Here is a 42,556-nt window from a genome sequence, read left to right as displayed (position 1 = left end):
GCGGTGTCCGGTGCGTGCGATCGCAAGGCGCCGGAGCGTCCTCATAGCGGAGCTATTAGGTCGTTTCGGCAACGCCGCGAGCGTGCGTGCCGGGCACCGCGGGGCAGGCGGGACTTTCGACACACGCCCTAGATGCGGGGCGAGCCCGTGGGCGGGGTGCCGCGGTGGTGCGCGGCGCGGGCGGTGAACTCCGCGGCGCGCAGCACCCGTTGGACGTTGCCCCAGGTGAGCTGGGCCAGGTCGGTCTCGGGCCAGCCGCGTTCGATGAGCTCGCCGATGAGCGCCGGGTAGCCGGAGACGTCGTCGAGGCCCTCGGGGTGCGCGGTCGCGGTGTCGTACATGCCGGAGAGTCCGACGGCGCCGGGGCCCGCGATCTGGCGTACGTGGTCGAGGTGATCGGCGACGTCGCGGAGCGCGGGCCCGGTGCGGTCGGCGGAGCAGGGCACGAGGCACAGGCCGCCGGACGCGCCGAGGGCGGCGAGGAGCTCGTCCGGGGCGTTGTCGGCGTGGTGGTTGAGGGCCTGGGCGGCGGAGCGGGTGAGGATCGCCGGGGCCTTGGAGACGGCGAACACGTCGCGGGCGGTCGCGGGGGACGCGCCGGTGAGGTCGACGAGCATGCCGAGCCGGTTCATCTCCCGGACGATCTCCTCGCCGAACCGGTTCAGGCCGGTGTCACCGGCCCATGCGGTGCCGCTGAGGGTGAGGGCGCGCAGGCCGAGGGCGTGCAGGCCGCGCAGGGTGCCGAGGGAGTCGCCGGCTGCTGCGGCCGGGGCGGGTCCGATGAGGACGGCGGTGCGGCCGTGGGCGCGGGCGTCGGCGGTCTCGGACGCGGAGCGGGCCAGGCGCAGGCCTTCGGGGTAGCGGTCGACGACGTGGTTGACGAGGTCGATCTGTTCGAGGGCGCTGGTGACGGGCTTCTCGCCCGCGATGTGCAGCGCCCACAGGAGGGCGCCGGTGCCGCCGGCGCGCAGCCGTGGCAGGTCGGTCTCGACGGCGCTCTCGCCCAGCTCCAGGTCGTACCAGGGCAGGGTGCGCAGGGCTTGGAGGAGGCCGCTGTAGCCGTCGGCTATGGGGTGTCGCGCGAGCAGCTCGTGGGCCTGGGCCGGGTCGGGGGTGGTGGGGACCGGTGGGGGCGGGGCCGATGTGGGGGCGGGCTGGTCGAGCTCGCCGGCTTCGGCGGGGGCGCTGATGTGATCCTGCAGTTCTGCCATGAGGGTCCTGCTTAATTCGGTGAAGCGTTCGGCCCACCGTGGCACGCGGTGCGGCAGGGTTCGCGGTGAGTAGTGCGAACGGGTGAGCGCGCCGGATTCCGGCGCGCTCACCCGTTCCTCAGGAGATGCCCTGTCCGCTCTACGCGTCGAGCTGCTCCAGCGTCGCGTTCGACGGGCCCCGCCTGCTCTGGAGGTCGCGGGCGACGGACTCGGCGTCGCCGAGCACGCGGACCGCGTTGCGCCAGGTGAGCTTGGCGAGGTCGTCCCGGGACCAGCCGCGGGAGACGAGCTCCGCGATCAGGTTCGGGTAGCCGGAGACGTCGTCGAGGCCGTCGGGGGTGAACGCGGTCCCGTCGTAGTCGCCGCCGATGCCGATGTGGTCGACGCCGGCGACCTCGCGCATGTGGTCGAGATGGTCGGCGACGGTGGCGGCGGTGGCGATCGGGCGCGGCCGCGCCTCCTCGAAGGCGCGGTGCAGCTTCATCGCCTCGGGGGACGTGTCGAGGTGGTGGAAGCCGTGGGAGCGCAGGTTCTCGTCGGCGGCGGCCGTCCAGTCGACGGCGGCCTGGAGGACGAACTTCGGTACGAAGGTCGCCATGGCCACGCCGCCGTTGCCGGACAGGCGGGCCAGGACGTCGTCCGGGATGTTGCGCGGGTGGTCGCAGACGGCGCGCGAGGACGAGTGCGAGAAGATCACCGGCGCCTCGGTCACGTCGAGGGCCGCGCGCATCGTGGTGGCGGCGACGTGCGAGAGGTCGACGAGCATGCCCTCGCGGTTCATCTCGCGCACGACCTCGCGGCCGAACGCGGAGAGACCGCCGACGCCGGGCTCGTCGGTCGCCGAGTCCGCCCACGCGATGTTGTCGTTGTGGGTGAGCGTCATGTAGCGCACGCCGAGCGCGTACAGGGCGCGGAGCGTGGCCAGCGAGTTGTTGATGGAGTGGCCGCCCTCGGCGCCCTTGAGGGAGGCGATGCGGCCCTCGGCACGGGCGGCCTCCATGTCGGCGGCGGTGAGCGCGGCGCGCAGGTCGGCCGGGTGGCGGGCGACGAGCTGGTCGACGCAGTCGATCTGCTCCAGCGTGGCGCTGACCGCCGCGTCGCCGGCCAGGTCCGAGCGGACGTACACGGACCAGAACTGGGCGCCGACGCCGCCGGCCCGCAGCCGGGCCAGGTCGGTGTGCAGGTGGGCGCTCTGGTCGGCGGCGATGTCGCGCGCGTCGAGGTCGTACGTGACCTGCTCGCGCAGCGCCCACGGCAGGTCGTTGTGCCCGTCGACGACCGGGAAGTCGGCGAGGAGGGCGCGGGCCTGCTCCAGGGCCTCGGGGGTGACGGTCATGCCGCTCACTTCCCGAAGCCGAAGCCGGCGCCCGCGCCTTCGACCTTGGACCGCAGGCGCTTGCCCTTCTCGGTGGCCTGGTCGTTGAGCTCCTGCTGGAACTCGCGCATGCGGGCGAGGAGGTCCTCGTCGTGCGCGGCGAGCATGCGGGCGGCGAGCAGGCCCGCGTTGCGCGCGCCGCCGACCGAGACGGTGGCCACGGGGACGCCGGCGGGCATCTGCACGATGGAGAGCAGGGAGTCCATGCCGTCGAGGTACTTGAGCGGGACGGGGACGCCGATGACGGGCAGCGGGGTCACCGAGGCGAGCATGCCGGGCAGGTGGGCGGCGCCGCCGGCGCCGGCGATGATCGCCTTGAGGCCCCGGCCCGCGGCCTGCTCGCCGTACGCGATCATCTCGTGCGGCATGCGGTGCGCGGAGACGACGTCGACCTCGTAGGGGATCTCGAACTCGTCCAGGGCCTTGGCCGCGGCCTCCATGACGGGCCAGTCGGAGTCCGACCCCATCACGATGCCGACGACGGGGTGCGAGGGGCTCTCGGGGCTCATTCGGTGATGGTCCCTCTCAGGTATCCGGCTGCGTGACGGGCGCGCTCCAGCACGTCGTCGAGGTCGTCGCCGTAGGTGTTGACGTGGCCCACCTTGCGTCCGGGCTTCACGTCCTTGCCGTACATGTGGATCTTGAGCTGGGGGTCGCGGGCCATGCAGTGCAGGTACGCGCTGTACATGTCCGGGTAGTCGCCGCCCAGGACGTTGGCCATGACGGTCCAGGTCGCGCGGGGGCGCGGGTCGCCGAGCGGGAGGTCGAGGACGGCCCGCACGTGGTTGGCGAACTGCGAGGTGATCGCGCCGTCCTGGGTCCAGTGGCCGGAGTTGTGCGGGCGCATCGCCAGCTCGTTGACGAGGATGCGGCCGTCGCGGGTCTCGAACAGCTCGACCGCGAGGTGGCCGACGACGCCGAGCTCCTGAGCGACGCGCAGCGCCAGCTCCTGGGCCTCGCCCGCGAGGGTCTCGTCGAGGTCGGGGGCCGGGGCGATCACGGTGTCGCAGACGCCGTCGACCTGCTGGGACTCGACGACGGGGTAGGCGACGGCCTGGCCGTGCGGGGAGCGGACGACGTTGGCCGCGAGCTCGCGGCGGAAGTCGACCTTCTCCTCGGCGAGGACCGGCACGCCGGCCTTGAAGGGTTCGGCGGCGTCCGCCTCGGAGCGCACGAACCAGACGCCCTTGCCGTCGTAGCCGCCGCGCACCGTCTTGAGGATGACGGGATACCCGTCGCCCTCCTCGGCGAACGCGGTGACGTCGGCGGGGCCGGTCACGATGCGGTGGCGCGGACACGGCACGCCGATGGAGGTGAGCTTCTCCCGCATGACGCCCTTGTCCTGGGCGTGCACGAGCGCGTCCGGTCCGGGGCGCACGGGTATGCCGTCCGCCTCCAGGGCCTTGAGGTGCTCGGTGGGCACGTGCTCGTGATCGAAGGTGATCACGTCACAGCCGCGCGCGAACGCGCGCAGCGTGTCCAGGTCGCGATAGTCGCCGACGACGACCTCGCTGACGACCTGCGCCGCGGAATCCTGAGGAGTGTCACTGAGGAGCTTGAACTTGATGCCGAGCGGGATGCCCGCCTCGTGTGTCATACGAGCGAGCTGGCCACCGCCGACCATGCCGACTACCGGAAACGTCACACCCTCAGGGTATCGGCCAATCGGCCGGTTCCCGCACGGGCGAGCTTTTGGAGGAACCTCCACACAGGGCGTCTCCCGGCGTTCACGGGGGTCGCTGGCTAGCATGGACGGGGCGGTTGTGACCGACCGCCCGACCATTTCACGGGGACGACGGGGGCTGAGGCGGCACCATGACAGCGACCACGGAGCGAACACCCCCGTCCGGGCCGGGCGGGCTGCGCGGGCGCTTCGCCGCCCTGTTCCGGGAGATCGCCAAGTTCGGCGTCGTCGGCGCGCTCGGCGTCCTGGTGAACTTCGGCGTCTTCAACCTGATGCGGCACGGCACGGACCTCCAGGTCGTGCGGGCCAGCGTGATCGCGACGGTGGTCGCCATCGCCTTCAACTACGTGGGGTTCCGCTACTTCACGTACCGCGACCGCGACAAGAGCGGCCGGGCGAAGGAGCTGACGCTGTTCCTGCTGTTCAGCGTGGTGGGCCTGGTGATCGAGAACGGGGTCCTGTACGTGGCGACGTACGGGTTCGACTGGGACAGCCCGCTGCAGAGCAACGTGTTCAAGTTCCTCGGCATGGGTCTGGCGACCCTGTTCCGCTTCTGGTCGTACCGGACCTGGGTGTTCCGGGCGCTGCCGGCCCGGGAGGCCGTGGCCAGTGCCGAATCGTTCCTTGAACAGCCGGACCGCGACGTCCACCGCGTGAAGTAGCCGGCCCGGCCCTGGTCCGCTACCGGATCGTGTGCCCGGCCTCGTCGCCGTCCTGGTTCTTCCTCATCGGGGTGCGCGACAGGAACAGGCCGAAGACCGGCGGGGACGCCTGCAGCATCTCCAGACGGCCGCCGTCGGCCTCGGCGAGGTCGCGGGCGACGGCCAGGCCGATGCCGGTCGAGTTGCGGCCCGAGATGGTCCGCTCGAAGATCCGCGAACCCAGCTCGGAGGGGACTCCGGGACCCTCGTCGGTGACCTCGACGACCGCCTGGTTGCCGGTGACGCGGGTACGCAGGGCGACGGTGCCGCCGCCGTGCATGAGCGAGTTCTCGATCAGCGCGGCGAGCACCTGGGCGACGGCGCCCGGGGTGCCGACGGCCGTCAGGTGCCGCTTGCCCGACGAGACGATGGCGCGGCCCGCGCTGCGGTAGGCGGGGCGCCACTCCTCCAACTGCTGCTTGATGACCTCGTCCAGGTCGAAGGAGACGGCCGAGCCGGTGCGCGGGTCGCGCGAGTTGGTGAGCAGCCGCTCGACGACGTCGGTGAGCCGCTCCACCTGCGCGAGCGCGATCGTCGCCTCCTCCTTCACCTCGTCCAGGTCGTCCGTCATCGTGATCTCCTCCAGGCGCATGGAGAGCGCCGTGAGAGGGGTGCGCAGCTGGTGCGAGGCGTCGGCGGCCAGGCGCCGCTCGGCGGTGAGCATACGGGCGATGCGTTCGGCGGAGCCGTCGAGGACGTCGGCGACGCGGTCCAGCTCGGGGACGCCGTAGCGCTTGTGGCGGGGGCGCGGGTCGCCGGAGCCGAGGCGCTCCGCGGTGGAGGCGAGGTCGGTGAGCGGGGAGGTCAGGCGGTTGGCCTGGCGGACCGCGAGCAGAACGGCGGCGACGACGGCGAGCAGGGCGACCCCGGCGATGATCAGCAGGGTGCGGCCGACCTCCTGGGTGACCGCCGAGCGGGGCTCCTCGACGGTGACCTTCTCGCCCTGCTCCCCCGGCGCGGTGTACGCGATGACGTCGCCCTCGGGCTTGTCGCCGAGTTCGAGGGGCGGGTGGCCGGGCATCTCGATGACGGCGTACCGCTCCTCGATGGCGACCTGGTCCTTGAGGATGCCGACGGTGACCTGTTCGTCGCTGAGCAGTCGGCTGTCCACGATGGAGGCGAGCCGCACCGCCTCCGACTCCACCCGCTCCCGGGCGCTGTTGGTGATGGTCCGGGTCTCGACGATGACGAGACTCACCCCGAACACGGCGATCACGACGAGCACGACGGCGAGCGTGGAATTGATCAGACGACGACGCATGCCCTTCAGTGTCCCGGATCAGCGCGATATAGAGGCGCCGCCCCTGGGGGCGCACGGAGTGTGCCCTTCAGGGGCGCGGGGAACTGCGCGAGCAACCACGACGGCGCTGAGGCCGCGAACAACGGGGAAGCCCCTACGGCGCTGAGGCCACGGGGCTCCGCCCCGGACCCCGCTGCTCAATCGCCGCAGGGGCTTGGTCTGGGGATCGGTCAGCTCTTTTCGAAGCGGAAACCCACACCCCGCACCGTGGCGATGTACCGCGGATTCGCCGCGTCGTCGCCGAGCTTCTTCCGGAGCCACGAGATGTGCATGTCGAGCGTCTTGGTCGAGGACCACCACGTCGTGTCCCAGACCTCGCGCATGAGCTGGTCCCGGGTCACGACGCGCCCCGCGTCCCGCACGAGCACCCGCAGGAGATCGAACTCCTTCGCCGTGAGCTGGAGTTCCTCCTCGCCCATCCAGGCCCGGTGTGACTCGACGTCGATGCGGACGCCGTGCGTGGCCGGCGCCTCCTTCGGCTCGGCGGAGCCGCGCCGCAGGAGGGCCCGGACCCGGGCGAGGAGTTCGGCGAGACGGAAGGGCTTGGTGACGTAGTCGTCCGCGCCCGCGTCGAGGCCCACGACCGTGTCCACCTCGTCGGCGCGGGCGGTCAGGATGAGGATCGGCACCGTGTGCCCCTCGGCACGCAGCCGTCGGGCCACTTCGAGGCCGTCCATCCCGGGCAGCCCCAGGTCGAGCACGACGAGGTCGATGCTGCCCTGGAGTCCGGCGTCGAGCGCGGTGGGCCCGTCTTCGCGGACCTCGACCTCGTATCCCTCCCTGCGCAGGGCGCGGGCCAGCGGCTCCGAGATGGACGCGTCGTCCTCGGCGAGCAGTACACGGGTCATGGGGTGATGGTAGTCCGCGCCGGTGGACGCCTGTGGGGGGAACGCCCGTAGATCACCTCCGCCTTGACCACGGGCGAGGCCCCGCTCCCCCGGAGATCAGAACGGAACCTGCGGCTCCGGGTTCGCGTCCTACGGGTCTGGGGTGCGAAGCTGAGAATTGCCTTGGAATTCGCTCAGCGGTTCCTTCCTGGCCTGTGATCCATCTCTCAAGTCCTTCCATATCCCGCCCTGTGGTGTCGTAAGGTGACTCAACGCCTGATGCACTACTGGGGGACCTTTGCAGCGCACCGCGCACTGAAGGTCCCTTTCCTGTGTGAGCTGACGAGTGTCAGCGTCGACATGGAATGACCTGTGGCCGGGCCCTGCGCGCAAGTAGCGCGCCGGGCATGGATCCCGGGCCCGCCGCACCAGATCCCCCGAGGCGTGGGGAGGGCGGCAGGACCCGGTGCCGGCCAGACCCCACAGGGGACCCGTCCCGAACCCGGCGACGTGCCCCCGAGACCCCACGAGGATCGACCCATGGCGTCCAGCCTCACGAAGGACGCGGCCAGCACTGCTGGCCCGCAGAAGACCTTCTTCGGCCACCCCCGCGGACTGGCCACTCTCTTCATGACCGAGATGTGGGAGCGTTTCTCCTACTACGGCATGCGCGCCCTTCTCCCGCTGTACCTGGTCGCCCCCGCGGGGCTCGGCCTCGACGCGGGCACCGCCATCGCCATCTACTCCGTCTACATGTCGACGGTGTACCTGCTCGCCATGCCCGGCGGCTGGTTCGGCGACCGTGTCTGGGGCCCGCGCAAGACCACGGCGATCGCCGCGTCCATCATCATGGCGGGCCACCTGGTCCTCGCCCTGCCGATGGCCGCGACCTTCTACTTCGGCCTGCTGCTGGTCGCGATCGGCTCCGGTCTGCTGAAGTCCAACATCTCGACGATGGTGGGCCACCTGTACGACGGCCCGTCCGACCCGCGTCGTGACGGCGGCTTCACGCTCTTCTACATCGGCATCAACCTCGGTGCCTTCGCCGCCCCGCTGATCATCGGCACCGTCGGCCAGAACGTGAACTGGCACTTCGGCTTCGCGCTCGCCGCGCTCGGCATGGCCCTCGGCCTGGTCCAGTTCCTGCTCGGCACCAAGCACCTGGACGCCAAGTCCCACGTGGTGCCGAAGCCGCTGAGCGCCCAGGAGCGCGCGGCCACGCTGAAGAAGGCCATGATCTGGCTGCTCGTCGCGGTCGTCTTCTACGGCATCGTCGGCGGCACCGGTATGTGGACCCTGAAGTGGGCCACGAACCCGCTGCTGATCATCGGTCTGATCGTCCCGGTCGTCGTCCTGTTCCGCATCAAGCGGGACAAGGAGCTGACCCAGACCGAGCAGACCAAGGTCTCCGGCTACATCTGGTTCTTCGTCGCCGCGGCCGTCTTCTGGATGATCTACGACCAGGGTGGCTCCACCCTGTCGATCTTCGCCGACAGCAACGTCAACACCTCGGTGTTCGGCTGGGACTTCCCGGTCTCCTGGTTCCAGTCGGTCAACCCGGTCCTCGTCATGGCGCTGGCCCCGGTCGCCGCCTGGCTCTGGCTCTACCTGGCCCGTTCGGGCAAGGAGCCGAGCACGATCGCCAAGTTCTCGGCCGGTCTGGCCCTGATCGGCATCTCCTTCTTCGTCTTCCTGCTGCCGCTGACGGCCTCGGGCGACGGCAAGGTCAGCCCCTGGTGGATCGTCCTGATCTACTTCTGCCAGACCGTCGGTGAGCTGTGCCTCTCCCCGGTCGGCCTGTCGGTCACCACGAAGATGGCGCCCGCCAAGTACAGCTCCCAGATGATGGGTGTCTGGTTCCTCGCGGTCACCGCGGGCGACGCCGTCACCGGTCTGCTGTCGAACAACGGCGTGAACCTGGACACGAAGCCGATGGTCGCCGTCGAGGCGCTCGCGGCCGTCCTCGCCGGCGCGGCGATCTTCATGTACCGCAGGCGCGTCAAGGAGCTCATGGGCGACGTCCGCTGACGTCCCCCGGACCCCGCTGAACGCAGAGGGCCCGCCGCACCGATCCGGTGCGGCGGGCCCTCGCCGTTTCTCAGGGGCCGCGTCACGCCTCCCGCGCCACGACAGGCACGTCGAGCGGCCGCTCGTGCAGCCGTACGGCGTGCCCGCACACGGCGCACGGCCGGTTGGCGAAGTCGCCGCCGCCCAGCGCCGACGCCGCGATGTTCAGCGCGGTGTCGGCAGCCGCCGCGGCCCGGACCTTCAGTCCGGACTCGTCGCAGCGGCGGCAGGCGGGGTGGACGTCGGTCTCCTGGGCGGTGGTGTCCGCTGCGGTCATGGGGCGCGCTCGTCTCGGTCGTACGGGTGATGCGTACGACCGAGACTAACGCCCGACGATCTTCATCCGGCCTGGTCAGCGCCGTGTCTCGGTGTGACGACTATCGCCTGGCCCGACGGGCCCGAGGAAGGAACGTGAAGACCGCTCCACCCATCAGGATCACCGTGCCCGCCACCAGACCGAGGGCGCGCAGGGCGCCGTCGTTCGAGGCGCCGGTCTCGGCGAGGCCGCCGCTCGTGCCGGAGGCCGAACCGCCGGACGCGGAACCGCCCCCGGAGCCGGAGCTCGTGCCGCCGGACGCGCCGCCCGGCTGGGCCGCCGTGTCGATCTCCAGGGAGACCTCCGTCTTGGCGGGGGTGCAGGTGGTCGTCGTACCGAGCGCCTTCACCGTGAGGACACCCGGGGACAGCGTCGACTTGCCGTCGGCGCCCGGCTTGTAGGTGCCGGTGAGGTCCGGGATGGTCATCGGCTCGCCGGACTTGATCGGCTCCTTGTTGGTCGGGCCCTCGACGTGGACGGTGCCCTTGTCGGCGCCGCCCAGCTTCACCTCCATCGACGGCTTCACGGAGTCGGCCGGGATGTCGGCGGGGCTGTCCATGACGGCCTTCTTGAACTGGACGGTGAGCGCGTAGTTCCCGCCGTCCTTCTTGGCGTTGATCTGCACCGGGGACGTCGCGTTCTTGTCGCCGATGGGCGTCTTGCACTCGTAGGGGATCTGGACCTCCTTGCCGGTGAAGTCGGTCTTGCCCCCGTCACCGCCGCCCGAGCCACCGGACGTGGTGCCGCCCGAGGTGGTGGCGCCGCCGCTGTCCGAGCCGCCCGAGGACGTACCGCCCGCCGCGCCACCGCCGGACGTCGAGCCCCCCGACGCCGTGCCGCCGGACGTCGTGCCGCCCGAGCTCGTGCCCCCGGTGGAGCCGCCGGCGCCGTCGGTCACCTTGATGGTGACCGCCTTCGGGACCGCGCCCGTCGGGGAGCACTTGGTGTCGGTGGAGATCGGCTTGTTGACGTTGATGTTGTACGCGTCCGGTGTCAGCGTCACCTCACCCGGCTGGGTCAGCTTCAGCTTGCCCGCCATGTCGGACAGCACCATCGGGGAGCCCTTGGGGATGGGCGGGTTCTTGCGCGGGCCCTCCATCTTGAGGTCGCCGGTCTGCGCCCCGGCCACCTTGATGACGCCGCTCGGCTGGACCGTGTCGGCGCCCAGGTCGAGCACGTCCGGGTTCTTGGACGCGGCCTGCGTCGTCTTCCACACGACGTCGATCTCGTCGCCGACCTTCGCGGTGGCCGGCGCGACGATGTCGGTCGCCGTGGTGCCCTGGATCGGGGGCAGGCCGGAGATCGCCGGCGGGATGCACTCCGTCGGATACGAGGACGTGGCCGCCTGCGCCGGGGCTGCGGCCAGCCACAGCCCCGCACCGGACAGGATCAGGGCGCAGCCGGCCGCACCGGCTCTCCTTTGCCTGTTCACGTGGTTCCCTTCGTCGGACTGGTGTTGTCGGGCGGTGCGGAGAGCTGACCCGCCGCAGGCACGCCCGGACCGGTGTCCGGGGTGAACCAGGGCAGGGTGGTCGTGGAGGTGTCCGGGCCGCCGTCCGCCGGCGCGGCGGGCGCGGGCCGGTGGGCCGGCTGCGGGGTGCGCAGCTTCGGCAGCTTCACGGTGAGGTCGGCGAGCCGCTGGGCGCCCCGGTGCCGTCCGGCCGCGCCGCGGTCGCGCGGGCGCAGCCGGTCCACGACGGCCATGCCGATGCGGAACACGGCGGCCGGCACGACGACGCAGAGCAGGATCCAGAAGAGGGTGACGCCCCAGGGACGCCCGACGCCCCAGGGCTGTTCGGCCAGGACCTTTCCGCCGTACTTGAGCGACACGAGATAGCTGCCGTGCGCGCCGGCCGTGAGCTCGACGGGCAGCTCGATCCGCGCCTTGCGGCCGGCCTCGATCGTGCCGCGCCACTGCTGCTCCTCCCACTGCGGGGCGAACACGCCATGGGAGGTGCCGACCTGGAAGACGGGGTCCTTGACGGGCGTCGAGCCCACGTTGCCCACGGTGAAGGTGAACGTGCGCGCGGGCGGGGCGCCGAACCAGGTGAGGATGCCGCTGGAGCCTTCGAGCCGGGTGTCGGTGACCATGGTGAGCCGCCCGCCGGTGTCCTCCTTGGGCATCGCCTTCACGGGATGCCCGGCGACCAGGAACGCGGCGTCCGCCTGGGCCTTCTCCCCCGTCACCGTCGCGACGTGGACGACGCACGGGCACGGCACCGGCGGTTCGGCGACCGGCAGCTTCTTGCTGAAGGTGCCCTTGGAGTCGGTGGTGACGGCGAGCCCGTCCGCGTTGGCGCAGGAGTTGGTGCCGCCGACGACCCCGCGCTCCGGCGTGGACCGCCCGCACACCAGCATCATCAGGAGCGCGCTCGGGCGCCAGCCCTTCCCCTTCACGGTGATCGAACCCCCGGTCCCCGCCTGGGACTTGGAGAGGGTCACGGTCGGTTTCCCGGCGGCGCTCGCCGGTGCGGCGGCCGCGCCGGCGAGCAGCGCGGCCACGAGGCCGAGGACGGCGAGCAGCCGCGCGCCCGGCGCGCTGCGGCGTGTCATGACGTACTCCCTTGTGTGTCGGGGGCCGGTCGTCGGCGGCGCGCGTACCCGTACGCGGCCAGGCCGCCGCCCGCGAGCAGGGCCAGGCCGCCGCCGAGCGCGCCCCAGGGGATGAACCGGGCGGTCGTCGTGGCCGAGTCGCCGGCGCCGCCGCCCGCGGTGACGGTGACCTTCACGTCGACGTCGTCCAGGGCCGGCGCGTTCTTCCAGGGCTCGGTCAGGGTGACCCGGCGCCCCGGCAGCAGTTCGAGGGGCAGGGCGCGCGGGGCCCGGTCGAGCACCGCTCCGAAGAGTCCGTCGGCGCGGACGGCGAGGCGGGGGCTGAGCGTGGTGTTGCCGCGGTTGACGACGTCGTAGGTGATGGCGCCGGCGCGGGCCCGGACCCGTTCGACGGTGAGGGCCGACAGGGTCGGGCCGCTGACCCGCAGGTGGACGCTGACCCCGGCGTCGCGGCCACCCGCGCTCGCGACGACGGCGCCAGGATGGTCGCCGGGGACGGCGCCCGCGGGCACGCTCACCGTGAACGGGATCTCGGCGCGGGTGCGGGCCGGGACCCGTACGGAGGTGTCGGCGAACGTGATCCAGGCGCCGGTGTCCTTCGCACGGGTGCGCAGGCCGAGGGTGCCGTCCTTCTTGTTGTCGGCGTCGTCCGCGCGGAGGGTGATCTTCAGGGGGCGGGTGGTCGGGTTGGTGACGGCCACCTTGTCCTCCAGGACGGTGCCGGGGGTGCCCTCCGCGTAGATGTACGGTCGGGCGGCGCCGCCCGCGGACGGGGTGATCGTCCACATGGGCGCCGCCGCTTGGGCCGGGGCTGTGGTGCCGCCCCAGCTCAGGAGGGCGGCGCCCAGCAGCGCCCATGCGCCGTGCGACTTTCGGTGGGGTCGGCGGGTGCGGCGCCGTCGTGGTTGCTCGCGCCCCGCGGCGGAGCCGCTGATCGACACGGCCCCGCGCCCCTAAAGGGGCGCTCCTGCCCGGCGGCGACGGGTCAGCCACAGGCTGCCTGCGGCGCCCACCAACAGGACCGTTCCGCCCAGGGTGCCGAGGGCTATCGCCGAGTCCTCGGGGCCGGTCTGGGGGAGCTGGTCGCCGGAGGGGGCCGACTGGGAGCCGCCCGTGCTGCCGCCGCCCCCGCCTCCGCCGCCGGAGCCGCCCGCGCTCTTGACGTCCAGTTCCAGGGACGGCTTGGGACTGTTGGCCGGGGTGCAGGTCGTGGTCGTGCCGAGCGCCTTGATGGTGAGGACGCCGGCGGTGAAGGTGACCTTGCCGCTCTTCTTCGGCGTGTAGGTGCCGCTCAGGTCGCTGATCTTGATGGGGGTGTTCGCGGGGATCGCCTCGGCGTTCGGCGGGCCCGTCACGGCCAGGTCGCCGGTCTCCGCGCCGCCGAGCTTGATGACGGCGCTGGGGCTCATCGCGCCCTTGCCGAGCTCGACGGGGCTGGAGGAGACGCCCTTCTGGAAGGACATGGTGATCTTGTAGCCGCTGCCGCTCTGCACGGACTTGATGTCGATCGGGGAGACGGCTCCCTTGTTCCCGATCGGGGTCTTGCACTGGTAGTTGACGTCCACGACCGTGGCCGAGGCGGTCGGGGCGGCCATCAGCACCGCCGAGCCGGCCAGAGCCGCGCTGAGCGCGAACGCGGCGGTTCGTTTCGGGTACATCCGGTACGTCACCTCGAGATCCCTTCAGACCGACGGTTACTGACGGTTCATCAGATGCGGGTGGCTCAAGGTACGCCCGGGACCTTTACGAGGGAAGACAAAGAACACGCCGGATCCAGGAGGATCCGGCGTGCTCGAAAAGACGTGCGTGGCGGCGCCGCGCACGGCGTCGCGATGCGGCTATGCGGGGGCGCCCAGCTCGGCCCAGACGGTCTTGCCGGTGACGCCGGGGGTGCGGACAACCCCCCAGTCCATGCAGAGGCGTTGGACGATGAACATGCCGTGGCCGCCGGGACGGCCCGCGCGGTGCGGGGTCCGGGGGGCGGGCTGGCCCGCGCCCCGGTCGGTGACCTCCAGACGCAGCACCTTGCCGTCGAGGGAGACGGTCAGCTCGTCCGGACCCTCGGCATGGAGGCAGGCGTTCGTGACCAGTTCGGAGACGACGAGGAGGACGTCCTCCGCAGCGGCCCGGCGGTCCGCGGAGGACGCCGGCAGCCAGCCCCAGGCGTGCAGCGCTTCACGGGTGAAGTCGCGGGCGAGGGGTACGACACCGCTCGCGTCGCCGAGGCTCAGCCTGCGGACCTGGCGGCCCGCGCCGGCCGGCCGCTCGCCCGACTCGGGGCCGTGGTCGCCCGGCGAGTAAGGCCGGGTGGCGCTCATCAGCACTTCACCTCACCGATTCACCATGTGCTTCTGGATTCAGGACTTCGACAATGCGGAACTGCGAGATGCGGGATACGGGGTCGCTGGGGTCTGTCCGGTCGTGGATCTCCTGCCCGGACGAACGGCGGGAACACCCCCCGTTTCGACGCGGGCGATGTGACGCTGGTAACGCCCCGATCACGCAGCGACAACCGGAGGATAACTTCCGCACCCCGGCGGGCGCGCGCCCTGCGGGTCACTCCGTGGTGAGCGCCGCCGCCAGCGTCTCGTGGACCGTGAAGACGGCCTCGGCGCCGGTGATCTCGAAGACCCGGGCCACCACCGGCAGCATCCCGGCCAGATGGACCCCGCCGCCGGCGGCCTCCGCCTTGAGGCGGGCGCCGAGCAGGACGTTCAGCCCCGTCGAGTCACAGAACTCCAGCCGCGAACAGTCGAGGACCAGCCTCGACAGCCCCTGGTCAAGACACTCGTCGAGTGGCTCACGCAACAGATCCGCCGTGTGGTGATCGAGCTCACCCACCGGGGTCACGACGGCGCTGGAGCCCTCTCGCCGCACCTCGACCAGAAGCCGGCCCCGATGCGCGCTGCCGACTGTCCCGCGGTCCATGACGACCCTCTCCCGCTGAAAAGCTTCCGAAGCTCCCAGCTGCCTTCGACGTGCCGATTGACGCCCTCGAACCCTACGCCCTCACCACCGGTGCCGGTACCCGAACAAGGCCCAGAAATCGGACATTTCGCCATAGAACGCACTTGCGGCTCGGTGTGCAAAGCGGGTAGGCCTAGTAAGGACACCAATCGACACGGCCGGCTCGGAGGCGCCGCACACCGCAGTGCACGTATTGGCATCGGCAGCCATATGCCGAGAACGATGGAGGACATCATGTCACCCCGGCTCGACGAATCGCGTACTGACCAGGCGACGTCGAAACTCCCCCCGGAACCCCCTGCCCACGTCGAGTCCGACGTTCTGGAGGACCTCGGTCTTCCGGAGATCCCGCCCTTCGACGAAGTGGCACCACTCGACGCGCGCGCCCTCTCCAAGACACTCTTCGAACGTCTGGAGTCCCTTGAAGAAGGCACGCACGAATACTCGTACGTCCGCAACACCCTGGTCGAGCTGAACCTCGCCCTGGTGAAGTTCGCGGCCTCCCGGTTCCGCTCACGCAGCGAACCGATGGAGGACATCATCCAGGTCGGCACCATCGGCCTGATCAAGGCCATCGACCGCTTCGAGCTCAGCCGCGGCGTCGAGTTCCCGACCTTCGCGATGCCGACCATCGTCGGCGAGATAAAGCGCTTCTTCCGCGACACCTCGTGGTCCGTGCGCGTCCCGCGCAGGCTCCAGGAGCTCCGTCTCGACCTCGCGAAGGCGGGCGACGAACTCGCCCAGCAGCTCGACCGCGCCCCCACCGTGGGCGAGCTGGCCGACCGCCTCGGCATCTCCAACGACGAGGTCGTCGAGGGCATGGCGGCGTCCAACGCCTACACGGCATCCTCCCTGGACGCCCAGCCCGAGGAGGACGACTCCGAGGGCGCGCTCGCGGACCGCATCGGCTACGAGGACCACGGCCTGGAGGGCATCGAGTACGTCGAGTCCCTCAAGCCCCTCATCGCCGAACTCCCGCCGCGCGACCGGAAGATCCTGTCGCTGCGCTTCGTCGCCAACATGACCCAGTCGGAGATCGGCGAAGAGCTCGGAATCTCGCAGATGCACGTGTCGCGGCTCCTGTCGCGGACCCTCGTGCGGCTGCGCAAGGGGCTGACCGTCGAGGAGTGAGCTCGGCTCCCGGCCCCTGACATGCGAGTGGGCCCGCTTCCCAGATCCCCGGGAAGCGGGCCTTCTCGCGTACGGCTGTCCGTGACGTACGTTCTTACGCGACCCGCGCGCCGGCCCGCCAGACCTCGCTCACGAGCGGGACGCCCGGACGGTAGGCCAGGTGGACGTGGCTCGGGGCGTCCAGGAACGCCAGGTCGGCGCGGGCGCCCGGGGCGAGGCGGCCGATGTCCGTGCGGCGCAGCGCCTGCGCGCCGCCCGCCGTGGCGGACCACAGCGCCTCGTCCGGGGTCATCCCCATGTCCCGCACGGCCAGGGCGATGCAGAACGGCACGGAGGACGTGAAGGACGAGCCCGGGTTGCAGTCCGTGGACAGCGCCACGGTGACGCCCGCGTCCAGCAGGCGGCGGGCGTCCGGCCACTGGGCGCGGGTCGAGAACTCGGCGCCGGGCAGCAGCGTCGCGACCGTGTTCCCGCTCGCCAGCGCGTCCACGTCGGCGTCCGTCAGGTGCGTGCAGTGGTCGGCGCTGGCCGCGTCCAGCTCGACGGCCAACTGGACGCCGGGGCCGTAGGAGAGCTGGTTCGCGTGGATGCGGGGCAGCAGGCCCTTCGCCTTGCCGGCCGTGAGGATGGCCCGCGCCTGGTCGCCGTCGAAGGCGCCCTTCTCGCAGAACACGTCGATCCAGCGGGCGTGCGGGGCGCAGGCGTCCAGCATCTCGCCGGTGACCAGGTCCACGTACGCGGCCGGGTCGTCGGCGAGGTCCGGCGACACGATGTGGGCGCCGAGGTAGGTGACCTCGTCGGTGTGCGCCTTGGCGATGCGCAGGGCGCGCTCCTCGTCCTTCGTCGTCAGGCCGTAGCCCGACTTCGTCTCGAACGTGGTGGTGCCCTGGCGGAGGGCCTCGGCGAGGTGGTGCTTCAGGTTCGCCTCGAGCGCCTCGTCGGTCGCGGCGCGGGTGGCGGCGACCGTCGTCCGGATGCCGCCCGCGCTGTAGCTGCGGCCGGACATGCGGGCGTTGAACTCCTCGGTGCGGTCTCCGGCGAAGACCAGGTGGGAGTGCGAGTCGACGAACCCGGGGATCACGGCGCGGCCGGCCGCGTCGTGGGCCTCGTCCGTCGCGGGTACGTCCGCGCTCGGGCCGGCCCAGACGATCTTGTCGCCCTCCACGACCAGCGCGGCGTTCTTGATCTGGCCCAGGGGGCCCTCGCCCAGCTCCGGGTCGTTGGTGACGAGGTTGCCGATGTTGACGATGGCGGTGGTGGTCATGATTCCTTCCGGTTTCGTTGCCGGGTGCGGGTCCGGTGGGGGCTGGTCGCGCAGTTCCCCGCGCCCCTGATGAGGCTGCGCCTCATCGGGGAAATGCCGCCCGCAGGGCGTGCATTTCAGGGGCGCGGGGAACTGCGCGACCAGCCACGACGCACCCGCACCCGACGACGGGTTACCGCAGCGCCGAGATCGCCTCGGTCAAGGCGGAACCCACGTCCCCGACACGGACGTGGACCCCGTCGCGGACGACCTCGCGGCCGGACGCGATCACGTCACGGACATCCGCGGCACCGGCCGAGAACACGGCCGTCTCCGCACCCAGCCGCGGCGGAGCCCCAGCCGTACGGACCGACCCGAGGTCGATCGTGACGAGGTCCGCGACGGCCCCGGGCTCGATGACACCGGCATCGGTCCAGCCGAGCGCCGCGTGCCCGTCCGCGGCGGCGGCCCGCAGCAGCGCCCCCGCCGTCCAGTGCCCGCGCTGATGCGTGCGCAGCCGCTCGTTGAGCTCCATGCCGCGCGCCTCTTCGAACAGGTCGATGACAGCGTGGCTGTCGGAGCCCAGCGAGAGCGGCGAACCGGCCTGCTGGAGCTGCACGGCGGGGCCGATGCCGTCGGCGAGGTCCCGCTCCGTCGTCGGGCACATGCACGTGCCCGTGCCGGAGCCGCCGAGGAGGCTGATGTCGTGCGCGGTGAGGTGCGTGTTGTGCACGCCCGTGGTGAGCGAGCCCAGCACCCCGTGCTCCGCGAGGAGTTCGGTCGGGGTGCAGCCGTGCGCGGCCTGGCACGCCTCGTTCTCCGCGATCTGCTCGGAGAGGTGGACGTGCAGCGGGACGCCGCGGACCTGGGCCCACTCGGCGACCGTGGACAGCTGGTCCGCGGGGACGGCCCGTACGGAGTGAACGGCGGCGCCGATCTTCGCGTGCGGGCGGTCCTTGAGGAGCGAGGCCCGCTCGGCCCACGCGGCGGCGGTGCCGTCGGAGAACCGTGCCTGGTGCGCGTCGGGCGCCTTGCCGAAGCCCGCCGACAGGTACGCGGTGTCGAGCAGCGTGATGCGGATGCCGGCCTCGTCGGCGGCGGCGATCAGCGCCTCGCCCATCGCGTTCGGGTCGGCGTAGGGCGTGCCGCCGGGCGCGTGGTGCAGGTAGTGGAACTCGCCGACGGCGGTGATGCCGGCGAGCGCCATCTCCGCGTACACGGCCCGCGCGAGCGCGTGGTAGATGTCCGGGGTGAGCCGGTCCGCGACGGAGTACATCGTCTCGCGCCACGTCCAGAAGGTGCCCGAGCCAACCTGCACCCTGGCGCGCAGGGCGCGGTGGAAGGCGTGGCTGTGGGCGTTGGCGAGACCCGGCACGGTGAGGCCGCGCAGCACGGTCGCGCCGGGCGGCGGCGTCGCGGTGTCGCGGGTGACGGAGGTGATGCGCCCGTCGGCGATCTCGACCGTCACGCCGGACTCGACCTCGGGGTCGAGCCAGGCGTGTTCGAGCCAGTACGTCGTGGTCACGTGCAGGCCAGCCCTTCGAGTACGTCGGCCAGTGCGCGCACCCCGGCGAGGCAGTCGTCCTCGGCCGCGAACTCGGCCGGGGAGTGCGAGACGCCCGTCGGGTTGCGTACGAACAGCATGGCGGTGGGGATGGACGAGGCGAGGATTCCCGCGTCGTGTCCCGCGCCGGTGCCGAGCACGGGCACCGCGAGGTCGGTGTCGGTGCCCAGGATGCGGGTCAGCTCGTCGCGCAGCGCGTGGTCGAACTCGACGACGGGCGTGAACGACTCGCGGGTGAGCGACACGTCGATGCCGTGCTTCTCGGCGTACTCGCGGGCCGCCTTCTCGATCCCGGTGACCGTCTGGTCCAGGGCGTCCTGGTCGGCGGCGCGGGAGTCGAGCCAGCCGCGCACGAGCGACGGGATCGCGTTGACGCCGTTGGGCTCGACGGCGATCTTGCCGAAGGTGGCGACGGAGCCGGCGAGCTCGGCCTCGCGGCGGGCCGCGAGGACGGTCTCGGCGTAGGACAGCATCGGGTCGCGTCGGTCGACCAGGCGGGTGGTGCCCGCGTGGTTGGCCTCGCCGCGGAAGTCGAAGCGCCACCGGCCGTGCGGCCAGATGGAGCTGGCGACGCCGACGGCGTCCCCGGACAGGTCCAGGGCGCGGCCCTGCTCGACGTGGAGTTCGATGAACGCGCCGATGCGGGCGAGGCGCTCGGGGTCGGGCCCGATGGCCTCCGGGTCGTAGCCGGCGCGCTCCATGGCCTGGGGCAGGCTGACGCCGTCCCCGTCCTTGAGCGCGAAGGCCTGCTCGCGGGTGAGGTGGCCGCCGGTGAGGCGGGAGCCTACGCAGGCCAGGCCGAAGCGGGCTCCCTCCTCGTCGCCGAAGTTGGTGATGGCGAGCGGCTTGGTGAACTCCACTCCCCTGCGGCGGAGTTCGTCGAGGGCGGCGAAGGAGGACACGACGCCGAGGGGGCCGTCGAAGGCGCCGCCGTCGGGCACGGAGTCCAGGTGGGAGCCGGTGACGACGGCGTCGCCGGCCTCCGGGTCGCCGAGCCAGGCCCACTGGTTGCCGTTGCGGTCGACCTCGAGGGTCAGGCCGCGGTTCTCCGCCTGCTCCTTGAACCAGACCTTGCAGTCGGCGTCGGCGCCGGTCCAGGCATATCGGCGGTACCCGCGTGTGTCCTTGTCACGGCCGATGGGCTGCAGGTCGCGCCACATCGCCGTGAAGTCCGGGGTTGTCGGCGACTGCGGACCAGCCGTGGCCGGTCGCGCAGTTCCCCGCGCCCCTTCAGGGCGCGTCACTTGCTGTCACCTTCAGACATGGGGACGCGGACACCGCGCTCCTTGGCGACGTCGGCGGCGTGCTCGTAGCCGGCGTCGACGTGGCGGATGACGCCCATGGCGGGGTCGTTGGTGAGGACGCGCTCGATCTTGCGCGCGGCGAGCTCGGTGCCGTCGGCGACACAGACCTGGCCGGCGTGGATGGAGCGGCCCATGCCGACGCCGCCGCCGTGGTGGATGGAGACCCAGGAGGCGCCGGAGGCGGTGTTGACCAGGGCGTTCAGGAGCGGCCAGTCGGCGATCGCGTCCGAGCCGTCCTTCATGGCCTCGGTCTCGCGGTACGGGGAGGCGACGGAGCCCGAGTCGAGGTGGTCGCGGCCGATGGCGACCGGGGCGGAGAGCTCGCCGGCGGCGACCATCTCGTTGAACTTGAGGCCGGCCAGGTGGCGCTCGCCGTAGCCGAGCCAGCAGATGCGGGCCGGGAGGCCCTCGAAGGCGATGCGCTCGCCGGCCATGTCGATCCAGCGGTGCAGGTGCTTGTTCTCCGGGAACAGCTCCTTGATCGCCTTGTCGGTGGCCGCGATGTCCTTGGGGTCGCCGGACAGGGCGGCCCAGCGGAACGGGCCGAGGCCCTCCTCGAACAGCGGGCGGATGTGGGCCGGGACGAAGCCGGGGAAGTCGAAGGCGCGGTCGTAGCCGGCCTTGCGGGCCTCGTCGCGGATCGAGTTGCCGTAGTCGAAGACCTCGGCGCCCTTGTCCAGGAAGCCGACCATGGCCTCGACGTGCAGGGCCATCGACTTGCGCGCACGCTCCGTGAACCCGGCCGGGTCCGCCTCGCGCTCCTTGTCCCAGTCCTCGACCGAGATGCCGACCGGCAGGTAGGCCAGCGGGTCGTGGGCGGAGGTCTGGTCGGTGACGATGTCGATCGGGGCCTCGCGGCGCAGCAGTTCCGGGAAGATCTCCGCGGCGTTGCCGACGACACCGATGGACAGGCCGCGGCGCTCGTCGCGGGCCTGGATCGCGAGCTCCAGCGCGTGGTCCAGGTTGTCGGCCTTGACGTCGAGGTAGCGGGTGCCGATGCGGCGGTCGATGCGCGTCTCGTCGACGTCGACACAGATCGCGACGCCCTCGTTCATGGTGACGGCGAGGGGCTGGGCGCCGCCCATGCCGCCCATGCCGGCGGTGAGGGTGATGGTGCCGGCCAGGGTGCCGTCGAACTTCTTGCGGGCGACGGCGCCGAAGGTCTCGTAGGTGCCCTGGACGATGCCCTGGGAGCCGATGTAGATCCACGAACCGGCGGTCATCTGGCCGTACATGGTGAGGCCCTCGGCCTCCAGCTTGCGGAACTCCTCCCAGTTGGCCCAGTCGCCCACCAGGTTGGAGTTGGCGAGGAGCACGCGCGGCGCCCACTCGTTGGTGCGCATGACACCGACGGGCTTGCCGGACTGGACGAGGAGGGTCTCGTCGTCCTTCAGCGTCTCGAGCGTGCGCACGATCGCGTCGTACGCCTCCCAGGAGCGGGCCGCCTTGCCGGTGCCCCCGTAGACGACGAGCTTGTCCGGGTGCTCGGCGACCTCGGCGTCGAGGTTGTTCATGAGCATGCGCAGGGCACCCTCCTGCTGCCACCCCAGGGTGTTCAGCTCGGTACCGCGCGGGGCTCGTACGGGGCGGGGTCCGGACATCGGGGTGCCTCCTGGAGGGTGAGGGTGTTGGCTTAGATATTCACATCCTGACGTTCTGAATAGAACTAGTCAACACGTCCCACCGGAACCACACGGACGGTCACGGATGGTTGTGTGGACCGTATGGGTCACGACACCGATCAGACGCAGCCCCTGCCCCACCGGGCCCCGGACGCCGCCACCCGCCGCGACCAGGCCGTACGCGCCGCCGTCGAGCAGGGCCTGGTCGGCCCCGCGACGCCGGTCGCCGGGCTCCTCGACGTCACCGGCATCCGCGCCTCCGCCGCCGCCCTGCACGCCGCCTTCGACGCCGTCACCGCCCCCGGCACCCCCGTCCTGCACGCCTTCGCCGTGAAGGCCACCCCGCTCGTGCCCGTCCTGCGCCTGCTGCGCGAGGCCGGGATCGGCGCGGAGGTCGCGAGCCCCGGCGAGCTGGCCCTCGCCCGCGCCGCCGGGATGCCGCCCGGCCGCACCGTCCTCGACTCCCCCGCCAAGACCCCGGCCGAACTGCGCGAGGCCCTCGCCCTCGGCATCGCCGTCAACGCCGACAACCCGGAGGAGCTGGCCCGCCTCGACGCCCTGGTGGCCTCCGCGCCCACCCGCTCCCCGCTCGGCGTCCGTGTGAACCCGCAGACCGGCGCGGGCTCCATCGGCGCCCTGTCCACCGCGACCGCCACCTCCAAGTTCGGCGTCGCCCTGCGCGACGAGGGCGCCCGCGCCTGGCTGATCAAGGCGTACCTGGACCGGCCGTGGCTGACCCGGCTGCACACCCACTCCGGCTCCCAGGGCGTCCCCCTGGAGCGGATGGCCGAGGGCGTCCGGGCCGTCCACGCGCTCGCCGAGGAGATCAACGAGGCCGCCGGGCGCCGCCAGGTCGACACCCTCGACATCGGCGGCGGCCTGCCCGTGAACTTCGCCTCCGACGAGGAGACCCCCACCTACGCGGCGTACGCGCGGCTGCTCGCCGCCACCGTGCCGGGGCTCTTCGACGGGAGCTACGGGCTCGTCACCGAGTTCGGCCGCTCCCTGACCGCCAAGCACGGCACCACGCTCGCCCTCGTCGAGTACGCCAAGGAGGCCGGCGGTCGCCCCATCGCCGTCACACACGCGGGCGTCCAGGTCGCCACCCGCACCGTGTACGCGCCCGCGTCCTGGCCGCTGCGGATCGCCGCGTACGACGCGAAGGGGCGGCCCAAGGCCGGGCCGCCCGTGGCACAGGACGTGGCGGGCCCGGCCTGCTTCGCCGGTGACCTGCTCGCCGAGAACCAGGAACTGCCGCTGCTCACGGCCGGCGACCACGCGGCGGCCCTGGACACCGGCGCCTACTACTTCGCCCAGCACTACTCGTACAACTCGCTGGCCAGGCCCGGCGTCTACGGCCACGTCACCGAGCCGGACGGCACCGTGCGGTTCGCGACCGTGCGCGCGCCGCAGCCGGTCGAGGAGATCGTGGCGGAGGCGGGCGGCGGCCTGCGCGACGGACTCACCGCGCTCTGAGCCACCCCGGGCACGCCGCCGGCCGGCCCAACTCCCGTACGGGGAGCGGCCGGTCGGCGGATTCTAGTACCCGGCGCGCATGTTCCATTGGAAAATGCCAGAACGCTCACCAGGCCTCCGTACGGTGCGTAGCGTCTGCGTCACACCGACACCAGTGGTGCACCGAAGTGACGGACGGGTGGGGGGATCCAGGCGTGTCCGGAATCGACGAGTGTCTGCTCGAGGCCATGCGGCTGCCGGGGGCCCGCGGCGCCTCGGTCGTCGACTGGACCAGCGGACTCGCCCTGGGCACCATCGGTGAGTCGCCCAACGGCGACCACGAGGCGACCGCGGCCGAGGCCGCCGAGGTGGCCCGGCTCACCGCCGAGCACCGGGCCTTCGCCCCGGCGGGCGGCGGCGACTGGTCGCGGAACGGGGCGGAGCCGCCCGTCGAGGACGTCATCGTCACCAGCCGCGACGGCTACCACCTGCTGCGTTTCGTCCGCACCAGCTTCGACAGCAGCGTCTTCCTGCATCTGTGGCTCGACCGGGCGGACGGCAATCTGGCCCTCGCCCGGATCCGCCTCGCCGACCTCGCCGAGCGGCTGGTCCTCGGGTGAGCGTCCACAGCGGGGTCTCCCCCATGCTCAGCCGGCTCGCCTCCGAGCGGGCCACCGGCGCCCTCATCCGCGAGCACGGCACCCTCTACCTCCAGGACGGGCGGATCGTGCACGCCGAGTCGCCCGCGACGCCCGGCATGGACGTGCTGCTCACCGCGACCGGGGTGATCGACGCCGACGGCTGGTGGGAGGCCGTCGACCGGGCGGGCGCCGGGCACCGCGTCGGCCGCTACCTCGTCGAGCAGGGCGGCCTGACCGACGGCGCGCTCGAACTGTGCCATCTGGGCGCCCTGTTCGACGCCGCGTACTTCACGCTCGCGCCGACCAGCGGACCCACCCGCTTCCGGTACGGGGTCGCGCACTGGTTCGGAGCGGTGCGGCCGGTGCCGGTCGCCGCCGTGGAGCGCGAGACGCTGCGCCGCCGCGACCTGCTCCAGCGGATCTGGCCCGAGCCGGACACCGACACGGCCGCGCTCAGCCGCACCGCCCTGCATCCGCTGCGGGTGCCGCCGCGCCGGCGCCGGGTGCTGGAACTCGTCGACGGGGCGCGCACCGCCTCGCAGATCGCCCTCACGCTCGGCCGCCCCGCCTTCCACACCCTCGTCGACCTGCGCCGCCTCGCCTCCCGCGGCCTCGTCACCACCGCGCCCGAGACCCCGGCCGCCGCGGCCGTACCGGAGTGGCTCGCGCGGACGGCCGCCGTCGAGGACCCCGACGTGGCCCTGCTGCGCCGGCTGCGCGCCGCGCTGGAGGCCCTGTGAGACGCCGCCGGCACCCCGCCCCCGAAAGGAGCATCCCGATGGTCGACGAGGCCGAACTCCTCGCCGAGATACACCGGTTGAGAGTCCATGTGCCGCAGGTGACCGGGGCGCTCGCGGCCAGCGTCGACGGCCTCGTCCTCGCCCAGGACACCCCCGGCGTCGAGGCCGAGGGCGTCGCCGCGCTCACCGCCGCAGCGCTCGGCGTCGCTCTGCGCCTGACCGACGCGACCGGGCAGGGCGGCTTCCGCGAGCTCCTCGTCCGCGGCGAGAGCGGCTACGTCGCCACGTACGCGGCCGGGGACTCGGCCGTGCTGACCCTGCTCGCCGGGGACCGGGTGAACGTGGGCCGGCTGCATCTGGAGGGCCGGCGGGCAGGCGCCCGCATCGGGGAGCTGGTCGTCGCGGCCGCCCCGGCCGCCGCACCGCCGAAGGAGCCCGCCCGCGCCCGCAGCCGGGCCCGCACCCGCACGGCCGGCTCCGGCCTGCCCCTGCGCGCGCCGCACACCCCCACCGACACCGCCTGACCACGACCGCAAGCACCGCAGCACCACACCACCACCACGAGAGGACCCGCACCATGGCCAACACCGAGACCGCTCTCAAGGACGCCCTCACGAGCATCGAGGGTGCGACGGCCGCCGCGCTCGTCGACTACACGAGCGGCATGGCCCTCGGCACCGCCGGCGGCTCCAAGGACTTCGACCTGGAGGTCGCCGCCGCGGGCAACACCGACGTGGTCCGCGCCAAGCTGCGCACCATGGAGCACCTCGGCCTCCAGGACGAGATCGAGGACATCCTGATCACGCTCGGCACCCAGTACCACCTGATCCGTCTGCTCAAGGGCCGCGGCGGCAACGGGCTGTTCCTCTACCTGGTGCTCGACTCCTCGCGCGCCAACCTGGCGATGGCCCGCCACCAGCTGAAGAAGATCGAGGCCGAACTGGAGGTCTGAGCCAGCCGGTTCACGGGCGCGGGGACGCGGCTCCGGTCGCGGCCCAACTGGCCAGCAGCCGCAGCCGCTCCTCCGTCGCCGAGCCGGGGTGCGGGGTGTAGACGACGAGCGTCTGGTCCGGTTCGCCGGACACCGTCAGCGTCTCGTACGGCAGCTCGAGCTCGCCCGCGACCGGGTGGGCGAGGCGTTTGACCCCGTAGGTCTTCGCCTTCACCTCGTGGTCGGCCCACAGCCGCCGGAAGTCCTCGCTCGCCAGGGACAACTCGCCGACGAGCGTGGCCAGTCGGGGGTCGTCGGGGTGCAGGCCCGCGTCGAGCCTCAGGTACGCGACGGTCTCGGCGGCGACCGCCGGCCACTCCGGGTACAGGGCGCGGGCGGCCGGGTCGAGGAACACGTGCCGCAGCATGTTGCGCCGGCCCGGCTCCCACCGGGGGAACCCGGTGACGGCTCCGCCCAGCGCGTTCCAGGCCAGGACGTCCATGCGGCGGCCGAGGACGAACGCGGGCGCCTTGTCGACAGTGTCGAGCAGCAGCCGCAGGCCGGGCCGCACCCGCTGCCCGGGGTCGCGGACGGCCCGTTGCTTCCCGGCCGGCCGGGCCACCGAGCGCAGATAGGCCCGCTCGGTGTCGTCCAGGCGCAGCACGCGGGCCACGGCGTCGAGCACCGCGTCCGACACGGCGGTGCCGCGGCCCTGCTCCAGGCGGATGTAGTAGTCGACGCTGACGCCGGCGAGCTGGGCCACCTCCTCGCGGCGCAGCCCCGGCACCCGGCGCCTGCCGTGCGTCGCGAGCCCCACGTCCTCGGGCCGCACCCGCGCCCGCCGCGACCGCAGGAACTCTCCGACCCCGCCCAACTCCCCCGCTTCGCTCATGCCTCGATCCTAGGCATGCGGCGCGATCCCATCCTGGTACTGCCGGACCCAGGAACAGCTCAGCCCTGGGTAGCCGTCGCGGCGGCCCCCACAGTGGTGCTCGAACGCAGCCGATCACCGCAACCCCGGGAGCCCACCATGACGTACTCCGCCCTCTCCGGCCGTACCGCCCTCGTCACCGGCGCCGCCAGCGGCATGGGCGCCGCGACCGCCCGCCTTCTCGCCGCGCACGGCGCCCGGGTGGTGCTCCTCGCCCGGCGCGCCGAGCGGCTGACCGAGCTGGCGGCGAAGATCACCGCGGACGGCGGGCAGGCGCTCGCCGTGCCCACCGATATCACGGACCAGGAGGCGGTGGACGCGGCGGCCGAGCGGGTCCGCGCCGCCTACGGGCGGGTCGACCTCGTCGTGAACGCGGCGGGGGTCATGCTGCCGAACCCGGTGACCGACGGCCGGGTGGACGAGTGGCAGCAGATGCTCGACACGAACGTCGCGGGCGCGCTGCGCGTCGTCCGCGCGTTCGTCCCCGACCTGATCGCGACGGCGGAGGCGGGCGGCACCGCGGACCTCGTGAACATCTCCTCGATCGGCGCGCACGTGCCGTTCCCGAACTACGCGGTGTACGGGGCGACGAAGGCCGCGCTGACCTATCTGTCGGAGTCGCTGCGCACCGAGCTGGGCCCGCGCGACGTGCGGGTCACCAACATCGAGCCGGGCCTGACCGAGTCGGAGCTGGCCTCGCACGTCGACAACGCGGAGCTGTCGCAGCAGCTGGACAGCATGTTCGAGGCGCTGAGCGGCCTCACGTCGCAGGACATCGCCGACCTGATCGCGTACACGACGAGCCGCCCGCGCCGGGTGAACCTGCGCCAGGCGATCGTGCTCCCGACCCGGCAGGCCTGAGCCCGTGCCGGGGTCGGCCGGGGTGGGCCGGGGTGGGCCGGGGTGGGCCGGGGTGGGTCCTCAGCCCTCCCAGTCGGAGTCCTGGCGGTCGTCGGAGTCGCGGCGGCGCGGCCACACATGACCGGCGTGCACCGCGTTGACGCCGACGATGCCGCCCCAGGCGATGAGCAGGCCCGGCAGTCCGGCGTTGGCGACGGCGATCGCGGACAGCGGGATCGCGAGGACCAGGGTGACGATGACGAAGCCGAAGCGCTCGCCCCAGTTCTCCGCACCGGTCCGGTCAGGGCCGCCGCGGGCCGCTGTCATCTGCTGCTCGGCCATCGTGCGGCGCACCCTCCGGTCGACGACGGAGTCGAGCCGCTGCTCGACCTTGCCGATGAAGGAGTCCACCAGCGCGGACTCGTACTCCTCACCGAGTTCCCTGCGGGCGTGCAAGGTGGCGTCGAGCTCCTTCTTCAGCTCGGCGTCCCGGGTGCGCTCCTGGGCGCGGGCATCCATTCCGCTCATACCGCACCACGCTACGGACCCGTCGCCCCCGGGACACTGGGGCTAGCCCCCCTCTTGTCCCCTAGGGGATCCGCTACCGGGTGACCGCGGTGTCCGGGGCGGTCTCGGCGCGGGGCTCGGGGAAGTCGGGGATGTGGGAGGTGTCGCGGCGGGCCAGCAGCCAGTACAGGGCGGCCGGGACGACGAGGCCCACGATCCAGGAGATGTCGGCGCCGCCGAGCGGCTCGACGAGCGGGCCGGTGTAGAAGTGCGTGGCCAGGAACGGGAGCTGGGCGAGGAGGCCGGCGCCGTAGACGACGAGGGCGTCCCAGCGCCAGGCGCCGTAGCGTCCGTTCGCGTCGAAGAGCGCGGGGATGTCGTAGCGCTCCTTGGAGATCAGGTAGTAGTCGACGAGGTTGATGGCCGACCAGGGCGTGAAGAAGGTCAGCAGGAACAGCAGGAAGTCCTTGAAGGAGGACAGGAAGCTGTCCTTGCCGGCCAGCGCCACGGCGGTGCCCGCGACCATGATGACCGCGATGTAGAGCGCCCGGCCGCGCTGCGACAGGACGCGCTGGCCCCGGAAGCCGCTGACGCCGGTCACCATCGACATGAAGCCGCCGTAGGTGTTGAGGACGTTCACGGTGAGCTTGCCGAGCGCGATGACGAAGTAGAAGAACGAGGCGACGAGGCCGGCGCCGCCGAGCGAGACCACGTAGCCGACCTGGTCGTCGAGGAACGCGCCGCCGGAGCTCGCGGCGACGAACACGCCGAAGGTCATCGACCACTGGGAGCCGAGCGCCGAGCCGGACAGGGTCCACCAGAAGGTGGCCTTGGCGCTCGTCGAGCGCGGCAGGTAGCGCGAGTAGTCGGCGACGTACGGGCCGAAGGCGAGCTGCCAGGACGCCGACAGGGAGACGGCGAGCAGGAACATCGGCATCGAGAAGTGGGCGTTGCCGAGGAGCTCGCCGAGGTCGGTGCGCTCCAGGAGGCGCGCGCCGAGGAAGAGGAAGGCGAGGGCGCAGACCACGCTGGCGACCCGGCCGAGGGCGTGGATGATGCGGTAGCCGACGGTGGCCATGACGCCCGTGACCAGGGCGAAGATGATGATGCCCGTGGTGTCGCCGGTGTGCGTGAGGCGGGCGGTGGCCTGTCCGGCGAGGACGCTGCCGCTGGCGAAGAAGCCGACGTACATGAGGATGACGAGCAGCAGCGGGACGACGGCGCCCTTGACGCCGAACTGGGCCCGCGACTGGATCATCTGGGGCAGCCCCAGCTTGGGTCCCTGCGCGGAGTGCAGGGCCATGACGGCGCCGCCGAGCAGGTTGCCGAGCACGAGCCCGATCAGGGACCAGACCACGTCACCGCCGAACACGACGGCGAGGGCGCCGGTGACGACGGCCGTGATCTGGAGATTGGCCCCGAGCCAGAGCGTGAACTGGCTGAACGCGCGTCCGTGCCGCGCACTGTCGGGGACGACGTCGATGGAGTGCTTCTCCACTACGGCTGCCATGGCCCACCTCCTGCATATCTCCATGCAGGGTTACGGTGGCTGAATATTCTGTCAATAGTTCAAGGAAAATCCCCGCCGAATCCACCGGCGGGGACCACAGGGTGAGACGCGGCCGGGCCACGCGGCACTCAGAGCTTGCCGGTGACCACTCCGCGCCAGGTCCAGCCCGAGGCCAGGACCGCTTCCTGAAGAGGATTCTTCAGATCGTCACTGTCGAAGCCGAAGGTCTCCTCCGCTCCGCCGCCGCCCAGGGTGCGCTGCTTGGAGATGGTCCGCACCTGGCCGCGCTGCGCCTCGGCCGAGACGCTCAGCCGGGGGACGTCGCCGGCCCACTGGACCTCGAACTGCTTATCCAGCGTGCGGACCTCGTTCTTCTCCGGGACCAGCCGCATGTGCACCTTGTAGACCCTGCTCACCTGGGTGCGCGCGAAGAACGTCCGCCAGGCCGGCTCCAGCACCCGCCACTCGGCCACGAGGTCGGCACCCTCGGCCCGGCCGTCGCGCACGACGTACGGGACGTCGTCCCCGTTCAGACCGAGCAGCGCGGCCCGCACCTGGTCGGCGGGGCGCGCGGCGACCCCGCCCTCGGGCCGCTTGGTCCCGGTCAGCTTGTCGAAGAGTCCCATGGCGCCAACCTACGAGAGGCCGCTTCGCGGCTGCAAGGCGGACCGGACGGCTACGCTCCGCCTCCGCCCTCGGGGCGGACCGAGCGGACGAACGCCTGGAAGTCGTCGAGCACGGTGGGGTGTTGAGCCTCGGTCGCGGTCAGCACAAGACGGATCACGACGCGCCGGTGCGGGTCGGCGACATCGAGCATGCCCAGGTACACCTGTGTCTGGACGAGCTCGCGCAGCACTCCGGAGACGGCCGCCGTGACGGCCAGTTCCTGGAGCAGCCCGGGCGCCTGCGCCGACCCCTTCTCGCTCCGCTCGACGACCTCGACCCGGGCGCCGGACGCCCGCAGTTGCGCCACCGACGCGTCGGCGAGCGCGGCGAGCGGCGCGTCGTCCGGCCGGTACTCGCCGTCGATGGCGATGTTCGCGGTGAACCCGGCGTCCGCCCCCGGGTGCAGCGCGACGAACGCCGCGCCCGGCGCACCGACCGCGTCCGGCGGCGCGGCGTGCCAGCCGTCGGGCAGCTCGAACTCGATCGGTACGGGCAGGGTCGTGGCCATGCGGGTCCCTCCTTGCTGCTTGCTGCTTGCTCGGGCACGCCCCGGGCCACCGCCCGGGGCCGGGGTCAGAACAGGCTCCCGATCCCGTCGGCGATGTCACCGACCGTGTCGCCCACCTTGCCCGGGTCGACGGTGAACTCGAAGCCGACCTCGCCGCCGAGCCCGACGGCGAGACCGACCTTGGCCCCGATCTTCCACTTGCCGTCCTCGGCCTTGCCGAGCGTGGCGTCCGCCTCGGCGCCGATACCGGCCCAGCCCTCGGCGGTCGCGCCCGCTCCGATGCCGCCGAGGTCGGCGCCGCCCCCGACACCGGCCTTCGCTCCGGCGAAGGCCTCCGCGCCCGCGTGAACTCCTTCGAGCCCGATGCCCGCGTTGACGCCCGCCTCGGCGCCCGCCATGACCTCCCCGCGCCCATAGACCCCGACCGGACCGGCGTCGGCGCGCCCGAGCGCCGACGCCTCACCGCCCGCGAAGCCCTTGGCCTCGCCCTGGACGCCCTCGTGCGTGATGCCGCCCTCCGCACCGACCTTGGCCCCCGCGTACGCCTCGGCCTCGCCGGACAGCTTGAACGGCCCGTTGGTGAGCGAACCCTCCCCCTTGGCGCGGCCCAGGTCGGCGTGCGCCTCGGCCTCGGCGAGCTTGCCCTTGCCGATGTTCGGGCCGCTCGCGTCCGTGCCGACGCCGGGGCCCGACGCCTCGCTCTCGCCCTCGGACACCCAGCCGTCGGTCTTCGGCTTTTCCTTGGGCTCGGGCTTGCCGGCCGTCTTCAGGTCGCCGTTCGCATGCGCGTTGAACCCGCCGAAGCCGATCCCGTCCATGTTGCCGTCGGCCGTGGCCCGGGCCAGCGCCCGCTTCACGCTCTGGTCCGCGTCGTCGACGGCCTGGACGGCCTTGGCGATGTCGTCGCTCCAGCCCTTCGCCTTGGTCTTCGCGTCGGCCATCAGCTGCGGGTAGTCCGGGTCGTGGTGCAGGGCGTACTTCTCGTCGGCCGACATCTTGTCGTAGCCGACGTACGTGGCCTTGCCGGAGCTGTCGACCTTGTAGTCCTTCTGCTCCGCGTCGTGCACCAGGTCCTTGACGGCCTTCTGAAGGCGCGTCAACTCCGTGTGCGCGTCGGTCAGCAGACTCGCGATGGCCTGCGCCTGCGCCTTGGCCGCCCCGAACTCGAAGGCCGTCGCCGAGGCGTTCTGCTGCTGCGTGCCGTAGGCCAGGCCCTGCCAGTTGCCGTTGCCGAGCACGCCCTGGACCTGCTGCTCGTAGTCGGTCTTCAGCTCGCCGAAGCGGTCGCCCATCTTCTTCCACGCCGCGGACACGTCCGTGAACGAGGAGAGGTCGACCGTCATCACGTCCTGATAGGTCAGCGTCATCGCCGGATCCCCGTCCCCGTCACATTCCGTCGAAGCTGCTGGGCGGGCGGATCCCGTTCGCCTGGCTGCCGATGCCCGTGTCGGTGGTGTTGAAGAGGTTCTTGGTGCCGTGCAGGCCGCTCAGCTCCACCTGCAGGCGGGCGAGCAGCTTGTTCGCCTGCCCCTCCCAGACGACGAGCGCGTCCGAGACGCCCTGGTCACTGGCCCAGCCCGACAGACCCTTGAGCCCGGTGTCCTGCTTCATCAGCGGACTCAGCGGCCCCTGCGCGGGCTGCGGGGCGAGGAACGGCGGGTGCACCGAGCCGCCGCCGTCCGCCATCGCGGACGCGGACCGGGTGTCCGGCATCAGATGCTCTTCCAGGTACTTCGCGGCGCGCTTCTTGTCGCTCGCCGAACTCGCCAGCGTCTGCTCGCCGCCCGACCCCATGGCCACCCCGTCGTCTCTTCACTTCTCATCCACCCGCCCACGCCCCTGGCGCACCGCGGAAGCTCGCGTGGCACCCTATCGGCAGCGCCCCTTCCGCTCTGGCGCCCACCCCAGGAGTTGAATAGAATCATGCACAATCGGGCGTCCTGAATAGACCGGCGGGCGCCCGGCACGGCCGCGGACCGACGGGGAGACATGAGCGAGCAGACGATGAACGGCGAGGGCGGGCACAGCCCCGCCGAGCGCCTTCAGCGCCTCTTCGAGGGGCACCGCCTCACGCCCACGCAGCGCCGCATCGCGCACTGCATGGTGCGCCGCGCCGGCGACGTGCCGTTCCTGTCCTCCGTCGAGCTCGCCGAGCTGGCCGGCGTCAGCCAGCCCTCGGTGACCCGCTTCGCCGTCGCCCTCGGCTTCGACGGCTATCCGGCCCTGCGCCGCCACCTGCGCGAGGTCGCCCCGCAGGAACCGGCCGCGGCCGACGACATCAACGAGTACCAGCAGGCCGTCGAGGCCGAGATCGCCAACCTGCGGCACCTCGCGGGCCTGCTCGCCGACCCCACCCCGGTCGAGGAGGCGGGCCGGCTGCTCGCCGCGTCCCGCCCGCTGCCCGTCCTCGGTCTGCGCGCGGCGGCCTCCCAGGCCTACGGGTTCTCGTACTTCGCGGCGAAGGTGCACCCCGACGTCCGACTCCTTGACGACGGCGGCACCATGCTCGTCGACCGGATCGACGCGGCGGTGCGGGCCGGCGCCACGACCCTGCTCTGCTTCGCGCTGCCCCGCCACCCGCGCGAGGTCGTCGAGGCCCTCGCCTACGCGCAGTCCGTCGGCCTCCAGGTCGTCACCGTCGCCGACTCCGCGTTCGCCCCGGTCGCCAAGCACTCCGACCTGCTCCTGCCCGCCGCCGTCGGCACCGGCCTCGCCTTCGACACGGCGTGCGCCCCGATGCTGCTCGGCCGGGTGCTCCTGGAAGCCATGTGCGACGCACTGCCGCAGGCCCAGGCCCGCCTGGAGGAGTTCGACGTCCGGGCGGCCGAGCGCGGCCTCTTCGTCGAATAGTCGAATAGCTGTACGCGGGGACCGCCGCACCCCCTGTGACGGAGGGCGGGACGACGGCGGTCCCCGCGGGGGACGCGGTCCGGTCAGGCCGGACCGGCGTCCTGGGCGTCGGCGAAGTCCGGGAGCCGCTCCGGAAAATCCTCGACACCGCTGCGCTGCCGACCGTTCCGGGGAGCCGCTCCCGTCCCTGCCGACATCCACCAATCTGCCGGACGGTTGTTAAGCGGGTGCTGCGCGCACGTGTCGCACTCGTACCGATCGCACGAACCCGCGGGCGGATCCGGGCCGGCGCGATGCCCCCGCCCTCAGCCGCAGTATCGACGTGTCCTGCTCTCGTGGACGGCGAGCTGCGTGAAACTCGGGCGCAGGCCGGGGGTGAGCCCGGTGAACAGATTCGTCCCGGGCAGCCAGGCGCGCTTCACTCGGGTGAGGGACGGCCGCCAGTTTTCGTCGAAGCCGATGACGGCCGATATCGAGGAATACGGATCGAAGTCGGATTCATATGCGGGCAGGGCCGGAGGGAACTCACCTCGCCACTGCGGATTCCATTCCGCACGAGGAATCCCTCGAAGGGATTCCTGATTGGCCTTCCGGATCCTGGCGTACTCCGCATTGCTCATCTCTCCCGGGACGAACAGGAGAAGCCGCTGAGCAGGCAGCGTCCGCATCGCCAGGGAGAGCTCCCACATGGTGCCTTCCGTCTCCCCGAGCGTGAGGACGGCCAGCCGCGCCCCCTGCATCAGATCCCGGACCGGGTCCCGCCAGGACTCCATCGGGAGATACATGCGCCTGGCCCCGGCACGGGGAATCCGCTCGTCGTGCCCGCCGACCGCCACCAGAGGACCGACGGGCCGCAGTGCCGCGGCAATGTACTCTTCGTCATCGCGACTGGACAGCATGGCGAACATCAATTCGCTGCTCAGGTCGTGCAACTGCATCCGGTCGTACATGTTCTGACTGATCCTGGCGCGTCGCACATCCTCGCCGAACGGCCGCAGATAAAAGACGTACGAGCCGGGGCGGAACGACGCGTCCGCCCGCAGCACGGGCTTGAGATGCCTGCGCCCCAACAGGAACATCCGCCGGGACAGGTTGAACACACAGATCCCCACATTCGCCAGAAACAGGGTACTGACCTGCTTCTCCGCGAAACAGAGATAGAAAGCCCAGAGCGACCCCCCGAGCGAGGCCGCGCAGAGCGGCCAGCCTGCGAGCCACAGCAGAATTCCCCAGCGGAGTGACTGACCCGGGTGGCGGGCATACCGGTTCACGTCGCGCCAGTCCGCTTCCAGCAGGCCGGGGGCGTACTCCAGCCGCCATCGCCAGAATCCGTACCACTGGAGCTTCCTCCCGGCGGGCACGGCCCAGCAGCAGAGCATGACGGACACGCACATCACGAGAACGAAGATTCCGCGGCCCGCACTCGACGGCTCCAGCCCGTCGGCCAGCACGCCGATGCGCACGAGCACGAGCACGAGGAGCAGCGGAATCAGCCACTGGAGCAGAAGGCCGAACAGCTGCGACCGGTTCCTTCTCGGTGCCAGGAACAGCATGACCACGTTTCCGGCGAACAGTCCGGCGATATAGGCGTGCTCGACATCCAGGGTGAGCAGAAGGAGCCCGCCGGCCATCACACCGGATGCCCTGTAGTCCCCCGGCCTGCGCGGACCGATGAGCACCTCCAGCGCGCACATCGACAAGAACCCCGAGAGGTACGGCACAAAAGGGTGCGCAAGGAGATCACCCAGGGTCAGCCCGGGCGCTTCGGACAGGAGTAAACCGGCACGACTTTCCACGCCCAAGCCCCCTCGGCACAGCCCATCGGTCAGAGTCCGAGGAGGGATCCTCCCCTGTGACCGCCTGCGGCATGCCGGTCTCGCGGCGCCGGTCGGCGCGCATCAGGCGGAGGTGGCGGATCCGGTCCGGCGCCCGCCCCGGGGCCATACGACGTCGACGGCCAGGCCCGCGGAGCGTGCGGCGGACACGGTGTCCGCCGTTCCACCGCCCCGGCCCGTGGGCGGACTGCCGTCCCACACCGCCAGGAGCCGGTCCGCCCCTTGCAGCAGCCGGGCGTTGGCCGCGTCGTAGGCATCGGGCCCGGCGTGCTCGTACGGCATGACCAGCAGCTCGTCGGCGGCCTCGCACAGCGTGTCGAAGCGCGCGCGGTCCGCTGGTGCGACCACGGCGTCCCGGTAGTCCCTGGAGGGGATGATCACCGAAAGTCTGCCGCCGAGCGCCAGGACTTCCTCGGCGAAGAGGGTGTCCGCGCCGTGCGCCAGGCAGGAGCGCCCCAGCAGTCCGGAGCCGCCCAGACCGGCCAGGACATCGCGCAGGGAGGAACGCACCGCCTCAGCCGTCGCTTCGGCCAGGTCCATGTGACCGGTGATGGCGACCGTGATCACGCGTCGACTCCCGTCCGTCCCGTGCGGTTGGCCGTCACTGTAACGGGCGCCCGGGGGCATGGTCCGGCGCCGGTCACCGCCCGGCCACGACCCCGGCGAATCCGAGCACGTAGGACACGGCGAAGAGCAGGGGAACCCATCGCTCGACCTGGTTCAGCGGCAGATAGACCCGCCAGTCACGGCCCTCGCCGAGCGCCCGCCACTCGGCGGAGACGAAGGTGCGGGCCGGCAGCCGCTCCTCCAGCGCCCCGATCACGGCGAACTTCCCTCTGTTCAGCTGGTGGTAGGAGCGCACGGTGAACCACCAGGTGGCACACATGCCCAGCAGCACGAGCAGGGCGCCGCAGGCGAACACCGGCGGAATGTCGGGGTACGGCGTCTGGGACAACCACGCGCCGAAGAACGCGAGCAGGGCGGAGTGGAGGGTGAGGAAGAAGGTGTTGGCGAGGTTCCGTCGCGCGCTGACCCGATCGGCCATCTCCACGCAGAGTTTGTACTGTTCGAAAACGGCCGCGTGGTACGCGGCCTTGGCGTCGCGGAACCCCTCCGCGTCGACGCCCTCGTTCCACAGCGGCTCCCTGGAGTGCAGCATTCCGACGCCTCCCCGTAGTCGTCGCGGTCATCGGCCCCACCGAGAAGATAGGCGCTGCGACGGCCCGCCAGGAAGTAAGTCCCCGCGCAGGAGGCCGAGTTCACCACCTCCGCGCGGCGTGCGCACCCCTGCCGCTCGCAGGGGCGCGCACGCCGTCATCACGAGAGGGGCGCCTACTTGACGGCACCCTTCGCCAGGAAGGCGAGGAGGTCCTGGCGGCTCACGACGCCGGTCGGCTTGCCCTCGACCAGCACGATCGCGGCGTCCGCCGTGCCGAGGACGCTCATCAGGTCCGCGACCGGCTCGCCGGAGCCGACCTGCGGCAGCGGCGCCGACATGTGCTTCTCCAGCGGGTCGTCGAGCGAGGCGCGCTTGGTGAACAGCGCGTCGAGCAGTTCGCGCTCCACGACCGAGCCGATGACCTCGGCGGCCATGACGTCCGGGTGGCCCGCGCCCGGCTTCACGATCGGCATCTGCGAGACGCCGTACTCGCGCAGCACGTCGATGGCCTCGCCGACGGTCTCCTCGGGGTGCATGTGGACGAGCTCGGGCAGCGCGCCGCCGTCCTTGTCCTTGAGCACCTCGCCGACGCGGGCGCTGGTGCCCGTGTCCTCCAGGAAGCCGTAGTCGGCCATCCACTCGTCGTTGAAGATCTTGCTGAGGTAGCCGCGGCCGCTGTCCGGCAGCAGGACGACCACGATGTCGTCCGGGCCGAGCCGCTCGGCGACGCGCAGCGCGGCCACGACGGCCATGCCGCAGGAGCCGCCGACGAGCAGGCCCTCCTCCTTGGCGAGCCGGCGCGTCATCTGGAAGGAGTCCTTGTCGGACACCGGGACGATCTCGTCGGCGACCTCGCGGTCGTACGCGGTCGGCCAGAAGTCCTCACCGACGCCCTCGACGAGGTACGGGCGCCCGGAGCCGCCCGAGTACACGGAGCCCTCGGGGTCGGCGCCGACGACCTGCACCCGGCCCTCGCTGGCGTCCTTCAGGTAGCGGCCGGTGCCGGAGATGGTGCCGCCGGTGCCGACGCCCGCCACGAAGTGCGTGATCTTCCCGTCGGTCTGCTCCCACAGCTCAGGGCCGGTCGAGTGGTAGTGGGACAGCGGGTTGTTCGGGTTCGAGTACTGGTCGGGCTTCCAGGCGCCCGGCGTCTCGCGCACCAGCCGGTCGGAGACGTTGTAGTACGAGTCCGGGTGCTCGGGGTCCACGGCGGTCGGGCAGACCACGACCTCGGCCCCGTACGCCCGCAGCACGTTGATCTTGTCCGTGCTCACCTTGTCGGGGCACACGAAGATGCACTTGTACCCCTTCTGCTGGGCCACGATGGCGAGCCCCACCCCGGTGTTGCCGCTGGTCGGCTCCACGATGGTGCCGCCGGGCTTCAGCTCCCCGCTCTGTTCGGCCGCCTCGATCATGCGCAGCGCGATGCGGTCCTTCACGGAACCGCCGGGGTTGAAGTACTCGACCTTGGCCAGGACCGTCGCCTGGATGCCCTCGGTCACCTTGTTGAGTCTCACCAGCGGGGTGTTGCCGACGAGGCTGATCATCGAGTCGTGGATCTGCACGGTTTTCTCCGGGTGTCCTGTGTAAGGGATGTGGCCAGCGTATTGCGCGGACCGGCCCTTCATCTCCCGTTGCGATTGGCAGACCGTGTCTACGGGGCAATGAGTTCATGAAGCCGTAATCCGCAGGAGAGAGGCAGGTGGGTGCGGAACATGTCGAGCAGGGCGAGGGTGGCACGGCGGATCGCCGCCGGGGCGGCGTACGGCGGAGGCGGGATCGGACTGCTGGGCGCGGCCACGGTCGGGGTGCTTCTCGCCGAGGTGCAGATGGCGCGGCGACAGGTGGGCAACCACGGGGATCCCGTGCACGTGCCCTCGGCCGACGGGCTGTACGGCAGGGCGTACGCGGCCTCGCCCGCGGGCGAGGAGCCGCTGCGGTTCGCGATGCTCGGCGACTCCACGGCCGCGGGGCAGGGCGTGCACCGGGCGCGGCAGACGCCGGGGGCGCTGCTGGCCTCGGGGCTCGCGGCGGTCGCGGAGCGTGCGGTGGAGCTGCGGAACGTGGCGCTGCCCGGCGCGATGTCCGACGATCTGGACCGCCAGGTCGCGCTGATCCTCTCCGATCCCGGCTGGCAGCCGGACGTCTGCGTGATCATGATCGGCGCGAACGACGTCACCCATCGCATTCCGGCCACGAAGTCCGTACGGCATCTGTCGGCGGGCGTACGACGGCTGCGGACGGCCGGGGCGGAGGTCGTCGTCGGCACGTGCCCCGATCTCGGCTCGGTGGAGCCGGTGCAGCAGCCGCTGCGCTGGGTGGCCCGGCGGGCCTCGCGGCAGCTGGCGGCGGCGCAGACGATCGGCACGGTGGAGCAGGGCGGGCGGACGGTCTCGCTCGGCGACCTGCTGGGCCCCGAGTTCGCGGCGAACCCGCGCGAGCTGTTCGGCCCGGACAACTACCACCCCTCGGCGGAGGGCTATCAGACGGCCGCGATGGCGATCCTGCCCACGCTGTGCGCCACGCTGGGCCTGTGGCCCGAGGAGGAGCGCCCGGACGTGTCCCGCGCGGAGGGCTTCCTTCCGGTGGCCCGGGCCGCGGCGAAGGCGGTCGAGGAGGGCGGTACGGAGGTCACGGCCGTGATGCCCACGGGACCTCGCGGTCCCTGGGCCCTCCTGAAGCGCCGCCGCCGCCATCGTGTCCCTACGCAGGACCCGGTCCCGGCCAAGACAGGCCCCGGCACATCCAGCCCCTCCGGCGATTGAGGAGCGTCCCAAAACAAGCCCCTCCGGCGATTGAGGAGCGGGGTCCGGGGCGGAGCCCCGGGGGGCAACGCAAGAGGGCCTGCGGGCTCGTCGCCGCGTGACACGAGCGTCGCGCCTGGTCGCGCCCACGCGGCGGAGCCGCAGATCGATACGGCCCCGCGCCCCTTACGGGGCGATGGGTCCGCGCCCGGCCTCCAGGGCACCCCTACACGGCCCGACCGACGGAGTCCTGAGCAAGCGCTTAGAAAAATGCGGCGGGAGTCACACGGCCAGCCCGGTGACCCGAGCTGTACGTACAGGTAACTTCCCAGACGGTCCCGCCTGAAAAGGTCAACGAACCCTCTGGAGCCGTGATGCCCGAAGCAGTGATCGTCTCAGCCGCCCGCTCCCCCATCGGCCGCGCCTTCAAGGGCTCCCTGAAGGACCTGCGCCCCGACGACCTGACCGCCACGATCGTCCAGGCGGCCCTCGCCAAGGTCCCCGAGCTGGACCCGCGCGACATCGACGACCTCATGCTCGGCTGCGGCCTCCCCGGCGGCGAGCAGGGCAACAACCTGGGCCGCATCGTCGCCGTCCAGATGGGCATGGACCACCTCCCGGGCTGCACCATCACCCGCTACTGCTCCAGCTCCCTGCAGACGACCCGCATGGCGCTGCACGCGATCAAGGCCGGCGAGGGCGACGTCTTCATCTCGGCCGGTGTCGAGATGGTGTCCCGCTTCGTCAAGGGCAACTCGGACTCGCTCCCGGACACGCACAACCCGCTGTTCGCCGAAGCCGAGGCCCGCACCGCCGAGGTCGCCGCGCAGGAGAACACCTCCTGGCACGACCCGCGCGAGGACGGCCTGGTCCCGGACGCGTACATCGCGATGGGCCAGACCGCCGAGAACCTGGCCCGCCTCAAGGGCGTGACCCGCGCGGACATGGACGCGTTCGGCGTCCGCTCGCAGAACCGCGCCGAGGAAGCCATCAAGAACGGCTTCTGGGCCCGCGAGATCACCCCGGTCACCACCCCCGACGGCACCGTCGTCTCCGCCGACGACGGCCCGCGCGCCGGCGTCACGCTGGAGGGCGTCTCGGGCCTCAAGCCCGTCTTCCGCCCCGACGGCCTGGTCACGGCCGCCAACTGCTGCCCGCTGAACGACGGCGCCGCCGCCCTCGTGATCATGTCCGACACGAAGGCCCGCGAGCTCGGCCTGACCCCGCTGGCCCGCGTCGTCTCCACCGGCGTCTCCGGCCTGTCCCCCGAGATCATGGGCCTCGGCCCGGTCGAGGCGTCCAAGCGCGCGCTCAAGCTGGCCGGCCTGTCCGTCTCGGACATCGACCTGTTCGAGATCAACGAGGCCTTCGCCGCGCAGGTCATCCCGTCCGCCCGCGACCTGGGCATCGACGAGGACAAGCTGAACGTGAACGGTGGCGCCATCGCCGTCGGCCACCCCTTCGGCATGACCGGCGCCCGCATCACCGGCACGCTGATCAACAGCCTCCAGTTCCACGACAAGCAGTTCGGCCTGGAGACGATGTGCGTGGGCGGCGGCCAGGGCATGGCGATGGTCATCGAGCGCCTGAGCTGACCCGATCCGGCCCGGGGCGACCGGCGAAAACCGGCTGCGGAATCGTGATCCAATCTCCCCCAGGATGTGACATGCGTCTCGGGGGAGAAGGTTTTCGCAGGTCAGCCCCGTACCCAGGCCCTATGGGCGCTAAACAACCGGACAAAAGACCCGTCCTGTTCGTGACGTAATGCACTGACAGGTGGTTCGTCCAGGCTTCAAGCTGATGTAGTAAGTCGGGGGTCGACTTGAAACCGGGAGTACGTCTAGTGAGCGCCATCCCCTTTGCCCTGCTGCTCGCCACGGCCGCTGCCACGGCCGTCGGCGCCACCACCCTGCACAGCGTCCGTGGCCTGCGCCGGCAGATCGCGGAGCTCCAGGACGAGCTGGCCCGCGGCCGGGCCGCGACCACGCACCCCGGTGTCCCGTCGGCACGCACGACTCCCGACACCGAGGCGATACGCACCGCCGTCGCCGACGCCCTCGCCGAGGAGCGGGAGCGCGAGCTGGCGGAGGCGCGGGCGTTCTGGGCCGCGCAGGAGGCGCGGGACACCTCGGATCTGCCGCCGTTCCTGACCGGCGGCGCCGGCGCCCTGGGCGACGAGCTGTACCTGCCGCGCCAGGCCGACTTCGCGGGCCTCGAGCCGATCATCGAGCCCGCGCTCGAACCGGTCGAGCCGGCCCTGGAGGGCGACGACGAGTTCGCCGGGGAATCGCCCGAGCTGACCGCCGCGCGCCGCCGGCACCCCTCGCACCCCGACTTCGTGCCCGTGCAGTCCCCGATTTCCGGCGACCACGAGCGCACGGTGGCCTGTCTCGAAGAGCTGGCCCAGGCCCGCACGGCCCTCTCCGACGTCCGCCCGGGTCCGCTCGGCACGCTCGACGTCTACGTCTTCGCCGACGGCACGACGCTGTGCATGACCCCGGGCCACCGCGAGACCGCCGAACAGCTCGCCGCCGCCCTCCGTGACGGCCGCACCCCGTTCCTCCTGGGCGGCTCCGGCGTCTCCGGCGCCTACGCCCTCACCTTCGAATGCGGCCCCGACAGCGTCTACATCCTCGCGGACCGCGTCATAGCGTCGGCCTGAGCCCATCTCGCCTGCGGCTCCGGTGTGAGCCGACCACGCGCCGTAGCTCCGCCGCCCGGATCTCGACCACCGGCCGGTGGGGCTTCTCGCGCAGTTCCCCGCGCCCCTGACGAGGCTGCGCCTCATCGGGGAAATGCGACCCGAAGGGTCTGCATTTCAGGGGCGCGGGGAACTGCGCGACCAGCCCCCACCGGGCCCGCACCCGACGACGAACCCCTAAACCCCGGCCCGCTTCATCGCCGCGGCCACCAGATCGACCGCCTCCCCGACCTCCCGCTCCGTCCGGAGGACAACCGCCAGGTCCCGCCCCGCCACGGTCACCTGATCGGCCGCCGCGAACATCCCCGCGTCCGGCATCTCCCGAACCGCCGAACCGCCGGAGGCCCCCGCCCCCTCCAGCCGCTGGGCCCACCCGGAAAGCTCCCTGGCCAGCTCCAGCGCCTGCGCGGCGGCGCCCCGCTGCAACCGGCTCTGCGGCGCCGCCCGGAGCCGGTCGGCGAAGTGATCCACTGCTGAGGTCAACGGCGTCGTATCAAGCACGCCGCGACTGTAGCTGTTTACAAGCGGGCGGCGCTCGGGCACGGTTGCCTCAAGACCCGGCTACATCGAAGCGTTCCGGAGGCGCCGATGTCCCAAGTCTTCTCCGAGGAGACCCACCGCAATCTGATCGCCCGCATCCCCGAATGCACCGGTCGTGAAGTCGCCGACTGGA

At 71.9% G+C, this 42,556-nt stretch carries 43 protein-coding genes (1 of these 43 running past the window's edge); 14 read left to right on the top strand and 29 right to left on the bottom strand.

The window, feature by feature from the left end; translation table 11 throughout:
- Positions 1-128: 128 nt before the first annotated feature.
- From ACZ4E1_RS33415 to ACZ4E1_RS33400, 4 genes are all read right to left on the bottom strand, one after another.
- Complete coding sequence (locus ACZ4E1_RS33415) at positions 129-1,211, bottom strand: membrane dipeptidase (RefSeq protein ID WP_467546584.1); 1,083 nt, start codon at positions 1,209-1,211, stop codon at positions 129-131.
- A 139-nt stretch (positions 1,212-1,350) separates the two neighbouring features.
- Positions 1,351-2,547 carry a dipeptidase gene (locus tag ACZ4E1_RS33410; RefSeq protein WP_467546582.1) on the bottom strand — a complete coding sequence of 399 codons (1,197 nt, stop codon included), beginning with the start codon at positions 2,545-2,547 and terminating at the stop codon, positions 1,351-1,353.
- 5 nt (positions 2,548-2,552) lie between these two features.
- Positions 2,553-3,095, bottom strand: a complete 543-nt coding sequence (purE, locus tag ACZ4E1_RS33405) for a 5-(carboxyamino)imidazole ribonucleotide mutase (protein WP_399131050.1) — start codon at positions 3,093-3,095, stop codon at positions 2,553-2,555.
- Positions 3,092-4,231, bottom strand: coding sequence for a 5-(carboxyamino)imidazole ribonucleotide synthase (locus ACZ4E1_RS33400; RefSeq protein WP_467546580.1), 1,140 nt, complete (start codon positions 4,229-4,231; stop codon positions 3,092-3,094). The genes purE and ACZ4E1_RS33400 overlap by 4 nt, the downstream gene beginning before the upstream one ends.
- A 170-nt stretch (positions 4,232-4,401) precedes the next feature.
- On the opposite strand from ACZ4E1_RS33400, the gene ACZ4E1_RS33395 reads away from it, so the two are divergent.
- A complete protein-coding gene (locus ACZ4E1_RS33395; RefSeq protein WP_467546578.1) occupies positions 4,402-4,932 on the top strand; it encodes a GtrA family protein in 531 nt (176 codons plus the stop codon).
- A 19-nt stretch (positions 4,933-4,951) separates the two neighbouring features.
- Here ACZ4E1_RS33395 and ACZ4E1_RS33390 read toward each other — a convergent pair whose 3' ends face one another.
- Both ACZ4E1_RS33390 and ACZ4E1_RS33385 read right to left on the bottom strand, forming a co-directional pair.
- Positions 4,952-6,232, bottom strand: a complete 1,281-nt coding sequence (locus tag ACZ4E1_RS33390; RefSeq protein WP_467546576.1) for an ATP-binding protein — start codon at positions 6,230-6,232, stop codon at positions 4,952-4,954.
- A gap of 209 nt (positions 6,233-6,441) precedes the next feature.
- Positions 6,442-7,119, bottom strand: coding sequence for a response regulator transcription factor (locus tag ACZ4E1_RS33385; RefSeq protein WP_188338522.1), 678 nt, complete (start codon positions 7,117-7,119; stop codon positions 6,442-6,444).
- Positions 7,120-7,638: 519 nt separating this feature from the next.
- On the opposite strand from ACZ4E1_RS33385, the gene ACZ4E1_RS33380 reads away from it, so the two are divergent.
- On the top strand, positions 7,639-9,126 hold the full coding sequence (locus ACZ4E1_RS33380; protein ID WP_467546573.1) for a peptide MFS transporter: 1,488 nt from the start codon (positions 7,639-7,641) through the stop codon (positions 9,124-9,126).
- 82 nt (positions 9,127-9,208) lie between these two features.
- Here the strand turns inward: ACZ4E1_RS33380 and ACZ4E1_RS33375 are convergent, their stop codons facing one another.
- The 7 genes from ACZ4E1_RS33375 to ACZ4E1_RS33345 all read right to left on the bottom strand — a co-directional run bounded on the left by ACZ4E1_RS33375 (position 9,209) and on the right by ACZ4E1_RS33345 (position 14,962).
- Entirely contained in the window at positions 9,209-9,442 is a 234-nt protein-coding gene (locus ACZ4E1_RS33375; RefSeq protein WP_467546572.1) for a hypothetical protein, read from the bottom strand.
- Between the two features lie 100 nt (positions 9,443-9,542).
- Positions 9,543-10,913, bottom strand: a complete 1,371-nt coding sequence (locus ACZ4E1_RS33370) for a hypothetical protein (protein ID WP_467546571.1) — start codon at positions 10,911-10,913, stop codon at positions 9,543-9,545.
- The gene (locus ACZ4E1_RS33365) at positions 10,910-12,034 is read right to left on the bottom strand and encodes a hypothetical protein (RefSeq protein ID WP_467546569.1); all 1,125 of its coding nucleotides are present in this window, start codon (positions 12,032-12,034) and stop codon (positions 10,910-10,912) included. Before ACZ4E1_RS33365 ends, ACZ4E1_RS33370 begins: the two co-directional genes overlap by 4 nt.
- Positions 12,031-12,975: a COG1470 family protein gene (locus ACZ4E1_RS33360; protein WP_467546567.1), complete on the bottom strand. Its 945-nt coding sequence runs from the start codon at positions 12,973-12,975 to the stop codon at positions 12,031-12,033. The genes ACZ4E1_RS33365 and ACZ4E1_RS33360 overlap by 4 nt, the downstream gene beginning before the upstream one ends.
- A 12-nt stretch (positions 12,976-12,987) precedes the next feature.
- Positions 12,988-13,692: an LPXTG cell wall anchor domain-containing protein gene (locus ACZ4E1_RS33355; RefSeq protein WP_467546566.1), complete on the bottom strand. Its 705-nt coding sequence runs from the start codon at positions 13,690-13,692 to the stop codon at positions 12,988-12,990.
- 180 nt (positions 13,693-13,872) lie between these two features.
- The gene (locus ACZ4E1_RS33350; protein ID WP_467546564.1) at positions 13,873-14,352 is read right to left on the bottom strand and encodes an ATP-binding protein; all 480 of its coding nucleotides are present in this window, start codon (positions 14,350-14,352) and stop codon (positions 13,873-13,875) included.
- 238 nt (positions 14,353-14,590) lie between these two features.
- Complete coding sequence (locus ACZ4E1_RS33345; RefSeq protein WP_467546562.1) at positions 14,591-14,962, bottom strand: STAS domain-containing protein; 372 nt, start codon at positions 14,960-14,962, stop codon at positions 14,591-14,593.
- 273 nt (positions 14,963-15,235) lie between these two features.
- Here ACZ4E1_RS33345 and ACZ4E1_RS33340 point away from each other — a divergent pair, with 273 nt between their 5' ends.
- Positions 15,236-16,132 carry an RNA polymerase sigma factor SigF gene (locus ACZ4E1_RS33340; protein ID WP_467546560.1) on the top strand — a complete coding sequence of 299 codons (897 nt, stop codon included), beginning with the start codon at positions 15,236-15,238 and terminating at the stop codon, positions 16,130-16,132.
- A 94-nt stretch (positions 16,133-16,226) separates the two neighbouring features.
- On the opposite strand, the gene hutI is transcribed toward ACZ4E1_RS33340, so the two are convergent.
- The 4 genes from hutI to hutU all read right to left on the bottom strand — a co-directional run bounded on the left by hutI (position 16,227) and on the right by hutU (position 21,844).
- Positions 16,227-17,396 (bottom strand): imidazolonepropionase, encoded by a 1,170-nt coding sequence (hutI, locus tag ACZ4E1_RS33335; RefSeq protein ID WP_467546558.1) that lies wholly within the window; start codon positions 17,394-17,396, stop codon positions 16,227-16,229.
- Between the two features lie 172 nt (positions 17,397-17,568).
- Entirely contained in the window at positions 17,569-18,900 is a 1,332-nt protein-coding gene (locus ACZ4E1_RS33330) for a formimidoylglutamate deiminase (RefSeq protein WP_467546556.1), read from the bottom strand.
- Positions 18,897-20,183, bottom strand: a complete 1,287-nt coding sequence (locus tag ACZ4E1_RS33325) for an allantoate amidohydrolase (RefSeq protein ID WP_467546554.1) — start codon at positions 20,181-20,183, stop codon at positions 18,897-18,899. Before ACZ4E1_RS33325 ends, ACZ4E1_RS33330 begins: the two co-directional genes overlap by 4 nt.
- Positions 20,180-21,844, bottom strand: coding sequence for a urocanate hydratase (gene hutU, locus ACZ4E1_RS33320; RefSeq protein WP_467546552.1), 1,665 nt, complete (start codon positions 21,842-21,844; stop codon positions 20,180-20,182). Before hutU ends, ACZ4E1_RS33325 begins: the two co-directional genes overlap by 4 nt.
- Before the next feature lie 123 nt (positions 21,845-21,967).
- On the opposite strand from hutU, the gene ACZ4E1_RS33315 reads away from it, so the two are divergent.
- The 5 genes from ACZ4E1_RS33315 (at position 21,968) to ACZ4E1_RS33295 (ending at position 25,653) form a co-directional block, all read left to right on the top strand.
- On the top strand, positions 21,968-23,341 hold the full coding sequence (locus ACZ4E1_RS33315) for a type III PLP-dependent enzyme domain-containing protein (RefSeq protein ID WP_467546551.1): 1,374 nt from the start codon (positions 21,968-21,970) through the stop codon (positions 23,339-23,341).
- A gap of 194 nt (positions 23,342-23,535) precedes the next feature.
- Complete coding sequence (locus ACZ4E1_RS33310; protein ID WP_467546549.1) at positions 23,536-23,940, top strand: hypothetical protein; 405 nt, start codon at positions 23,536-23,538, stop codon at positions 23,938-23,940.
- Between the two features lie 23 nt (positions 23,941-23,963).
- Positions 23,964-24,701, top strand: coding sequence for a DUF4388 domain-containing protein (locus ACZ4E1_RS33305; RefSeq protein ID WP_467546598.1), 738 nt, complete (start codon positions 23,964-23,966; stop codon positions 24,699-24,701).
- A gap of 38 nt (positions 24,702-24,739) precedes the next feature.
- Positions 24,740-25,225, top strand: a complete 486-nt coding sequence (locus tag ACZ4E1_RS33300; RefSeq protein ID WP_467546548.1) for a roadblock/LC7 domain-containing protein — start codon at positions 24,740-24,742, stop codon at positions 25,223-25,225.
- Between the two features lie 53 nt (positions 25,226-25,278).
- Positions 25,279-25,653, top strand: coding sequence for a roadblock/LC7 domain-containing protein (locus ACZ4E1_RS33295; RefSeq protein WP_467546546.1), 375 nt, complete (start codon positions 25,279-25,281; stop codon positions 25,651-25,653).
- Positions 25,654-25,663: 10 nt separating this feature from the next.
- Here ACZ4E1_RS33295 and ACZ4E1_RS33290 read toward each other — a convergent pair whose 3' ends face one another.
- A complete protein-coding gene (locus tag ACZ4E1_RS33290; protein WP_467546544.1) occupies positions 25,664-26,524 on the bottom strand; it encodes a helix-turn-helix transcriptional regulator in 861 nt (286 codons plus the stop codon).
- 138 nt (positions 26,525-26,662) lie between these two features.
- Here ACZ4E1_RS33290 and ACZ4E1_RS33285 point away from each other — a divergent pair, with 138 nt between their 5' ends.
- Positions 26,663-27,424 (top strand): SDR family oxidoreductase, encoded by a 762-nt coding sequence (locus tag ACZ4E1_RS33285; RefSeq protein WP_467546542.1) that lies wholly within the window; start codon positions 26,663-26,665, stop codon positions 27,422-27,424.
- Between the two features lie 60 nt (positions 27,425-27,484).
- Here the strand turns inward: ACZ4E1_RS33285 and ACZ4E1_RS33280 are convergent, their stop codons facing one another.
- The 6 genes from ACZ4E1_RS33280 to ACZ4E1_RS33255 form a co-directional block, all read right to left on the bottom strand.
- Positions 27,485-27,931 (bottom strand): hypothetical protein, encoded by a 447-nt coding sequence (locus ACZ4E1_RS33280; RefSeq protein ID WP_467546541.1) that lies wholly within the window; start codon positions 27,929-27,931, stop codon positions 27,485-27,487.
- 73 nt (positions 27,932-28,004) lie between these two features.
- The gene (locus ACZ4E1_RS33275) at positions 28,005-29,420 is read right to left on the bottom strand and encodes a purine-cytosine permease family protein (RefSeq protein ID WP_467546539.1); all 1,416 of its coding nucleotides are present in this window, start codon (positions 29,418-29,420) and stop codon (positions 28,005-28,007) included.
- Positions 29,421-29,548: 128 nt separating this feature from the next.
- Positions 29,549-30,046 carry a hypothetical protein gene (locus ACZ4E1_RS33270; RefSeq protein WP_467546537.1) on the bottom strand — a complete coding sequence of 166 codons (498 nt, stop codon included), beginning with the start codon at positions 30,044-30,046 and terminating at the stop codon, positions 29,549-29,551.
- A gap of 50 nt (positions 30,047-30,096) precedes the next feature.
- On the bottom strand, positions 30,097-30,594 hold the full coding sequence (locus ACZ4E1_RS33265) for a hypothetical protein (protein WP_467546535.1): 498 nt from the start codon (positions 30,592-30,594) through the stop codon (positions 30,097-30,099).
- Positions 30,595-30,659: 65 nt separating this feature from the next.
- Entirely contained in the window at positions 30,660-31,961 is a 1,302-nt protein-coding gene (locus ACZ4E1_RS33260) for a hypothetical protein (RefSeq protein ID WP_467546533.1), read from the bottom strand.
- A gap of 19 nt (positions 31,962-31,980) precedes the next feature.
- Positions 31,981-32,388 (bottom strand): hypothetical protein, encoded by a 408-nt coding sequence (locus ACZ4E1_RS33255; RefSeq protein WP_467546596.1) that lies wholly within the window; start codon positions 32,386-32,388, stop codon positions 31,981-31,983.
- 195 nt (positions 32,389-32,583) lie between these two features.
- On the opposite strand from ACZ4E1_RS33255, the gene ACZ4E1_RS33250 reads away from it, so the two are divergent.
- Positions 32,584-33,444: a MurR/RpiR family transcriptional regulator gene (locus ACZ4E1_RS33250; protein ID WP_467546531.1), complete on the top strand. Its 861-nt coding sequence runs from the start codon at positions 32,584-32,586 to the stop codon at positions 33,442-33,444.
- 305 nt (positions 33,445-33,749) lie between these two features.
- Here the strand turns inward: ACZ4E1_RS33250 and ACZ4E1_RS33245 are convergent, their stop codons facing one another.
- From ACZ4E1_RS33245 to ACZ4E1_RS33230, 4 genes are all read right to left on the bottom strand, one after another.
- Complete coding sequence (locus tag ACZ4E1_RS33245; RefSeq protein ID WP_467546530.1) at positions 33,750-35,240, bottom strand: hypothetical protein; 1,491 nt, start codon at positions 35,238-35,240, stop codon at positions 33,750-33,752.
- A 102-nt stretch (positions 35,241-35,342) separates the two neighbouring features.
- Positions 35,343-35,846: a hypothetical protein gene (locus ACZ4E1_RS33240; protein ID WP_467546528.1), complete on the bottom strand. Its 504-nt coding sequence runs from the start codon at positions 35,844-35,846 to the stop codon at positions 35,343-35,345.
- Between the two features lie 73 nt (positions 35,847-35,919).
- Positions 35,920-36,438: a RipA family octameric membrane protein gene (locus tag ACZ4E1_RS33235; RefSeq protein WP_467546526.1), complete on the bottom strand. Its 519-nt coding sequence runs from the start codon at positions 36,436-36,438 to the stop codon at positions 35,920-35,922.
- Between the two features lie 173 nt (positions 36,439-36,611).
- A complete protein-coding gene (locus tag ACZ4E1_RS33230; RefSeq protein ID WP_467546524.1) occupies positions 36,612-38,003 on the bottom strand; it encodes a cystathionine beta-synthase in 1,392 nt (463 codons plus the stop codon).
- Positions 38,004-38,153: 150 nt separating this feature from the next.
- Here ACZ4E1_RS33230 and ACZ4E1_RS33225 point away from each other — a divergent pair, with 150 nt between their 5' ends.
- From ACZ4E1_RS33225 to ACZ4E1_RS33215, 3 genes are all read left to right on the top strand, one after another.
- Positions 38,154-39,203, top strand: coding sequence for an SGNH/GDSL hydrolase family protein (locus ACZ4E1_RS33225; protein ID WP_467546522.1), 1,050 nt, complete (start codon positions 38,154-38,156; stop codon positions 39,201-39,203).
- Between the two features lie 353 nt (positions 39,204-39,556).
- Positions 39,557-40,777, top strand: a complete 1,221-nt coding sequence (locus ACZ4E1_RS33220; protein ID WP_467546520.1) for an acetyl-CoA C-acetyltransferase — start codon at positions 39,557-39,559, stop codon at positions 40,775-40,777.
- Positions 40,778-41,034: 257 nt separating this feature from the next.
- Positions 41,035-41,844, top strand: a complete 810-nt coding sequence (locus ACZ4E1_RS33215; protein WP_467546594.1) for a hypothetical protein — start codon at positions 41,035-41,037, stop codon at positions 41,842-41,844.
- A gap of 216 nt (positions 41,845-42,060) precedes the next feature.
- Here ACZ4E1_RS33215 and ACZ4E1_RS33210 read toward each other — a convergent pair whose 3' ends face one another.
- The gene (locus ACZ4E1_RS33210) at positions 42,061-42,384 is read right to left on the bottom strand and encodes a hypothetical protein (protein ID WP_467546518.1); all 324 of its coding nucleotides are present in this window, start codon (positions 42,382-42,384) and stop codon (positions 42,061-42,063) included.
- An 87-nt stretch (positions 42,385-42,471) separates the two neighbouring features.
- On the opposite strand from ACZ4E1_RS33210, the gene ACZ4E1_RS33205 reads away from it, so the two are divergent.
- A protein-coding gene (locus ACZ4E1_RS33205) for a DUF4287 domain-containing protein (protein ID WP_467546516.1) crosses the window boundary here: on the top strand, positions 42,472-42,556 show its 5' portion. 146 nt of this gene lie beyond the right edge of the window; only the first 85 of its 231 coding nucleotides appear in the window; the start codon lies at positions 42,472-42,474; its stop codon lies off the right edge, out of view.

The sequence above is a fragment of the Streptomyces sp. NPDC025806 genome, assembly GCF_055558275.1.
The sequence above is the reverse complement of the archived record's forward strand: the minus strand, read 5'-3'. Positions and strand labels throughout refer to the sequence as shown.

Coding starts and splice junctions, on each gene's coding strand:
- ACZ4E1_RS33415 (WP_467546584.1), bottom strand. CDS start 1,211: ATGGCAGAACTGCAGGATCACATCAGCGCCCCCGCCGAAGCCGGCGAG.
- ACZ4E1_RS33410 (WP_467546582.1), bottom strand. CDS start 2,547: ATGACCGTCACCCCCGAGGCCCTGGAGCAGGCCCGCGCCCTCCTCGCC.
- purE (WP_399131050.1), bottom strand. CDS start 3,095: ATGAGCCCCGAGAGCCCCTCGCACCCCGTCGTCGGCATCGTGATGGGG.
- ACZ4E1_RS33395 (WP_467546578.1), top strand. CDS start 4,402: ATGACAGCGACCACGGAGCGAACACCCCCGTCCGGGCCGGGCGGGCTG.
- ACZ4E1_RS33390 (WP_467546576.1), bottom strand. CDS start 6,232: ATGCGTCGTCGTCTGATCAATTCCACGCTCGCCGTCGTGCTCGTCGTG.
- ACZ4E1_RS33385 (WP_188338522.1), bottom strand. CDS start 7,119: ATGACCCGTGTACTGCTCGCCGAGGACGACGCGTCCATCTCGGAGCCG.
- ACZ4E1_RS33380 (WP_467546573.1), top strand. CDS start 7,639: ATGGCGTCCAGCCTCACGAAGGACGCGGCCAGCACTGCTGGCCCGCAG.
- ACZ4E1_RS33375 (WP_467546572.1), bottom strand. CDS start 9,442: ATGACCGCAGCGGACACCACCGCCCAGGAGACCGACGTCCACCCCGCC.
- ACZ4E1_RS33365 (WP_467546569.1), bottom strand. CDS start 12,034: ATGACACGCCGCAGCGCGCCGGGCGCGCGGCTGCTCGCCGTCCTCGGC.
- ACZ4E1_RS33355 (WP_467546566.1), bottom strand. CDS start 13,692: ATGTACCCGAAACGAACCGCCGCGTTCGCGCTCAGCGCGGCTCTGGCC.
- ACZ4E1_RS33350 (WP_467546564.1), bottom strand. CDS start 14,352: ATGAGCGCCACCCGGCCTTACTCGCCGGGCGACCACGGCCCCGAGTCG.
- ACZ4E1_RS33345 (WP_467546562.1), bottom strand. CDS start 14,962: ATGGACCGCGGGACAGTCGGCAGCGCGCATCGGGGCCGGCTTCTGGTC.
- ACZ4E1_RS33340 (WP_467546560.1), top strand. CDS start 15,236: ATGTCACCCCGGCTCGACGAATCGCGTACTGACCAGGCGACGTCGAAA.
- hutI (WP_467546558.1), bottom strand. CDS start 17,396: ATGACCACCACCGCCATCGTCAACATCGGCAACCTCGTCACCAACGAC.
- hutU (WP_467546552.1), bottom strand. CDS start 21,844: ATGTCCGGACCCCGCCCCGTACGAGCCCCGCGCGGTACCGAGCTGAAC.
- ACZ4E1_RS33315 (WP_467546551.1), top strand. CDS start 21,968: ATGGGTCACGACACCGATCAGACGCAGCCCCTGCCCCACCGGGCCCCG.
- ACZ4E1_RS33305 (WP_467546598.1), top strand. CDS start 23,964: ATGCTCAGCCGGCTCGCCTCCGAGCGGGCCACCGGCGCCCTCATCCGC.
- ACZ4E1_RS33300 (WP_467546548.1), top strand. CDS start 24,740: ATGGTCGACGAGGCCGAACTCCTCGCCGAGATACACCGGTTGAGAGTC.
- ACZ4E1_RS33295 (WP_467546546.1), top strand. CDS start 25,279: ATGGCCAACACCGAGACCGCTCTCAAGGACGCCCTCACGAGCATCGAG.
- ACZ4E1_RS33290 (WP_467546544.1), bottom strand. CDS start 26,524: ATGAGCGAAGCGGGGGAGTTGGGCGGGGTCGGAGAGTTCCTGCGGTCG.
- ACZ4E1_RS33285 (WP_467546542.1), top strand. CDS start 26,663: ATGACGTACTCCGCCCTCTCCGGCCGTACCGCCCTCGTCACCGGCGCC.
- ACZ4E1_RS33280 (WP_467546541.1), bottom strand. CDS start 27,931: ATGAGCGGAATGGATGCCCGCGCCCAGGAGCGCACCCGGGACGCCGAG.
- ACZ4E1_RS33275 (WP_467546539.1), bottom strand. CDS start 29,420: ATGGCAGCCGTAGTGGAGAAGCACTCCATCGACGTCGTCCCCGACAGT.
- ACZ4E1_RS33270 (WP_467546537.1), bottom strand. CDS start 30,046: ATGGGACTCTTCGACAAGCTGACCGGGACCAAGCGGCCCGAGGGCGGG.
- ACZ4E1_RS33265 (WP_467546535.1), bottom strand. CDS start 30,594: ATGGCCACGACCCTGCCCGTACCGATCGAGTTCGAGCTGCCCGACGGC.
- ACZ4E1_RS33260 (WP_467546533.1), bottom strand. CDS start 31,961: ATGACGCTGACCTATCAGGACGTGATGACGGTCGACCTCTCCTCGTTC.
- ACZ4E1_RS33255 (WP_467546596.1), bottom strand. CDS start 32,388: ATGGGGTCGGGCGGCGAGCAGACGCTGGCGAGTTCGGCGAGCGACAAG.
- ACZ4E1_RS33250 (WP_467546531.1), top strand. CDS start 32,584: ATGAGCGAGCAGACGATGAACGGCGAGGGCGGGCACAGCCCCGCCGAG.
- ACZ4E1_RS33235 (WP_467546526.1), bottom strand. CDS start 36,438: ATGCTGCACTCCAGGGAGCCGCTGTGGAACGAGGGCGTCGACGCGGAG.
- ACZ4E1_RS33225 (WP_467546522.1), top strand. CDS start 38,154: ATGTCGAGCAGGGCGAGGGTGGCACGGCGGATCGCCGCCGGGGCGGCG.
- ACZ4E1_RS33220 (WP_467546520.1), top strand. CDS start 39,557: ATGCCCGAAGCAGTGATCGTCTCAGCCGCCCGCTCCCCCATCGGCCGC.